We start from the raw sequence: 47,194 nt of genomic DNA, 5'->3' as shown, positions 1-47,194 counted from the left end.
CAAGCATCATGGGGTGTCTCCCCAACGCTTCCCTTTGTACCTCAAGGAACTGGAGTTCCGCTACAATCATCGCCAGGAGGACATCTTCCCTCGGTTAGTTCAGTACCTCTGCGATTTTGTGCCAAACCTTACCTAATCACCAAAGGAAAAGGCCCCCGTCTATCTGATCAGGGGCCTTTTCATGTCGCTTTCTTGGTAGCGGGGGGTGGATTCGAACCACCGACCTTCGGGTTATGAGCCCGACGAGCTGCCACTGCTCCACCCCGCGACGGTGCCTGGACGCTGAAGAGTTTTCTTTGCAAAGTGCCCCATAGGTCAAGTCCTCGGCCGATTAGTACGACTAAGCTCCGGCGCTTGCGCGCCTTCCACATGTCGCCTATCAAGCAGGTAGTCTTCCTGCGGCCTTACCCGGTCACCCGGTGGGAAAGGTAATCTTAGGGTGCGCTTCGCGCTTAGATGCCTTCAGCGCTTATCGCTTCCCGACGTGGCTACCCAGCGATGCCCCTGGCGGAACAACTGGCACACCAGTGGTCGGTTCTTCTCGGTCCTCTCGTACTAAAGAAGACTCCCTTCACCTTTCCTGTGCCCACAGCGGATAGAGACCGAACTGTCTCACGACGTTCTGAACCCAGCTCGCGTACCGCTTTAACCGGCGAACAGCCGGACCCTTGGGACCTCCTGCAGCCCCAGGATGCGACGAGCCGACATCGAGGTGCCAAACCGAGCCGTCGATATGAACTCTTGGGCTCGATCAGCCTGTTATCCCCGGAGTAGCTTTTATCCGATAAGCCACGGCCCGCCCACGCGGTACCGTAGGATCACTTGGCCCGGGTTTCCCCCCTGCTCGGCTTGTAGGCCTCACAGTCAAGCTCCCTTATGCCCATACACTCCACGGGTGGTTACCATCCACCCTGAGGGAACCTTGGGACGCCTCCGTTACCTTTTGGGAGGCGACCGCCCCAGTCAAACTGCCCCCCTAGCACTGTCCCAGACCTGTGTCAGGGCCGGTGAGCACTAGAGTAAGAGAAGAGTGGTATTTCACTGTTGGCTCCAGGACGGCCGAGACCGCCCCTTCAAAGCCTCCCACCTATACTACGCATCCCTCACCCCTGTGCAGTGCCAAGATACAGTAAAGCTTCACGGGGTCTTTTTGTCCTGCTGCGGGAAATCCGCATCTTCACGGATACTTCGATTTCGCCGAGTCCCTTGGGGAGACAGCGCTCAGGTCGTTCCACCTTTCATGCGGGTCGGAACTTACCCGACAAGGGGCTACGCTACCTTAGGACCGTTAGAGTTACGGCCGCCGTTCACCGGGGCTTCAGTTCAGAGCTTTGGGGTTACCCCCGAACTCCTCTCCTTAACCTTCCGGCACTGGGCAGGTGTCGGCCCGTATACCTCAGCTTACGCTTTGGCACAGACCTGTGTTTTAGTTAAACAGTCGCCCGAGCTGCTTCGCTGCGGCCCTCCAGAGCTTGCACTCCGGAGGGCGCCTCTTATCCCGAAGTTACGAGGCTCGTTTGCCTAGTTCCTTCCCAAGGGTTCTCTCGACCGCCTGGGGACGTTGATCCCCGCCGACCTGTGTCGGTTTACGGTACGGGCGCTCTGCAGACTCACGCCGCGGATTTTCTTGCCAGTCCAGGATCAACAGGGTTGCTCCGAGTCGCCCCGAAACTTCCCCCCTTCCTTCGCTCGTAACGGCCGCGACGGATTTGCCAATCGCGACCTGGCACCAAAAGGGGGACGCCCCATGTCCAATGGGGGCGCCTTGCTTACCTCTCTGGGTCCCCCCGACGTTGATAACGCTTGCAGAGCGGTGCCGGAATACTAACCGGCTGTCCATCGCTTACGGCGCTAGCCCTCAGCTTAGGCCCGACTTACCCTACGACGAAGAACGTTGCGTAGGAAACCTTCGGCTTGCGGCGGACGTGGTTTTCACACGCCTAAACGCTACTCACGCAGGCATTCGCTCTTCCCTCCGCTCCAGCGGACCTCACGGTCGCACCTTCACTGCTGGAGGGAACGCTCCCCTACCCCCTCGCGGTGCCCGAAGGCACCGAAAGAGCCGTCGCTTCGGTGGCAGGCTGAAGTCCCAATAAATTGTCGGCGCCGTCTCCCTCGACCAGTGAGCTGTTACGCACTCTTTAAAGGATGGCTGCTTCTAAGCCAACCTCCTGGCTGTTTAAGCGAAACGACTTCCTTATCACTTGGCCTGCACTTAGGGACCTTAGCGGGCGGTCTGGGTTGTTCCCCTCACGTCGATGAAGCTTATCCCCCATCGACTCACTCCCAGGGATTAACTAACGGCATTCGTGGTTTGATTGGGTTTGGTAAGTGGTTAGCCCCCTTACCCATTCAGAGCCCTACCTCCGTCAGTCTTCCTCTGAGGCTGCACCTCAATGCACTTCGGGGAGAACCAGCTATCTCCGGGTTCGGTAGGCATATCACCACTACTCCCAGCTCATCCCAGCGATTTGCACTTCACACGGGTTCGGGCCTCCAGTCAGCTTTCGCTGACCTTCACCCTGGCCAGGAGTAGCTCACCCGGTTTCGGGTCTGATCGACGCGACTAGACGCCCTATTCGGACTCGCTTTCGCTACGGCTCCACCTGTTCGCCAGGCTTAACCTCGCCACGCCGATTAACTCGCCTGCTCATTCTTCAATAGGCACGCCATCAGGCCGGTTACCCGGCCCTCTGACCGCTTGTGGGCACACGGTTTCAGATCTGTTTCACTCCCCTCCCGGGGTGTTTTTCACCTTTCCCTCACGGTACTCGTTCACTATCGGTCGCCTGGAGTATTTAGCCTTGGAGAGTGGTCTCCCCAGATTCCCACAAGGTTCCTCGGCCCTCGTGGTACTTGAGAACCGGTCCGGAGCCTTCTTCTTTCGCCTACAGGGCTATCACCCTCTATGGCGGCCCTTTCCAGAGCCTTCGGCTAGTAAGAAGCTTTGTAACTCCGCGCTCCCACTGAGGTAGAAGCATGTCCGGCCTCGCAACCCCCCGTCAGCATAGGCCCTCAGGCCACTAAGATGACGGGGTTTAGGCTTCTCCCCTTTCGCTCGCCACTACTCAGGGAATAGTCTCTTTTCCTCGGGGTAATAAGATGTTTCAGTTCCCCCGCTTACCTCTCCGGCAGAGCCGGAGTAGTCCGGTTTCACCGGACTGGGTTGCCCCATTCGGGAATCCCCGGATCAGCCTGCTTGGCGGCTCCCCGGGGCTTTTCGCAGCCGTGCCACGCCCTTCATCGGCTCCAGGCGCCAAGGCATCCACCGTGTGCCCTGTGTAACTTGACCTACAGGACACTCCACAAAGAATTTGCTCTTCAGTTGTTAACGTACAGGCGACAACATACCCAGGACTTGTATGTCACAGGGCATTGTTCACTTTATCACCGGTGCTCAGGCTTGTCAAGGGTTCTTTGCCGCTCTTTCGCCGCATCCCCGCGCCTCCGTTGCGCCTGGCCCCGGCCCGCGCAATGGGGCCTGTTCTCACAGCAGGGCCAACATCACCCCATACACGTGGGCCATCAGCTTGGCCGCCTCCCGCGTGAAGGCGAAGGCGTCCAGACCGCGGGTGGGGTTCATGTGCTCGAAGATGGAGAACTCCGTGTAGCTTGACCGGCCAGGCGGCATGAGGGGCGCCAGACGGTCGCGCAGACGGCGGGACTCCTCGTACGGAATGACGGGATCGGCGCGGTCGTGCATGATGAAGACCCGCGTCGTGAGCTTGTCCGCCACCCGGCTGGGCGACAGGAGACGCAGCGCCGTCTGCGCGGAGGGCGGCAGACTTTCCCTGAGTTCCCGCCCTTTGATCGGATCACGGTTGGTCAGGAACTCATGGACGCGCAGCCCGTCCGGCGACAGGCGCGCCCACTCCTCAGCGGACGCCTGCTCTCCCTTCAGGACGGCCCGCTGGAGCAGGTCGCGGTCCCACGCGCTCTCCAGCGTGGCGATGAGCAGGCCCTTGATGAGCGGCGCGTACTGGGGACGCGTGCTCCACGCTCGTGTCTGGCCGTCGTACGTGACGCTGCCGGTGACGACTTCCGTCACGTAGTCGCCCGCGTCGTAGTAGCCGCCGAAGAAGTTGAGGACGGCCACCTCGTCCCGAATGCGCTCATCGGCGGCGGCCAGGGCCAGCACGGACGCGCCGACGGAGAAGCCCGCCAGTCCGACGCGCCGCGCATCCACGTGCTCCTGCCTCTGGAGAAAGCGAAAGGCGCCCACCGCAGTCTCCACGTCGTCGGTGTTCACCGTGCCCTGCAGCATGTGCGCCGAGTGCGGCAGCAGCGCGACGATACCCGACCGGGCCAGCCCCTCCAGCAGGCGACGGAGGTCAGGGTCCTCCAGGTTGGGCGTCACGCCGGTCATGAGGATGAGAGCGGGATAGCGGCCCGGCTCCGGAGGGCGGTACACCTCGGCCTTCGCCTCGCCCGCCGCGGACGGGAACGACACGGTCTCGCGGAGGGCCGCCGGACGGGACCACAGGAGCGGACGCACGGGCATGTTGGGCAGCACTTCGGCCACAAGAGCGGCGGTGCGCGCCAGGACGCGGCCCTCGTGCGTGGCCGACAGGAGCAGCAACGCCAGGACGGGCAGGACGAGGAGCCCGTAGGTGGGACCGCGAGGAAAGCGATTCTGCATTGGTGTCCGTCCTTGCGGATGCGTGTCGCGCCCCTATCATACGGGTTTCCGAGGCGTGGGGAAAAGGGGCGCCGGGCGTGCGCGGGCGTCCGTTCGCGCGGGATAGCTGTGCTATAATCCCCCTATTGTGCAGCATGGGAGGCGGATGTGGAGCGGCTGACGGAGGGCGCTCGACGGCTGGGCATCAGCCTGACGCCGGCGCAGATGGAGAGGTTCTCCCGCTACCGCGAGGAGCTTCTCCGCTGGAACAGGCAAGTGAATCTGACCGCCATCACCCTGCCTGATGAGGTGGAGGTCAAGCACTTCCTGGACTCGCTCAGCTTCGCGCTGGCGCTGCCGGGCGGGCCGCGGGCCGGGATGCGCGTGCTGGACATCGGCTCAGGCGGCGGGTTCCCGGGCATACCGCTAAGGATAGCTTGCCCCGGCATACGGTTGACGCTGCTGGAATCGGCGCGGAAGAAGACGTACTTTCTGAGACATCTGGTCTCCACACTGGGGTTGCCCGACGTGGAGGTCGTCACCGACAGGGCGGAGACGCGGGCGCATGACCCCGCGTACCGGGAGCAATACGACCTGGTGCTGGCGCGCGCGGTGGCGGAGACGGCGGAGCTCGCGGAGCTTGCCCTGCCCTTCTGCGCCATCGGCGGCAGGGCCGTGCTGGGCAAGATGAGCGACGCAGCCGCTGAGGTGGAGCGCGCTGCGGAGGCCATCGCCACGATGGGCGGGCGTCTGCTCCACGTCCTGCCCGTCGAGCTGCCGGGCCTGTCGGGCCGGACGCTCGTCGTCCTGGCAAAGGAGCGCCCGACGCCTCCGGCCTATCCGCGGCGTCCGGGGATGCCGCACAAGCGCCCATTAGGATTCGAGAAGGACCTGGTGCATGGACAAGCTGGCGCAGCCAACGACTGAGCCGCAAGACGCCGACAAGCTGCCGGACGTCTCGCTCAAGCGGCGTCTCCTGTCGGCGCCCACGCTCATTTCTTTCGCCATCGCCGCGGCCATCGTGGTCTTCATCGCGACGCGCGTGCAGATTGATTTCGCCTCCACATGGCAATACATCAGCCACGCCAACCCGCTGTTCCTTGTCCTGGCCGTCGCTTTCTACTACGCCAACTTCCCCCTGCGGGCGTACCGCTGGCTTGTCTTCCTGCGGAACGCGGGCGTCGAGCGGGACCCGGGCGTGCGCCTGCCCTCCATAGCGAGCGCGGCGCAGATGTGCTACCTGGGCTGGTTCACGAACGCGGTGACGGGCTTCCGGCTCGGCGACGTCTATCGCTCGTACCTGCTGGCGAAGGAGAACCGCGTCAGCTTCCCGAAGACGCTGGGCACGCTGGCGGCGGAGCACGTGGTGGACATTGTGGTGGTGTTCCTGTCGCTCGTCCTGTCCAGCGTGGCGCTCTTGGGGCGCGCGAGCCCGGATAAGGCGACCCTGTTCATCGGCGTCGGCGTGGCGCTGCTGGCGGCGACCGCCGCCTTGCTGGTCGGCATGCGCGTGCTGGGCCTTCGCATGGCGAAGCGACTGCCCGTCCCGCTGGCCCGGCTCTACACGCTCTTCCACGAGGGCACGCTGGGCAGCCTGCGACAACTGCCGTGGGTGCTGGTCGTGAGCCTTACGATATGGTGCCTGGAGGTGGCCCACCTGTACTTGGTGGCGCGGGCGCTCGGCTTCGACGTGGACCTGTCGCTGCTGTTCTTCGCGACGGCGGCGTCCGCTATCCTCATCATCGTCCCCATCACGCCGGGCGGGCTGGGGCTGGTGGAGACCGGCGTGGCGGGCGTGCTGACGCTGGCGCTGGCGCCCCCGGCGGCGCTCTCCGTTATCCTGCTGGACCGCTCGATTACCTACGTGAGCGTCGTCATCGTCGGCTCCGGACTGTTCCTCGTGCGCTACCTGCGCGGACGCCGCTCCGCAGGGCGGAGGACCGGGCCGACCTCCTAGACCTCATCTCCCCTGGACGGCCAGTGAGGCCGTCGTGCCCTATGTCTCAACCCTTCTAAAACCCTAGGGCCGAGCGCCATTGGTTTCCCGACACGGGCGTGGGCCCGTGTGTTCCAAATTCGCTCATGAATTGACTCGCTTGAAGAACGGCATCACTCCCGACGCTGCGCGCGACAGTGATCCCCATGCGCTTTGCATCGCCCCACGGTGCCAAGGCAGCGCCACTCAATACCAAGGTATCGGTGGTCCTAGTCACAGCTACATAAAACAGCCGCCGTTGCTCTTGAAGAGAAGCTATCTGCTCTTGTGTGGAAAGACCTGCCTTGATTGTGGGCAAAGCTCCGGCGATGCAGCCCGTAACCAAGACGCACTTTGCAGTCAATCCCTTCGACTTATGCAGACTCATCACACGGATGATATCGTCCTGGGCGCTAGGGAGTTCTGGTTGAGTGATTGCAGTGGTCAATTCTTCCAACATTCCCTCCGGCGAAGGAGAGTTAGCCGCTACCGACAAGGCAACAGCGCGGATGTCCGCACATTCGGGATTACCAGGTGGCCACAGGAGGTCAACCAGCGGCGTCCCCATTGCTCCGGTCAGTGCCGATAATCTTGTGACAAGTGCGTGATACCGTTGAACAAGACCGTCTGTATAAGGCGGCGCTTGAGCAGAACCTGAAAGAATACCGTCGAGCAATTGGCGGGGACTGACCCCCGCCGCGTCTGTGTCGCTCCATATCCGCTGATAAGCGGGAGCACGCAAATTACTAGACCCGATACCTAACCAGGCACGCAATGCAGGTCGGTCGTCGGACCGAACCAACATCGTCAGTAAACAGTACCCTTCTGCCGCAGTTGGTTTCTCAAAATAATTCTCAGCAAAGAAGCTCTGAGAAGCATGACCTAACCTGACCAACTCATCCCGGATCAATTCCCCGATAATCCGTCGTGTTGACAAAACGAGAATCTGCCCTGGTTTGACATCAGGATGATTTCCCAGGAACCAATGCACAAAAGCGGCTGAGGTGATTATCTCTTGTTGGACCGTGTTGTGCTGAACAATGTAAACGATGCCATTGCTGTTCCCTGGCATTGGCCGAATTGTGCTTGGACGCTGTGGATGATTGTGTAGGATCAAGGCGTTCGCCATATGCACGACTTGGTGGGGGCATCGTCTGCAATCATGCAGGGGCACGTCATGGGTATTTGAATGAGATGTGTGGAACTGCGTGATGCCTTCGGGCTGTGCATGCCGAAGCATCGTGTAGATGGATTGGTCTTCATCACCGATCACAGTGAGTGCTCCATTCCTGGCTACAGCGTCGACGAACTCTTGGTCAGCCCGATTCAGGTCCTGATATTCATCTACTAGAACGTGGCCATATTGAGGTGTATGCGGCGAGGCTGGATTCTGTCGAATATAGTCCAAGGCAAGAGGAACCAGTTCATCAATCAGGATAGCCTGATGATAAGTCAGCCAACGAAGCAACTCGCGCTGGAAGTTCTGTTGAATAGGGTCACGGGGCCATCCCAGTTGATGGTGTTGAAGTGTCGCCCAACATGCCCCAAATGCTTTCACTAGGGCTTTAACAGCATCTTTCCCGCCGAAGTTCGGCGCTAGATCAGTCACCAAGCAGTCAGATTCAAATGATGTTAACGGGCGAGCCACGCGGTGTGTTGCCTGAAACACAGCGTTTTCTCGCAGGAGCTTGAACGCGAGTGAGTGAAGAGTGGAAGCTGTAACGTTCTGTGCTCCAGGTGAGCCTAACGAATTGAGTTGTGAAATCAAGTCGTTGGCAGCCGTTCGAGTAAACGAAACAGCCAAGATGGACGAAGGTGAAGTCCCGGTTTCCAGCAGTCTCGCCACTCTGTGCATGACCGCAAAGGTCTTGCCTGTTCCAGGACCGGCCATAACACGGAGAGGCGTACTCGGATAAACCGCAATGTCAAGCACGGGTCCCGCAATGCCAGTATTCCACGCCATCTGCCCTACCTATCCTCACACAGTATCTCCTGTCCGTTTGGGGGAGGCTCTTCCCCGGTTGTTAACGAACCGTATGCGTAAGTATACGACCCGACACTCGGCCAAAACAACAATGTGTAACTTGACCGTTGGGCTGCCGCTTGGTTCCACTAAGTGACAGCGGCTCTGAGAAATTGCCTTCCTCCGGTCTCCCGTTCGGAGAAAACGGTCAAGAAGCACAGAGAAGACCCACTCGTTTCTTATATGGGGATTCCGTTCTCTGCGTCTTCGCGAACCGCGCCGTGGTCGTTCCTCCGTCGCCGCGTGCGGAGAGGGAGGCCGGGTGGGTGAGGTCTAACCCTCCACCCTCTTCATCGCGGCGAGCGCCACGCCGCGCTACGACGCCACGCCGCGCGCCGACAGTTTGGAGCGCCATCGGGATGCTGGCGCGGCTGGAGGAGGTGGCGGACGTGCGCGAGGTGACGGCGCTGCTAGGGGGGGGGTAGGCGGATCTCATCCCCCACCGTCCCGGACATCCTTCGCGGATGGAATGCTCCCAACGCATGTGTTTTGTCATTCTGAGCGCAGCGAAGAATCTACGTCTGTCTGAACCAGCGGTGACAGCTATGGCCCACCCCATGGTTCGACAGAGTCTGTCCTGAGCAGAGCCGAAGGACTCACCACGAGCGGCCTGGTGCTATCCCGTCTTTCCGTCCCGCGCTGATGTATGCTATAGTCAAGCTCAACAAAGCCTGACCCAGGGAAAGCTTTCAGCTATGCGCACATTCCGCATCGCGCTGGCCCAGACCAACCCCACGGTCGGCGACCTGGACGGCAACACGGCCCGCATCCTGCGCTACATGGACAAGGCCAGGGCCGCGGGCGCCGACCTCGTCGCCTTCCCCGAGCTCGCCATCACCGGCTACCCGCCGGAGGACCTGCTCTTCAAGGCCCAGTTCATCGCGGAGAACCGCAAGCGCCTGGACAGGATTGCGCGGCACGCCAAAGACATCACCGCGGTGGTGGGCTTCGTGGACTCCAACTCGGACACCTACAACGCCGCCGCCGTCATCCACAACGGCAAGCTGGTGGACGTCTACCACAAGATGTTCCTGCCCAACTACGGCGTTTTCGACGAAGACCGCTACTTCCGCGCGGGCCGCGAGTGCCCCGTCTACGTCATCAATGGCGTGCACGTGGGCGTCAATATCTGCGAGGACATCTGGTACGCCGTCGGCCCCACGGCGGTACAGCGCGAGGGCGGCGCCGAGGTGATTGTCACCATCAACGGCTCGCCCTACCACGCAGGCATGAGGGGTTTCAGGGAGCGCATGGTGGGCACGCGCGCCAGCGACAACCAGCTTATCATCGCCTACGTCAACATGGTGGGCGGCCAGGACGAGCTGGTCTTCGACGGCGGCAGCATGGTCTTCGACCAGAAGGGCGAGGTCATCGCGCGGGCGCGCCAGTTCCAGGAGGACATGCTGGTGCTGGACCTGGACGTGGAAGGGGTGCAGCGCGAGCGCCTGCACGCGCCCCGCCCGCGCAAGGAGCATCTGCCGGAGCACGGCATCGGCGAGCTGAAGCGCATCGTGGTCAGCGCCAGGCCCTCATCGCGGGCGCGGCCACCGCTGCCCGCGCGTCCTTCCGCGGAAGGACAGCCGCTGGACGACATGGCGGAGGTCTATCAGGCGCTGGTCGTGGGCGCCCGCGACTACGTGCGGAAGAACGGCTTCAAGACGGTGGTCATCGGCCTGTCGGGCGGCGTTGACTCCAGCCTGACGTGTTGCGTCGCGGTGGACGCGCTCGGCAAGCGCAACGTGGTGGGCGTGGGCATGCCGTCGCGCTACTCGTCGGAGGGGAGCCTGGCGGACGCGCGCGCCCTGGCCGACGCCCTGGGCGTCCGCTTCATGGTCATCCCCATCGAGCAGCCTTTCAAGGCGTACCTGGAGACGCTGAGCGAGCCGTTCAGCGGGACTCAGCCCAACGTGGCGGAAGAGAACATCCAGGCGCGCATCCGGGGCAACATCCTGATGGCGCTGTCGAACAAGTTCGGCTGGCTGGTGCTGTCCACGGGCAACAAGAGTGAGCTGTCCATCGGCTACTCCACGCTCTACGGCGACATGGCGGGCGGCTTCTCCGTGCTGAAGGACGTGCCCAAGACGCTGGCGTACAAACTGGCTGCCTGGCGCAACGCCCATCCTTCCAGGGAAGGACGCGGCCCCATCCCGAAGAGCGTGCTGGTCAAGCCGCCCAGCCCGGAGCTGCGCGCCAACCAGAACACGGAGGAGGAGCGCGTCCCCTACCGCATCATGGACCCCATCCTGAAGGCGTACGTGGAGGAGGACCGCACCTTCGAGGACATCGTCGGCATGGGGTACGACGCGGAGACGGTGCAGCGCGTCCTGCGCTGGGTGGACAAGAACGAGTACAAGAGGCGGCAAGCGCCTCCCGGCGTCAAGATCACGCCGCGGGCCTTCGGGCGCGACCGGCGCATGCCCATTACTAACGGCTATCAGAAGGCGTAACGCGGACGCAACTACAAAGCCTTGGGTTGACTTGCAAACCGCTCGTGGTGAGCCTGTCGAACCACGACGGCTCGCCCTTCGACAAGCTCAGGGTGAGCGGAGGGGGAATCAGTTTACGGATTAATGTACGGCTGTGTAAGTCATCCTCTCCCCCTTGCGCGGTTGCGGTACAATTGTTCTAATCATATTTGGCCGCGAGGGGGTGGCGACGATGGGTTGGGCTACAGCGAAACGGGAAAAGAAACGGACGCGCGAGGAACTGACGAAGGATGGTAGGGCTATGAGCACTCCCGCAGACCGCCAGGCTGCTGACACCGCCAAGGCCACCGAGAAAGAGAAGGCCCTGGACATGGCCCTTGGCTATCTGGAAAAGACCTATGGCCGGGGCACCATCATGCGCCTCGGCGAGGCGGCCGCCCGACAGTCGGTGGAGGTGATATCCACAGGCTCGCTGTCGCTGGACCTGGCGCTGGGCGTCGGCGGCATACCCCGCGGGCGCGTCACGGAGATATTCGGCGCGGAGGCGTCGGGCAAGACCACGCTGGCGCTGCACATCATCGCCAACGCGCAGCGGTCGGGCGGCAAGGTCGTGTACATTGACGCGGAGCATGCTCTGGACCCCAGCTACGCGCGTGTCTGCGGAGTCAACGTGGACGACCTGCTCATATCGCAGCCGGACTTCGCAGAGCAGGCGCTGGAGATCACCGAGCAGATCGTGCGCAGCGGCGCCGTGGACGCGGTCATCATTGACAGCGTCGCCGCGCTGGTCCCGCGCGCCGAGCTTGAAGGCGACATGGGCGACCAGCACGTGGGGCTGCAGGCGCGGCTCATGTCCCAGGCGCTGCGCAAGCTGACGGCGGCCATCAGCCGCTCCCATACGGCGGTCATCTTCATCAACCAGCTTCGGGAGAAGATCGGCGTCTTCTTCGGCAATCCGGAGGTGACGCCCGGCGGGCGCGCCCTCAAGTTCTACAGCTCCGTCCGCATAGACCTGCGCCGCCTGGAGACCCTGAAGCAGGGCACCGACGTGGTGGGCAACCGCGTCCGCGCCAAGGTGGTCAAGAACAAGGTGGCGCCGCCGTTCCGCCTCGCCGAGTTCGACATCATGTTCCGCGAGGGCATCAGCAAGGAGGGCGACCTGCTGGACCTGGGGGTGGGCCTGGGCCTGGTCAAGAAGTCCGGCGCGTTCTTCGCCGTCGGCGACACGCGCATCGGCCAGGGGCGGGAGAACTCCAAGCAGTTCCTGCGGCAGCACCCCGACATAGCGCAGGAGCTGGAGAAGCAGATCCGGGCCTCCGGGCCGAGGGCGACGGCCGTCCCCGTCCCCAGCGCCAGCGAGGAAGAGACGACGCCGGAGGAGTAGCACCCGTGCCGACGGTGACCGCGCTTGCGCACTCTCGCGGCGGGCGCATCGCCGTCCACGCCGACGGCAAGCTGCTCTGCGTCCTCAGCGCCGACGCCGTCGCCCGCGCCAACCTCGCCGTGGGCGCGACGCTCACGTCGGCGCAGATCGCCGCGTTGCACCGTCAGGCCGCGCTGGAAGGGGCGCTGGACGCCGCGCGGCGTCTCTTGGCCGTCCGCCCGCGCAGCGAGGCCGAGATACGTCAGCGCCTCGCGGCCCGCCGCATGCCCGCCGACGCCGTGAGCGGGGCCATTGCCTATTTGAAGCGGCTGGGCCTGCTCGACGACGCGGCGTTCGCCCGCTGGTGGCGTGAGTCCCGCGAGGCGTCACGCCCGCAGAGCGGACGGCAGACGGAGCGCGAGCTGCGGCGGAAGGGCGTCGGCAGCGAGACGGCGAGTAACGCGGTGGCGGGTTGGGACGACGCGGAGGCGGCGTACGCGGCGGCGCGGAAGCGCGCGAAGGCGCTCTCGGGGCTGGACCGCGAGACCTACCGGCGGCGGCTGTTCGCGCACCTGCTGCGGCGCGGGTTCAGCCGCGGCGTGGCGCTCGCCGCGATGAAGCGGGTGGAGGAGTAAACCTCACCCACCCGGCCTCCCTCTCCGCGTGCGGAGAGGGAGGGGCAGCTACCAGAGGGCATGCGAGCGGCGGTGTACACGTCACCGTTGAGAGGAGGCGGAGATGGATTAACAACTCAGGACACCTTAGTACGTCTGGAACAGCTTGCCCCAGGGAGTCTCCAGCGCCTGCTTCACCCGCCGCCGACCGACGAGGTTGTACCAGAACGCGTTGAAGTACAGGTTGGACGCCAGGAAGGCCCACGGGACGATGGGACTGCGCAGGAGCAGGTTCTCCAGTGGCTTCAGCGGCCCCCAGTAGATCATCTTTTGGCCCCGGCTGGCGAAGGTCTCCTCGTTGCCCCTGAACTTCCAGTCCACGCCCTCGATGCTGTCGCCCACGATGTCAATCTGGCGCGGGTCGCCGCAGCCCAAGCCACGCTCATGCGCCAGGCGGATGAACTTCTGCTTCATCGGATCGAAGCCCATGATCTTCGCGGCCACCGCGTCAATAGCCACCTGGTCGGCGCTCGCCAGGATGACGTTCTTGACGTGAAAGCGCATGGCGCGCGGGCCGGGGCCGTCGCCAGCGAGGGTGCCGTCCATGACGGCGAAGAGGCCCGGGTGAATCTCCTTCTGGATGGTCAGCAGGTCCACCAGCGTCTCGTGGATGACGGAGTGCGTCCAGTGCCGCCGATGGCTCAGCAGCCCGCCGAAGGCGTTCTTCATGGCGCCCGTGGTCGTGGTGAAGACGTGGGTCTTCATTGTCGGCAGGTGGACGATGTTCTTGCCGACGAGGAACTCCGGGATGTGGATGCCCTCCGGGAATATCTTGTTCAGGACAAGCATCTCCCCTTTGGGCTGATACCTTATCCACTTCACGTCCTCAAGGTGCACGTCCGGGACGTTGTACTTGTCGCACACGGGCTTCTGCTTGTTGGCGACCTCCCCTTCGTGGGAGTCCACTACGACCGTGCTGTTATGGCAGGCGTACATCTCGGAGTGGCCCAGCGAGCGCAGGGCGCGAATGGCGCCTTCAAGCTGCCAGGGCGTCGTGGAGCAGGCGGGGAACCACTTCTGCCAACTGATGTTGACCTTGAGGATGGTGGGCGCGGCGGCGACCAGGTGTTTGTCCACGTCGGCGAGCCGCATGAGGCGACCATAGTCCTCCACCACCGTCCGCGGCGAGGTGTACAGGACGGCCACCTTGGCGCGCCGGGACGCCGGCCGCGGCGCCGACTGGGGTTGTGGTGCGGGGGTAATCGTAGTCATTGGCTTTTCCCCTCGTGTCTCCCTGCGTCAGAGCGTACTCAATCCCGGTACGCTCGCCCGCGCGGAAGGACTCGCAACATGCGTATGCTTTGTGCCTCAGAGTGAAAGACGAACCGTACGCGCCAGCCCCCCACTCTCAACCGCCATTCGCGCTCTTTCCCATGCAGACGCTTAACGTCGCCATGCCCGGCACTCGCGAGCCGGTAAGCAGCTTCGCGTATTCGTTCCCGCGTTCGATAATCAAGGCCCTCCAGGTCACGAACCGCGGCGGGTGTCCACTCGATGCGCCAGACCATGCCCTAGCCTTTTCCACACTTCTTCATCTGGGACGGCTTCTCCTCGGGCGTACTGCTCCCTGGCCTCTCGCACCGCGGCGGCCTCTTCCTTCGTCTCCGGCTCGTCATCGAGGGGCGCTTCCATCAGCGCTTGCAGTACCGGATCGCCGCCGACATTCCGAAGGTACTCCAGATATCGCCGCGCGGCGTCCAGTTCGCTATCCTTCAGTTCGTCCACCAGGCGGTGCAACGTCTTCCTCACCGGTATGGGGGCTTTTCGCGTTCGAGTGACCACGGCGTCCTCCTGAGGGGCTTCCGTCCTTCACGGACATGCGCTGGCCTACGCCGAGCAGGACAGCCCCTGCTGCTTGCGTCCCACCGTCTCCAGCACCGCGCGCTCGATGGCGCGGGCCGTCAGTCCGTACTTGGTCATCAGCTCGTCCGCCTTGCCGGACTCGGCGTAGCCGTTCAGGGCCACCACGCCCTGAGGCGCGGGCGATTGCTCCGCCAGCGTCTGGGCCACCAGGCTCGCCAGCCCGCCGCGGCGGTAGTGCTCTTCCGCCGTCACGATGGCGCCCGTCTCCCGGGCCGCCCGCACGACCGCGTCCGCGTCGAAAGGTTGCAGCGTGGACATGTTGAGCACGCGGCAGCGAAGCCCCTGTTTCGTCAGGTCCTCCGCCGCGTCCAGCGCGGCCGCCACCATGATGCCGTACGCGATAATCGTGGCGTCCAGGCCGTCCCGCATCAGAGCCGCCTTGCCCAGCTCAAACTTGTAGTCCGGCCCGCAGACGACGGGCGTCGCGGGACGGTACAGGCGGATATAGAAAGGGCCTTGCGTTTTCGCGGCGACGCGCACGGCCTGGGCCGTCTCCACGGCGTCCGCGGGCGCGACAACATTGAAGCCCGGCAGGGCGCACATGAGCGCCAGGTCCTCGATGCCCTGCGCGGACACGCCGTCCTCGCCCACGCTGATGCCCGCGTGGGTGCAGACGATCTTCACGTTCAGGTGTGGCTGCGAGACGCTGATGCGAATCTGGTCGAAGGGCCGCCCCGTGCCGAACACGGCGAAGGTGCTCGCGAACGGCGTCTTGCCGGACGAGGCGAGCCCCGCGGCGATGCTGATGATGTTCTGCTCGGCGGCGCCGCAGTCGAAGAAGCGCTGGGGAAACTCCTTGGCGAAGTACGTCGTCATCACCGACTTGTTCAGGTCACCGCCCAGCACGACGATGTTCGGGTCCTCCCGGCCCAGCTCCAGGAGGGTCTTGCCGTAGGTATCACGGGTGGAAGCCGTCGTCCTCGCCATGGCTACGCCAGCTCCTTCATCGCCTTTTCGTACTCGTCCTTGTTCGGCGCCTTGCCATGGAAGTCCGGGTTGTTCTCCATGAAGCTCACGCCCTTGCCCTTGGTGGTCTGGGCGATGATGACCGTCGGGCGGCCCTTGACCTGCTTCGCCTGGTCGAACGCGGCCAGCATGTCCGCTATGGAGTGACCGTTCGCCTCGATGACGTTCCAGCGGAAGGCGCGCCACTTGTCGGCGATAGGCTCCAGCTCCATCACCTCGCTGGTGAAGCGGTCGTTCTGGATGCGGTTCCGGTCAACAATGGCGCACAGGTTATCGAGCTTGAAGTGGGGCGCGGCCATCGCGGCCTCCCAGACCTGGCCCTCGTCGCACTCGCCGTCGCCCAGCAGCACATACACCCGCGACGTGCGGCCATCCAGCCGCGCCGCGAGCGCCGCGCCGATGCCGAAGCTGAGGCCCTGGCCGAGGGAGCCGCCGGACATCTCGACGCCGGGCGTCTTGATGTGCGCGTGGCCCTGCAGCCGACTGTTTATCTGACGGAACGTGGCAAGCTCCTCCACAGGGAAGTAGCCGGACTCCGCCAGGGCTGCATAGAGCACGGGGCAGGCGTGGGCCTTGCTGAGCACGAAGCGGTCGCGATCAGGCCATTTGGGGTCTTTAGGGTTGTGACGCAACACGTGGAAGTAGAGGGCCATGACGATGTCTGTCGCGGAGAGCGAGCCGCCCGGGTGGCCGCTGTTGGCCTTGTAGGTCATGGTCACGATGTGGCGGCGGATCTGTCTGGCCTTCTGTTCCAGGTCTGCTATAGAAATCGTTGCGTTCGTTGTGGTCCTCCCGCTCGGTGCTCCGCTCATGGCTACGACTGGCCGCCAAGTGGAGTGATTTGCCCGTCCGCGCCGTACACGCCTGCCGTCGGCGTTTTCCACGTGTGCCGAATGTTTAAGATACCACAGCCCGCGAACGAGCGTCCAGTTGCGGTAGGACACCTCACCCCCTTCGACTTGGCTCAGGACAGGCCTGACCCCTCTTCTCAAGGAGAGGGGAAATAAGAAAAGGACGGGGGGCGCCCTCAGCTTCACATCGCCTTCTCTACTCCACGAACAAACCGGGCGCGTGACGGCCTGGAATATACCCTCGGGCAGCCGGAACCCGTTGGCGGATAGCACCGGCTGCTTCGGCGGTGCGATGAGCCGCAATCTGAGCAGCGTGGCTGTCCAGAGGGCATGCCAGATATGCGCGTAAGGAAGTTGCCCGCTCGCTGAAGTTGTGCTTAGATGATTAGGTTGCTCTCCATTTGCGATGCGCCGCGCGCTGCTGGCAAAGGCAGCATGGCGAGGCGACGGAGGTACTACCGCACGGGCGTCACCGCGCGGCGACTTGAATGACTGGACCCGACAATACAACGGAACCTTCGTCAGCGACCTCTGCGGCAGGCCCAGGCGGGCGGCCCCAGGGGTTTCCTTATTTTCCCCGGCGCTCGTCCCGCTGCTGTCTGATGCCACACCGCCGACGGGCTGAGTTGGTGTAGCACCGCTATGCTCGTCATCGCGCTGGCGTTCGTGTTGCTTGGCGGCATGCTCGCGTTGCTGCTGGGGCGCTCCGCGCGCGCGGCGACAGTCGCAGGCGTAGCGGGCGCCGTCATCGGCGGCGCGTTCGGCATCGCGGGCGCGGCGCTCACGCTCGCCTCGCGCGTGACCGTGAGCATGCGCGTCCCCTGGCACGTACCCTACGGCGAACTGTACCTCGCGGTTGATCCTCTCAGCGCCGTCTTCCTCCTCGCCATCTTCGGGTTGTCCGCGGTTGCGGCAGCCTACGGGGCCACCTACCTCGCGCCGTACGGCAGGCGCCGCTCGCTGGGCACGCCGTGGTTCTTCTTCAGCCTGCTCGTGGCGAGCATGGCCGTGGTGGTGATGGCGCGCAACGGCATCCTCTTCCTGATGGCATGGGAGGTCATGGCTGTCTCCTCGTTTTTCCTCGTCGTGTTCGAGCACGAGAAGCCGGAGGTCCGCAGCGCAGGCTGGACCTACCTCATCGCGACGCATATCGGGACGGCGTTCCTGCTGGCGTTCTTCGCGCTGCTGGGCCGCGAAGCAGGCTCGCTCGACTTCGACCGCTTCGCGGCGCTCTCCAGTCTTGCCCCGGCGACGGCCTCGCTGCTGTTCCTGCTGGCGCTCGTCGGCTTTGGCGCCAAGGCGGGCCTCGTGCCGTTCCACGTGTGGTTGCCGGAGGCGCATCCCGCCGCGCCGAGCCACGTCTCCGCCGTGATGTCCGGCGTGATGATCAAGACGGGCGTGTATGGCATCCTGCGCGCGCTCACGTTCCTGGGGCCGCCGCCCGCGTGGTGGGGCGTCCTGCTCATCGGCGTGGGGCTTGCGTCCGCTCTGATCGGCCTTTTGCTGGCGGCGGGCCAGCACGACCTCAAGCGTCTGCTGGCGTACCACAGCGTGGAGAACATCGGCATCATCATCATGGCCACGGGTATCGGCGTGTGGGGCCTGAGCCACAACGCGCCCTCTATCGCTCTCCTCGCGTTCTCCGCCGCGCTCCTGCACACCGTCGGCCACGCCGCCGTCAAGGGGATGTTGTTCATGGGCGCGGGCGCCGTGCTGCACGCGACGGGCGAGCGGGATATAGACCGGCTGGGCGGGCTGCTCAAGCGGATGCCGCAGACAGGGACTTTGTTCCTCGTGGGCGGCGCGGCCCTTGTCGGCATGCCGCCGCTCAGCGCGTTCGTCAGCGAGTTCCTGCTGATGGTGGCGTCGCTGCGCAGCGTGGAGATGGGGGGCCTGGTGTCCGCCGCGCCCGCGCTCGGGGTCGTCACGGGCCTCGCGCTCGCCGGGGGACTTGCCGTCGCGACGTTGACAAAGGCGATCGGTATCACCTTCCTCGGCGCGCCGCGCTCGGACCATGCCGCGCACGCGCACAGCGTCGGCGCGGGGCTGTGGCTGCCGATGGCCTTCCTGGCGGCTGTGAGCGTATTCATCGGCGTGGGCGCGCCGGTCGCGCTGGGGCTGGTGCTGCCGGGTGCGGAGCAACTCGTCGGGACGGGTGCCGGGGCATCCGACGCGCTTGCCGTGGCGGCGCTCCTGTCCAACCTCTCGATAGTGGCGCTGGTCCTCGTCGCGCTTGTCGCGGCGCTGGCGCTCCTGCGTGGGGCGCTGCTGCGGACGCGCCGGGTGGACACGGCGGTCACGTGGGACTGCGGCTACGAGAACCCCACGCCGCGAATGCAGTACACCTCGTTGTCCTTCGCGGGGCCGCTTCTCGATATCTTCCCGCGCATCTTCGGTCCGCGCCGCCGCGTGGAGGAGCCAGTCGGCTACTTCCCGCAGGGCGCATCCCTTCGGTCGGAGGCGCAGGACGTGTTTCTGGACCGCTTGTACCGTCCCGCGTTCGAGTGGATCAGCCTGACGAGCTTCAACCTGCGCTGGCTGCAACACGGGCGGGTGCACCTCTACCTTCTGTACATCTTCATTACGCTGGTGGTGCTGCTGGTCTGGCAGCTCGGCTTGCGAGGCGACGCATGAGGCCGGAGACACCGCTGTTCACGCTCGCCGCGTTCGCGCTTGCACCGCTGCTGCTGAGCGTCATCAACCGGACCAAGGCCTTCTTCGCGGGCCGCACGGGCGCGCCGCTGCTCCAGCCGTACTACGATCTTTGGAAGCTGCTGCGCAAGGGTGCGGTTTACAGCACCACGACCACCTGGGTCTTCCGCGCCGGGCCGATGGTCGGGCTGGCCGCCGTCGCGACGGCCATGCTGCTGACGCCGTCCGGCAATGTAGGCGCAGCCATCGGGTTCCCCGGCGACCTCGTTGCGCTGGCGGGCCTGCTGGCGCTGGCGCGGATGTTCACCATGCTCGCCGCGCTGGACACCGGCTCCAGTTTCGAGGGCATGGGCGCGAGTCGCGAGGCCAGGTTCTCCTCGCTGGCGGAGCCTGCCCTGTTTCTCGCGCTGATGGTGCTTGTGGTAGTCAGCGGCAGCCTCTCGCTCACCGGCATGATGGGCGCAATTGCGCCCGCCATGTGGGCGACGACGGCTGGTCCCGTGCTGGCGCTGGCGGCCGCCGCGCTCTTCCTGGTGCTGCTGGCCGAGAACGCGCGCATCCCCGTGGACGACCCGAACACGCACCTGGAGCTGACCATGGTCCACGAGGTCATGGTGCTCGACCACAGCGGCCCGGACTTGGGGTACATCATGTACGGCGCCGCGCTCAAGCTGTGGGTCTTCGCGTCGCTTATTATCGGCATCCTCCTGCCCGTACGCACCGGCGTCCTGTTGCTGGATGGCGGGGTGTTCCTCGCGGGCATGCTTGTTGTCGCGGCCATCGTCGGCGTCGTGGAATCGTCCATGGCGCGGCTGCGGATGCGCAGCGTGCCGAACCTGCTCATCGGCGCGGGCGGCCTGGGCGCGCTGGCTGTGGCGCTGGCGCTGGTGGTGGGGTAAGCGATGGCTATCGTTGATCTGCTGCTGATTGTGGCGCTGCTGCTGGCGCTGGCCGCGCTGGCGTCCAGCAAGGTGGCGGAGTGCGTGCGCATCGTGGCGGCGCAGGGCATCGCGATGGGCCTTCTGCTCGTCGCCGCCCACCGGGATGACCTCACGCTCCAGATCGTCGTTCTGGCGGCCTTGACCGTCGCGCTGAAAGGCTTCGTCATCCCGTGGTTCCTGTTCCGGTCCATCCGCGAGGCGAAGGTGCAAAACGAAGTGGAGCCGTACATCGGCTTTGCGCTGTCGGTCGTCTTCGGGGCGGTGGCCGTCGCAATCGCCTTCGCATTGGCGGGCCTGCTGCCGCTTCCGCTGCCCTCGCAGCCGCATCTCATCGTGCCCGTGTCACTGGCGACGGTCTTCCTGGGGATGCTTCTGCTGGTCAGCCGCCGAAAGGCCGTTACACAGGTGCTGGGGTACATCGTCCTGGAAAACGGCATCTTCATCTTCAGCATGTCGCTGGCGCGCGAGCTGCCGCTCCTCATTGAGATGGGCGTGCTGCTCGATATCTTCGTGGGCGCGTTCGTCATGGGCATCACCATCTACCAGATCAACCGCGAGTTTGACCACATTGACGTTGACCGGCTACAGGAGCTGAGCGAACTCAGTTCGCGGCGGCGCCGTATCCACGCGGTACACGAGCGTGAAGCGTCCGGCGAACAGGACATGTAGGCGACGACGATGCTTATTGCTATCGTGCTCGTGCCCGCGCTCGCCGGACTTCTGGCGTTCGCGCTGCCGTCGGAGAGGCCGCAGCGGTGGCTGCTGCTGCTGACGGCTGTCGCACACGCCGCGCTCGTGGCCGCGAGCGTCATCAGCCCGTCGCCGCCCGCGCTGGATGGCTGGCTGCACGCGGACGCGCTGGGCCTGCTGTTCCTGGGCATCACGAGCGCCCTGTTCCTGCTTGCGGCGTTGTATGGCGTCGGCTATTTGCAACGGGAGGTCACCGCGCCGCGCCCTGACTTCGTGGAGGGCGTGTTGTTCTCCAACCAGCCACAGCGCATCTTCGTCGGCTGCATGCTGCTGTTCCTGGCCGCTATGTCGCTGGTGACGGTGAGTCAGCACATGGGCCTGCTGTGGGTCGGCATCGAGGCGACGACGCTCGCGAGCGCGCCGCTCATCTACTTCCATCGCCACCACCGCTCGCTGGAGGCGACGTGGAAGTACCTTCTACTGTGCTCGGTCGGCATCGCGGTGGCTCTGCTGGGCACATTGTTCCTGGCGATGGCCGCGTCCAACACGCGCGGCGAGGGCGCGCCCCTGCTTGTTGGCGACCTGGTGGCGGGGGCGTCCAGCCTGCATCCGGTATGGCTGAAGGCGGCGTTCGTGCTGCTGCTCGTGGGCTACGGCACGAAGATGGGCCTGGCCCCGTTCCATAGCTGGCTTCCCGACGCCCACAGCGAGTCGCCGTCGCTGGTCTCCGCGCTCATGTCCGGCGCGCTGCTGAACTGCGCCTTCCTGGGCCTGCTGCGCGCGTACCAGGTCGTGGCCGCGGCTGGCGAAGGCGCGTTCGCGCGGGAGCTGCTCATTGCGTTCGGCCTGATTTCGCTGGCGGTGGCCGCCGTCTTCGTCATCGGCCAGACGGACTACAAGCGGATGCTGGCGTACTCCAGCGTGGAGCACATGGGCATCCTGGCGCTGGGCGTGGGCGTGGGCGGCGCGGCCACCTTCGGCGCGATGCTGCACGCGGTGAACCACTCCCTGACAAAGGGGCTGCTGTTTCTGGTGGCGGGCAACATCCTGACGGCGTACAGGACTACGTCCGTGCGCGGCGTGCGCGGCCTTCTGCACGCCCTGCCGGTGTCCGGCCCGCTGTGGACAATCGGCTTCCTGGCCATCGTCGGAATGCCGCCGTTCGGTCTGTTCCTCAGCGAGTTCATTATCCTGCAGGCTATCTTCGTACAGGGACATCCGCTGGTGGCGGCGGCGTTCCTGGCGCTGCTGGCGGTCGCGTTCATCGGCATGGCGACGATCGTGCTGCGCATGGCGCTCGGCGAGCCGTGGGCGCACCCTGTGATAAAACACAGGGAGCCGCTGCTGTCCGTGCTGCCGCCCGCCGCGCTCGCCGTAGCCGTGCTGCTCACGGGCCTCTACCTGCCGCCCGCGCTGCAGGACGCGCTCCAGAGCGCCGCGGGCCTTCTCGGAGGCGGGCGATGAGTCCGACGCGGATCGCAACGCTGCGCAACGGGCAGGCCGTCCCGCTGGAGGTCGTGCCCGTGGTAGACGTAGCTACATTCCAGGCGGCCATGCTGGCCGCCGTGCGCGAAGGCGAGCGCGTCGCGTCGCTGTTCGGGATGCGGCTGCCGTCCGGCGCGGTGCGGCTGTACGCCGTGCTCGCGGACGATACGCATCACGCGCTCGCCGCGCTGGCCGCGGACGTGCGCGCCACGTACCCCTCGCTGACGCCAAGCTGCCCGCAGGTCCACCTCTTCGAGCGCGAGGTCTTCGAGCAGGAGGGCGCGTTCCCGGAGGGCCATCCCTGGCTCAAGCCGGTGCGCGCGCATGACTTCCCGAGGAAAGGGGAGGGCAAGTCCGCCCTTCGGCACCCGTTCTTCGCCATGAACGGCGAGGGGGTGCACGAGGTCGCGGTCGGCCCGGTGCACGCGGGTGTGATTGAGCCGGGGCATTTCCGGTTCCAGTGCCAGGGCGAGACGGTGCATCACCTGGAGGTCCACCTCGGCTATCAGCACCGCGGCGTGGAGGAGGCGCTCATCGGCGGGCCGCACAAGCGCACGATGATTCAGATGGAGACCGTCGCCGGCGATACGACCATCGGCCATGGCACGGCGCACTGCCTGGCAATGGAGGCGCTGGCGGGCGTGGAGGCGCCGCCGCGGGCGCGGGCGCTGCGCGCGGTGGCGCTGGAGCTGGAGCGGCTGGCGAACCACGTGGGGGACATGGGCGCTCTGGCGAACGACGTGGGCTATCTGCCCACGGCGTCCTACTGCGGGCGGCTGCGCGGCGACTTCCTGAATATGACCGCGCTCGTCTGCGGCAGCCGCCTGGGGCGCGGCCTGGCGCGGCCGGGCGGTGTCGCATTCGACGTGGACGACACGATGGTCACGGCGCTGCTCGACCGGCTGGCCCGCGCGGAACGCGACGTGCGCGAGGCGGTTGACCTGTTCTTCGGCTCCGACTCGGTGCACGCACGGCTGGAGGGCACGTGTCCGCTGACCGCGCAGGCCTGCGTGGAGCTCGGCATCGTCGGCGTGGCGGCGCGCGCGTGCGGCCTCCCGCGAGACGTCCGCATGGACCATCCGACGGGCGGGCTCCGGCGGGCGCCTGTGCCTGTCGCCACATGGCCCAGCGGCGACGTCTTCGCCCGCGCTATGGTGCGTCGTCTGGAGATCGAGCGGTCAGCCGCGTTCGTGCGCGAGCAACTGGGCGCGCTGCCGCCCGGGCCGGTACGCACGACGTGTCCGCCGCCACGCCCGGGCCATCTCGCCGTCGCGCTGGCCGAGGGCTGGCGCGGCGAGGTGGCGCACGTCGCCATCACTGACTCGGCGGGCTGCTTCGCGCGGTACAAGGTGGTGGACGCCTCGTTCCACAACTGGACGGGACTGGCCATGACGCTGCGCGGACAGCAGATATCCGATTTCCCGCTGGGCAACAAGAGCTTCAACCTGTCCTACTGCGGGTTCGACCTATGAGCGACAGGGCGCCGTCCATGCTCAATCTGCTGCGCGCCCGGTTGAACCAGGGCCACCGCACGCTCGATTTTCCGAGGAGCGCGTCGCCCCTGCCCGAGCGGTATCGCGGCATGCCGCATGTTGACCCGGCGAAGTGCGCCGACGGCTGCCGCGCGTGCGCGGACGCCTGCCCCGTGGACGCGATCAGCGTCGGGGCGCAGGGACAGAGGCCGGACCCGCGCATTGACCTGGGGAGCTGCGTGTTCTGCGCGGACTGCGTGCAGGCGTGTCCAACGAGCGCGCTGCGCTACACGCAGGAGTTCCGCATGGCGGCGCGGACGCGGCAGGACCTCGTCGTCGGCGCGGAGGGCATGAAGCTGGCGCAGGCGCTGGACGCGAAGAGCCGCGCGCTCTTCGGGCGCTCGCTGAAGCTGCGGCAGGTGAGCGCGGGCGGCTGCAACGGCTGCGAGGTGGAGGTCAACGTCCTCGGCACCATCGTGTTCGATATCGTCCGGTTCGGCATCCAGATGGTCGCGTCGCCGCGCCACGCGGACGGCCTGCTCATCACCGGCCCTGTCACGCGGAACATGCGCCTCGCCCTGCAAAAGACCTACGATGCCGTGCCCGGCCCCAAGCTGGTCATCGCCGTGGGCGGCTGCGCCATCTCCGGCGGGCCGTTCCGCGACCATCCGCAGGTCACGAACGGCGCGGACGCCACCCTCCCGGTTGACCTCTACGTGCCCGGCTGTCCGCCGCACCCGCTGACCATCCTGGACGGGCTGCTGCGTCTGCTGGGGCGCATTGAGGAAGGCAAGCGCTGACCCGCCTCGCTCTGCGGGGTGCCCGCCCCTGTACCTCTGGGCCTGTCGAGCGCATAATGAGGGGCGGAGGCGCGGAGAATGCCGGACATCGTGGCGATGGGCGAGTGCATGGTGGAGCTCTACGCGGACGAGCCGGTTGCGCGCGCCTCGGTGTTCCACCGCTCGTACGGCGGCGACACGCTGAACACGCTGGTGGCCGCCGCCCGCCTCGGCTCCACGACACGCTACATCACCCGCGTGGGCAGCGACCCGTTCACGCCCTATCTGCTGGAAGCGTGGCGCAGCGAGGGCGTGGACACCTCGACGGCGCGCCAAGTCGCCGGGCCCAACGGCCTCTACATCATCTCCCTGCTGCCCGGCGGCGAGCGCGAGTTCGCGTACTACCGCAGGGGCAGCGCGGCCAGCACGCTGTCGTCGGAGGACGTCACCGACGACGCCCTGCGCGGCGCGCGCATCTTCCACACGAGCGGCATCACCCAGGCCATCTCTCCGTCCGCGCGGCGCGCCGTGCTGGAGGGGGTGCGGCGCGCGAAGGCGCTGGGCCTGCGCGTCTCCTTCGACCCCAACCTGCGTCCCGCGCTGTGGCCCTCGCTCGCGGAGGCCAGGGCCGCGCTGGAGGAGGTGCTGCCGTTCGTGGACATCTTTCTGCCCAGCGCGCCGGAAGAGTCGGAGCAGCTTCTTGGTGTGCGCGACGCCGTCGAGGCGGCGCGGGCGTGCCGGGCGCGCGGCGTGCCGCTGGCGCTGGTGAAGCAGGGCAAGGATGGCTGTGTCGTGGCGCACGGCGAGAGCGTGACGGTGATCCCCGCGTACGACACCGGCGCGGTCGTGGACACGACGGGCGCGGGCGACGCTTTCGACGGGGCGGCGCTGCACGCGCTGGCGCGGGGGATGGACCCGGTGAGCGCGGCGCGGCTGGGGACGATTACCGCGGGACTGAAGGTGCGCGGGCGCGGCGCAGTGCGCAGCCTGCCGACGGGCCGCGAGGTGTACGCGCTGTTTGAGCGGGGAGCGGGAATTTCCCCCTCCCCCTAGACCTATCTCTGCACAGGCTGCGAGTGCGACACAACGGTAAAGGCGGTTCTGGCAGCCTCCTGACCCTCCACGCGGCCTATGATCACATAAAGTCCCGCCTTTTCCAGCTTCAAGGAACCATTCATGGCGAGTTGTAACCTCTGATCCGACCCCAGTGGAATGCCCGGCGGACGCCCTACCTCGAAGGCGCCTCCCATCTTCACTAACGATTGTCCGTCCTGAGTGGCGACTTCCAACTCAAAGGAATGTTGTTGGTTTGTCTCATTCCAAGGGACTCTCAACGAGACAGCTACGGCAAAAGGCATTTGTGCCGGAAATTGGCTCACGGTATAGCGATCCCATCCACCTCCCAGTAAAAACAGCTTGTTTGACACTATTTGGGCAGCATCCGCCAAAACAAGCCATTCAATGCTTGTGCCGGTTGTGTCTCCTGCCATCTTGACTATTCTCCTACAACTGTAGTAGTATTGCACTACATTTGTAGATAATAAGGTAGCCTAGAGAGGGTTAAATGTCAAGCCCTGTTATCTACGATTTTCTAATTGATGAAGACAACGAGGGGAAATTCGCTGTTCACGGTGTGACTGCCCGCCGAGTAGCCCAAGTGCTTGATAGTGCATACTTAGTCATTCCAAACAGAAAAAGGCGTCGCGGTCTTTACCTGGTTATTGGACGGGACCACGGAGGAAGCGCGATAACGATCCCCATTGAGAACACCGAACAGCGAACAGTCTGGCGGCCCATAACCGCATGGTTTAGCAAGCCTCATGAGTTGGCGCTGCTTCAACGAAAGGAGTAAAGACATGTCCGACTACAACAAACTGGAAAGCCCCGACCAGTGGAGTTGGGACGCCGCGCAAAAAAGCACTCCGACCAAGGAGCGTCGCGTTATCGTATCCGTGGCGTTCGGTCGTGAAGACTTCGAGCGGGCCGCCGCTTGCGCGGAGAAGCACAACATGCCCGTATCCAGCTTTATTCGCCTGGCCGCCATGGAGAAGGTCGAACGGGAGGGTGCTTTTGTCCCGCTCAACTGGAGCGCTGGCAACGAGGCGCACGCCTACATCATCGGCATGCAGCAATCAGTGAGCGATACTCCTAGCAACCTCATCCGTAGAGAAGCAATGCCGGCGGCATAAGCGCGTGCATACTTGGAATATGAACGGGAGGAGAACGCCCCGCCCGACAGCGTGTCACTGTTCGGCGCAACGTCTCTCGCATAGGAGCACACAGGGGGTGAGGTCGAAGATGCCAGAACTCCACAGCCAACAGATGCGCCGGATCGCGCCGGAGATAGACCCGCTCCGCCTCGGCGTGGGCTGGACGAGCGAGGACGTGCGCAAGCCCCACGTGCTCATCGAGAGCGCCTGGGGCGACAGCATGCCCTGAAGCGTCCACCTGAACGAGCTCGTCGAGCACGTTAGGCTGGGCGTCGTCGAGGCGGGCGGCGTCGCGGGACGCTACTTCTGCACCGACATCTGCGACGGCATCGCGCAGGGCACGGACGCCATGGACTATTCGATGGCGTCCCGCGAAATCATAGCCTGCGCCACGGAGATGCACGCCATCGCCGGCCACTTCGACGGCATGGTCATGCTGTCCGGCTCGGACAAGTCGCTGCCGGGCCACCTTATCGCGGCGGCGCGGCTGGACATCCCTGCGCTGGTCGTCCACGGCGGCGTGATGCAGGAAGGTCCTTCCGGGCCGACCCTGCCCCACGGCACGATGAGCCTGGAGCAGGTGGGCGCCATCTCGGTGCAGCTCCGGCGCGGTCAGATCAAGCCCGACGAATACGAGTTCCTCCGGCAGAATGCCTGCCCCACGCGCGGCACCTGCGCCTTCATGGGCACCGCGTGCACCAACCAGGTGGTCGCGGAGGCGATGGGCATGGCCCTGCCCGGCTCGGCGCTGCGTCCCGCCACGCACTTCGTGACGGCGCGCGGCAGCCGCGAGGCGGGCTCGTGGATGATGGAGATGATCAAGCGCGGCATCACCGCCCGGCAGGTGATGACGCCCAAGGCCATCGAGAACGCGCTGGTGGCGCACGCGGCCATCTCCGGCTCCACCAACACCATCATGCACCTGGCGGCGCTGTGCCACGCGCTGGACATCGCGTTCGACTACGGGCTAGTGCAGCGGGTGAACGACCGCGTGCCGTGGCTGGCGGACGTCCGGCCCGCGGGGCGGCACACGCCGGACAAGATGTGGTACGCGGGGGGCGTGCCGCGCCTCCTGTGGGAGCTGCGCGACCACCTGCACCTGGACGCCATGACCGTCACGGGGAAGACGCTGGGCGACAACCTGCAACAGCTCAAGACGTCGGGCTGGCTGGACATGCAGCCGCGCTGGCTCGCGCCGTACAAGCTGACGGCGCGGGACGTCATTCGTCCCGCCAGCGACCCGATGTCGCCGCAGGGGGGCATCGCGGTGCTGCGCGGCAGCCTGGCGCCGGACGGCGCGGTGGTCAAGCGCAACGCCGTAGACCCCGCCATGTGGCAGTTCACAGGCCGCGCGAAGGTGTTCAACGCACAGGAGGACGCCATCGCGGCCATTGACGCGAAGCAGGTGCGCCCCGGCGACGCCGTGGTCATCCGCTACGAGGGGCCGCGCGGCTCCGGCATGCCGGAGCAGTACTACGTGACGGAGGCCATCGTCGCCGACCCGGCGCTCGCCAGCGGCACGGCGCTCATCACCGACGGCCGCTTCAGCGGGGCCACGCGCGGGCCAGCCATCGGGCACGTCTCGCCGGAGGCCGCAGTGGGCGGGCCTATCGCGCTGGTGGAGGACGGCGACCTGATACGCATAGACATTCGGGCGGGCCGACTCGATATAATTGGCATCGCGGGAGAAGCGAAGTCGCCGGAGGAGGTCCAGCGCGTGCTGGCGGAGCGCCGCGCCCGGTGGGTCGCGCCGCGCGTGAAGCGCAAGGGCCTGCTCAGCTTGTTCACGCGGCTGGCGGCGTCGCCCGATAAAGGCGCGTACCTGGAGACGGAGACGCGGGGCTAGGCCCGGCGTCCAGCACTCCCGTACGTATGTCAGCGCAAAAAGGAGAGGGCCGAATTCCCGCTCGCCCTGAGCTTGTCGAAGGGCCATATCTCGTGGTTCGACAGGCTCACCACGAGCGTGGAGTGGAACTGCGCGTTTTGCAACTGCTTCTAGACTCCACAGCCTCATTGCTCCGTTGACGACATCCAAGCCCGTTGATCTGGCCGCCGGGCGATGGCCCACCCTGGACGCGTCGCTCGACGCCGAGTGGCTGGTCACGAACGGCCTGGGCGGCTACGCCTCGGCGACGGTGTCGGGGGCCAACACGCGGCGCTACCACGGACTGCTTGTCGCGGCGCTGAAGCCGCCGGTGGGCCGCACCGTGCTGCTGTCCAAGCTGGAGGAGGAGATGGAGGTCAGGGGCGCCCGCTACCCCCTGAGCACGAACGAGTACCACGACGGCGCGATCAATCCCGTCGGCTGGCCGCTCCTGCACAGCGTGCGCTTCCACGAGACCATCCCCACATTCGTCTTTCACGCGGGCGGCGCCGTGGTGGAGAAGACGGTCTGGATGGCGCGGGAGCGCAACACCACCTATGTACGCTACGTCGTGCGAAAGGCCCCCGGCCCGGCCACGCTCCGTCTGCGCCCGCTGGTCACGCACCGCGACTACCATCACCTGACGCAAGGCTCGCGCGACTGGCGCTTCTCCCTGCGGCGAGACGCCCGGGGGGCCTACGAGATTCAGGCCTACCCGGAGGCCGCACCCCTGCGCCTGTGGACGCGGCCCTCCGCGGAGTTCCACGAGGGGCCGGACTGGTACTGGCGCTTCCTCTATCGCCGCGAGCGAGAGCGGGGGCCGGACTGCATGGAAGACCTGTACACGCCGGGCGTCTTCTGCGTGACGTTGAAGTCGGGCGAAAGCGTAACGGTCGTCGCCAGCGCGGAGCAGGCGGGCAACGTGGACCTGAATGTGACCCGCGCCTGGGATGCGGCGCAGACCCGCCAGACTGGTCTGCTGCGCCTGGCGGAGAAGGCGCTGCCCCCGGGCTGCTCTCACGACGCCTTCGCGACGCGGCTGGCGCTCGCCGCCGACCAGTTCCTGGTCAGCAGGTCGCAGGCGGGACATGAGGGCTGCACCGTCATCGCGGGCTACCACTGGTTCGGCGACTGGGGCCGCGACACGCTCGTCGCCCTGCCCGGCCTGTGTCTGGCGACAGGCCGACATCCGGAGGCGCGGGCCGTCCTTCGCACCTTCGCCCGGTACGTTGACCAGGGCCTTCTGCCCAATCGCTTCCCGGACTCCGGCGAGCCGCCCGAGTACGCCACCGTGGACGCGGCCCTGTGGTACTTCGTCGCGCTGGACGCCTACCTGCGGGCCACGCGGGACGACGATCTGCTGCGGGAGCTGTTCCCCACACTGGAGGCCGTCATCGCCGAGTACAGGCGGGGGACGCGCTACGACATCGGCGTGGACGCCGCCGACGGGCTTCTGCGGGCGGGGACGTCGGGGGTGGCGCTCACGTGGATGGACGCGCGCGTGGACGGCTGGGTGGTCACGCCCCGGTGGGGCAAGGCGGTTGAGGTCAACGCCCTGTGGTACAACGCCCTGGCGTCCATGGCCGAGTGGTCGGGTAAGCTGGGGCGCGATATCCAGGCCTACTTGGGGCCGGCCGCCGTCGCGCGGGAGTCCTTCAACAAGCGCTTCTGGTACGGCCAGGGCGGCTATCTGTACGACGTGGTGGACGGCGAGGAGGGCGACGACCCCAGCCTGAGGCCGAACCAGCTTTTCGCCATCTCACTGCCGCACGCTGTGCTGGAGCAGCGCCGCTGGGCGCCGACGCTGGACGCGGTGCGCTCGAAGCTGCTCACGCCCGTCGGGCTGCGCACCCTGGCGCAAGGCCATCCGCGCTACGCGGGGCGCTACGGCGGCGACCAGCACAGCCGGGACGCCGCCTACCACCAGGGCACGGTCTGGCCCTGGCTGCTGGGCGCCTACACGGACGCGCTTCTGCGCGTGGAGGGGGAGCAGGGCCGCTCCGAGGCTCGCAAGGCCCTTGAGGGGATGCGGACGCACCTCTGGGAGGCGGGCCTGGGCACGCTCAGCGAGATATTCGAGGGCGACCCGCCGCACGCGCCGCGCGGGTGCATCGCGCAGGCGTGGAGCGTCGCGGAGGTGCTGCGGGCCTGGCTGCGGACGTCGGGCGGCTAGGAGCCCATCCGATAACCCCGCTCATGGATTCGACTGGCTCACCATGAGCGGCGAACCGAATCCGCTCACCCTGAGCCAGTCGAAGGGTGAGGGCCACCCTTCGATGGTTTCCGAATAGGCTCTAAGACGCGCCCGCGCCCTTCGCCAGCATGTCGAGCGTTTCCAGAAGCTGCATCCGGTGATCCAGCGGGTGCGACGCCTCCCGCCGGAGCATGAACTCCACGCTCATCAGGCCGCGGGTGGGGTTCACCCCGTACTGCCGCATCTCCTCCGGCTTGAGCTGGGCGACGTAGGCCAGCACCGTCTGCCGTGCCTCCGCCAGCCTGTCCACGATCTGCCCGCGCGTCAGACCCGGCACGTCCGGCGCCACGGGCGCGTTCGCCGCGTCGGGCACACCGCCCAGCGTGCAGCCGGGCGTGGCGCGGACGGCGCTCATGTTGTGGAGATAGCCCCGCTCCGCGGCCGCCAGGTGCACCGCTATCTGGGCGGGCGTCCACTCGCCGGGCTTGGGCACGCTATGCAGATGCCGGTCCGGCACGCGCGCGAACGCCTCCATGAACGCGGCCAGGCTGCGCTCGATGGCGAGCGAGAGCGACTCCGCGCTCGGCGGCGGCTGCGCGGCCACCCGCTCGGCGGTCTCGACGATCTGCCGGCGGTGCTCCTCCGCATGCTCCGCCAGGTGCTTCAGGACACTCTCCACGGTGACGACCCCGAAGCGCGGGTGCTTGCCGGAGACGGCCAGGTCGGCGGGCGTGAGCCTCGCCATACATTGCAGCGCCTTCTCCTCACCCGCCTTGAGCTGCTCGACGAATTGCCTCCGCGTTGTCCTGCTCACCGAGGGATGCAGCGGCGCGTCGGCGACCGCCTGCATCATGGGGATGTCCTTGCCCGGATTGGTCAGCATGCGGTCCACGCGCCCAATGAAGCTCGTGTCCGCGGCGAGGATGTGGGCGAGGGTCTGCGCCACCGACCAGCCGCCGTCGAAGGGAGGCGTGTGTATCAGCACCTCCGGCACGCGCTCGATGTCCCGCATGAGCGCGGCGCGGTTGCGGCGGAAGACGTCGGTTAGCTCAGCGAGAGTGGCGGTCTTATCGGGCATGGCGGGCACCTCCGGCGAGAATGGGCGGGCACAGTGTAGCACAGGCGAGCCGAGGCGTGGGTACAGGTGCGGAAGGTCGCAGGACGCGGGGGCCCCGCGCTACCCCAGCTTGATGATCTCCGCGCGCGCCTTGCCGTCGCGGAGCTCCAGCAGCGCCACGTGGCCGGGCACGCCCACCAGGTTGTGCGGGAACGTCGGACTGCCCGGGTTTACGAACAGCACGCCCCTGTGCTCCAGCACCTGCTCGACGTGCGTGTCCCCGTTCACGATGACGTCCACCGGCCCGCCGAAGTACCGCTCCATGCTGCTCTCGACGGGTATCCACGGGCACTCGTCGGGCAGGGGCACCGCGTGGACGAGGCCGATGCGCAGTCCTTCCAGGGTCAACACGTGCGCGTCCTTGATGCGCGGGTCGTCCGGCACGCGCGGGCGGCCGTCGTAGCCGCTGTCGCCGTTGCCGCGGGCGCAGTAGATGGACACGCCGATGCGCTGCTCCAGCCAGTCGAGAACGTCGAGTTTGTGGAGGTCGCCGGCGTGCATCAGCAGGTCCACACCCTTGAGGGCGCTGTACGCGGCCTCCGGCAGGTGCGGGCCGAACTCCGGGATGTGCGTGTCGGAAATAAGCCCTATAAGCATGGAGCGCCTCCCCCATCCCAGCAAAGCACCTCGCCATGCTCCGTGTCAAGTCGAAGGGCGCACCTCACGCTCTCAAGTCGTTTGCAGTCCCCAGCGCTCCCGGACCCACGCTTCAAAGCGCCCGAAGACCAGCCGGTCCATGGTGAGTCCCACGAGGATGATAACGAGCATCACGGCCAGGACAAGGCTCATATCGTTCAAATCGCGGCCCATGTTCAGCATCTGGCCAAGGCCCAGCCCCGCGAACAGAAGCTCCCCGGCCATCAGTGAACGCCAGGCGAACGACCAGCCGAGCTTCAGCCCATGCGCTATGGAGGGCGTCATCCCCGGGATGATCACGTAGCGGTACATCTGCCAGCTTGTCGCGCCATAGGTCTGACCGGCGCGTTTCAGGAGCGGCGAGATGTTTTGAACGCCGTCCCTCGCCGAAATCGAGATGGAGAACAGCGATCCCATCAGGACGACAAAGACAATCGCGCGCTCGTTCAGTCCAAGCCACAGGACCGCGAGCGGCAGCCAGACGACGCTGGGCAGCGACTGCAGCCCCAGCACGATAGTGCCCAGCGTCTCGTCCGCCCCGCGCACGGTGCCGTTGAGAATCCCGATGGCCATGCCAATGATAATAGATATGGTGAACCCGACGGCGAGACGCTGCATGCTGATCGCCAGAGCTCTGAAGATGCGCCCGTTCTCTGTGTTCTCCCATAGCGTCGACAGGACCGAAGCGGGCGACGGAAGGGCGAAGGACGGCCATATCTCAGCCATCGTCACGATCTGCCACACCGCGACGATGGCGCCAAGAAACACGAGCAGTCGAGCGACCCTTCCAAACATGTCGCTGGCCCTCACGCTTCAGACCGATACCACGTCGTGCTGCAGCTCAGCCCTGACGCGGGCCGCGAGGTCAACCACCTCATGCGCATCAGCGTCGCGTGGGCGGGGCAACGGGACGGGAATCGCGGCCTTGACCCGCCCCGGAGAGGGCGTCATGACGAGCACGCGGTCGGCGAGGATGACCGCCTCCCGGACGTTATGCGTGACGAAGATAATGGTCGTGCGAGTCCGGGCCCAGATTTCCTGAAGCTCATGCTGGAGTATGTCCCGCGTCTGCGCGTCGAGCGCGGCGAATGGCTCGTCCATGAGCAGCATTCGCGGCTCCACCGCGAGGGCGCGGGCAAGCTGGACGCGCTGCTTCATGCCGCCGGAAAGCTCGTGCACGTATGCGCGCTCAAAGTGGCGCAGGTTGACCATGTCCAGGCATCTGTCCACCGCCGCGCGCCTCTCCTCCGCGGGGGAGCCTTTCAGCAGCAGACCGAACTCCACGTTCGCCCGCACGTTCAGCCAGGGGAACAGCGCTGGTTCCTGGAAGACCACGACGCGCTCCGGGCTTGCTTTGGTGACCGGCTTGTCTTCAAACAGGACCTGCCCTCCGTCCGGGGCGTCCAGCCCCGCTATGACGTTGAGCAGCGTGGACTTCCCGCCTCCGGACGGCCCGACGATGCACAGGAACTCGCCGGCATGGACGTCGAACGTCAGCCCCTCCAGCGCGGTCGTGTTCTGCCGACTGGTCATGAACCGCCTCGCGACCGACTTGAGCGAGAGGAGCGGCTTCGACGTCCGAGCGATGTTTTCGCCCGTTCTCCCAAGAGCGGGGGCGAAGGCGCCAGCGGGACCTCTTTCGGTGATGGTTGAGATAGTCATCGTGCGTCCTTTCTACCGGCTGACGGGCTGAAGGCCCTTCTCCTTCAGGACTTTGTTGAGAGGGTCAAGGGCGTAGATATTCCGAAGGTCAGGCTCCTTGCTCCCGAGAAAGCCGAGCTTGAAAGCGTCCTCCGCGGACTTCCGGAGGCTGGGAGCGATGGGGTCGTAGGTGATGCGGAGATTCTGGAACGCCGCGCTGACCTGCTCCTGCGGCAACGTCGCGCCGGTGACGTCGCGGATGCCGCTGATGACCAACTGAGTGGCTTCCTTCTGATTGGCGTTGATCCAGAGGGTGGTCTCGACATTCGCCCGCACCAGGTCTTCCACAACGTTCGGATGCTGCTCAAGGAACTCCGTTCGGACGATGAGGTGAGTGGTCACGAAGTCCCCGTCAGGCCAGAGCTTTCGCTCGTCGAGAAAGACACGACCGCTGGCTTCCTGGACAAGCCGCGTGCCCCACGGTTCGGGGACCCACGCGCCATCGATGTCGCCCTTCCTGAAGAGCGTCAGGATATCCGGATTGGCGGTCGGGACGACCTCGACGTTCCCGCCGTCCTCCTTTGTGTTCAGACCATTGGCCTTTATGTACGCGCGGAGCGCCACGTCCTGCGTGTTGCCCAGTTGAGGGGAAGCTATCTTCTTGCCGGCGAGGTCCACGGGCTTGCTGATGCCGCGGTCGGGGCGCACCACGAACATCGCTCCCCCGCTGGTGGCGCCCGCCACGATGCGCAGCGCCTTCCCGTCGGACCTCGCATAGCCGTTGATGGCGGGATTGGGGCCTATATAGGTGGCGTCTATCGCGCCGGCGAAGAGCGCCTCGATGGCGGACGGCCCGGCGTTGAACGTTTTCGTGTCGAGCTTGACGTTGGGGCCAAGCGCCTGCGCGAACGTGCCGCGCGCCAGCCCTACGATGGGCTGGGAGTGCGTAATGTTGGGGAAATAGCCCAGCCGGAGCGTCACCTGTTGCGGAGCGGGAGCGCCCGCCGAGCAGCCGACTGCGGCAGCCAGCAAAAGTGCGGTTATCGCCGTGAAAACAGGGGCCTTCATGTTCGTCCTTTCTGATTCTTCTGGAAAAAGAAAACCCCTCGGTCTTGCGAACGAGGGGTTGAACTTTTCCAGGCTGTTGCGCCAGCTATCCGGAATCCGCCCGCCTGCTTGACTCCCAAGGCAGGCAAGACGAGTTCTCCCCTCTACTGGTACAACAGCAGCAGCGGCCCCTCAGATCACTTGCAGGCATATGTCTTTTCATGCGCCGCATCGTCGTGCCAGACCTCACCGGTCAGGATACCTTTGCCTTCGCCCCGTCCGCCAGCACGCGCGCCACCTCCGGTCGGGAGAACTCGGCGGGCGGAAGCTCGCCCTTTTCGAGCATCTCGCGGACCTTCGTGCCGCTCAGGTTCAGGTGGCGTGACGCGTCGTGCGGGCAGGTCTTGCTGGACGCCATGTTCCCACACTCGCGGCAGTAGAACGAGTTCTCGAAGAACAGCGGCGTTATGCCCAGGTCGGCGGGCGCGAACTGCCGCAGGAGGTTCTGGGCATCGTACGTGCCGTAGTAGTTGCCGACGCCCGCGTGGTCGCGCCCCACGATGAAGTGGGTGCAGCCGTAGTTCTTGCGGACGAGGGCGTGGAAGATGGCCTCGCGCGGGCCGGCGTACCGCATGTAGGCCGGCAGCACGGAGAGCAATACCCTGTCCTTGGGATAATAGCCCTGAAGAATCGCGCGGTACGAGCGCATGCGGAGGTCGGCCGGTATGTCGCCCGCCTTCGTCTCGCCGACCAGCGGGTGCAGCAGCAGCCCGTCGCATATCTCGAGAGCGCACTTCTGGATATACTCATGCGCGCGATGGACCGGGTTGCGTGTCTGGAAGCCGACCACCGTCTTCCACCCGCGCTTCTGGAAAATCTCGCGCGTGTCGCGCGGCTCGTGCCATTCCTCGGCGAACTCCCTGAGCGCTATGTCCTCGAAGACGGACACCCGCCCCGCGATGCGCGTATCAGGCCGCTTGAACAGTGACGCAACACCCGGATGGGCCTCTTCCTCCGTCCCGAAGGCGAGCCGCGCCTCCTTCTTCCGATCAATCTGGAAGACGTCCTTGAGGTCGAGCACGGCCACCGAGCGGCCACTGGCGTCGCGCAACGCGACGCGCGAAGCGCCGCCGAGCTTCTTCGACTCCTCGGCCGTGACGGGGAGTGTAACCGGAAGCGACCAGACAAGCCCGTTCTGGAGCCGCATGTTTTCCAGAACGCTGGTGTAGTCGTTCCGGTCCATGAACCCGCGCAGCGGGCTGAAGGCGCCGGAGCTTATCATGTACAGGTCGTTCAGGCCGAAGGCGTCCAGCGCGACGCCGGGCAGGCGCGTCGCCTCCTCGCGGAGGGCGCGGGCCTCGTCGCCGGAAACGCGCCTGTCCACGAGCACGCCGCCGTGCGGGGAGCCGCTCGCCAGATACCCCTTCTCGGATACGGCGTCCAGGACGCGCTCGACGCATTCATTCAGGGACTGCTTGTCCGTCTGAACAAGCACCTCGGGATTGTCCGGGGCCTCATAGGGGTCGGAGACACCCGTGAACTTGGGGATTTCGCCCCGGAGCGCCTTCGCGTACAGCCCCTTGACGTCGCGACGGATGCACTCCTCCAGCGGGCACTCGACGTACACCTCGACGAAGCGGCCCAGCTCCTTGCGCGCGAACTCCCGCACCACCCGGTACGGCGAGATGAGCGGCACAATGACGGTGATGCCGCTCTGCATGAGGAGCTTGCTCACGTAAATGACGCGCTTGTTGTGCTTCTCGCGGTCCTCCGCGGAAAAGCCCAGGTCAGCGCTCAGGTTGCGCCGCACCTCATCGCCGTCCAGTATCTCGACTGCTATGCCCTGGCGGGTCAGGCGCTCCGCCAGAGCTCTTGCGATCGTCGTCTTGCCAGAGCCGGAGAGCCCTGTCAGCCAGATTGTCACTCCCCGGTTCACGGTCTTAACCTGCGTTAGTGTCATTGTCGCCTTTCACTCCCTCTCCTGGTTTGATATCGAATCCAAGCGTGACTTGACCGGGCGTGTGGAGGCCGCACTCCGTCTTTTCGGACCCGGACCAGCGTCCCGCGCGCGCGTGCTCCCCCGGCTTCACCGCCCGCGTGCAATACGTGCAGCCAATGCTGGGATACCCCCTGTCGTGGAGCTTGTTGTAGGGGACGTTGTTGTCCCGGATGTACTGCCAGACCTGCTCCTCGTTCCAGTAGGCCAACGGGTTGACCTTGGCCAGGCTGAACTTGGCGTCCCACTCGACGACGCGGACCTGGGTCCGCGTGTTAGCCTGATCGCGGCGGAGGCCGGAGATCCACGCCTTCTGGCCTTCCAGGGCGCGAAGGTTCGGCTCCACCTTGCGGAGCTGGCAGCAAAGGTCGGTGTTGCGCTGCCAGAGAGCGCCGCCGTACTGGCTGGCCTGCGCGTCAGGCGTCAGGCGAGACTTGAAGCCGACGGGCTGAATGCCGTAGCGCCGCGACACCTCTCTGATAAGCTCGTACGTCTCCGGAAAGAGGAAGTCCGTATCCAAATAGAAGACCCGGACCTGGGGATATATCTTCGCCGACATGTCCAGCAGGACCATGCCGGTGATGCCGCCGAAGCTGCACGCCAGCGTGATATCCGGCGCGTACTCCTGGAACGCCCAGGCGAGTATCTCCTGAGGGGAACGCGAGTCCAGCCGCTTATTCGCGGCGTCCAGGCGTTCCGCAAGTTGTTCACCGTACTTTTGCTCAATCAAAGCGCACCTCCTGAAAAGCGTCCATCCCGGGCGGGCTAGACCCAGCCGAGGCCTATGAGCACAGCGGCAAGGGCAAGGAGGGCCAGGCTCATGCCCGCGGCGAACCAGTCCTCAGCCCGAAGGCCCTTCACGTTTTTCACTCCCTTAGTGACGAATAGCATGTGGCAGATCTCACGCAAGACTTCGCAGCAGACTGAACACGTTGAGGCCGACCATAGCAATGCCCATGAACACCCCGATGAGCCTGAGGGGGAGGCGACGGCTGAGATACGCCCCCAGCGGCGCGGTCAGGACGCTCCCTGCAATGAGGCCGACAGGAAGCTGCCACTGGAACTCAGCCCAGTTGATCTGGGAGAGGATAGCGACGGACACGGCGCCGGCGACGAAGAACTCGGCCAGGTTGACCGAGCCCACCGAGTAGCGGGGGTGTCCCCCTTTTGTGAGCAACACGGAGGTGGTGGTGAAAGGGCCGTATGCTCCGCTGAGTCCGTTGATGACGCCGCCGAACAGGCCGATGACCGCAAGCTGGACGCCCGTGGAGGCGGCCTTCCACTTTCGCGCTGCGTTCCACCACAGCCCCGCACGGGCCGGAGGGTCCCACTCCGTGCTCGCGCCGGCCACGCTTGGCACGGTTGTCGCCTCAAACAAGAAGCGCCGGAGGAGGAGCAGTCCCATGAGCAGCAGCAGCACGGGCAGCCAGAAACGAGTCAGTCCCTGCGAAATATGGACCAGTAGGGTGCCGCCCAGCACGCCGCCCGCGACCCCCGAGAGGGCCAGAGGCCCGGCCCATTTCCAGCGGACGTTGCCAAAGCGCCAGTGCGCCAGGCCGGAGAAAAGGCCACTGCCGACCTTGGCGACGTTGACAGTGGCCACGACCAGCGCGGGCGTCACACCGCCAGCGACCATGAAGCTGCTGGAGAAGGCGCCGAAGCCCATACCCGCCAGAGTGTCCACAAACTGGCCCATGGCGCCCGCCAGAATGACAATAAACCATATTCCTAGGCCCATTGCGGTCCTCCAGCGCGACTCGTCCGTGGTGACGGAGGCGCTGCTCCTGATATCGTCTGGCTGTTCTTTTTCGTCATGATGTGCTCTGTCCTGTGTGCCCGCTCGTTTTCGTCTGTGGTCGCCCGTCTCTTCAAGGCTGCTTGGCTATCCCGCAGGACCCATGCAGCGCGGGGACAAACAAAAAACCCCTCAAGCCATAACTCGAGGGGTTTTACGCGCTGGTTACTGTGTTGCTAGTTAGCTAGAAAATGCCCGTCTCTCTGCACCCACGCCGACAACAGCAAACCGCCGCGCATCACGCCCTCGTGATGGCGTACAACAACACATACAACAGACGCGGTTTGCGGGCACGGTCGCATTCATACTTTAGCTACCGTAGCACATTCATGGCACGCTGTCAAGGCCTGTCCCCGTCGGGCGCGCTATACCGCGCACTCGCCTTCGCCGCGCTCCACCTTGTAGAGCACCGTCTTCCCCCAGTCCATGTACAGGCCAATGGTCTCCTTGTTGAGCGGCCCCACATCACGGAAGCGCGACGCTATGTCCACGAAGGGCTGCGGCCCTACGCGGTCGTAGAAGGCGTTGAACTCCTCGTTCTCCCTGCGGTTCTCCTTGTAGAACTCCAGGAACGCTTTGAGGGCCTCCGGCACGCGCTTGGACGGGAGCTTGACCCCCGGCAGCCGCTGGCCGTAGCGGGTCTCGCCGTTCTCATAGGCGCCGCCCAGGAACGGCTCGAAGGCGGGCACCTGCTGGCCGTCCGGCCCCTTCACCATCGCGCCCTGAAAGCCGATGTTGGCGATATGGTGACGCCCGCAGCCGTTGGGGCAGCCGCTCATCTTGATGTGCAGCTTCTTGACGAGCGGGTCGTCGGCAAGCCCGTTGTACGTCTTGAAGGACTCGCGGAGGGCGAGCGCCAGGCCCATGGACGACGTGATGCCCAGCTTGCAGCTATCGGTGCCGGGGCATGAGCAGACGTCGTTGATGTCCTGAGCGTCCGGCTCGGCCAGGTTGAGGGCCTTCAGCGCCTTCCAGATATCGTACAGGCGCTGCTCGCGCACCCAGCGAATGGTGAGGTTCTGCTCAGGGGTGAGCCGCACCTGGCCGCCGGCGTGCCTGCGCACGAGATCCGCCAGGCCGTGGAACTGCTCGGGCGAGAGGTCGCCGCGCGTGACCTTCACGGACACCGCGTAGAAGCCGGCCTGCCGCTGGGCGATGGCATTGCTCCTGCGCCACACCCCAAACTCCAGGTCCACCGGCGGCGCTCCGCCATGCCCGTTGGTCTGCTTGGCCAGCGCACCGGCCTCCTCATGCGCCACCAGGTCTTCCATCAGGGGCGTGGGGTCAAAGTCGCCTTCCCGCGCCCACGGCTTCTTCAACTCCTCCTCCACCAGCTCCCGGTACTTGTCAATGCCAATCTTGTGGATGAGCACCTTGACCCGCGCCATCATCTTGTTCTTGCGCAACTCGTCCGCCTGGTTGAACACGCGCAGAGCGGCCTCGCTGACCCGCAGGAAGTCCTCCACTGGCACGAACTCGTAGAGCGTCTGCGCGTACTTGGGCATGATGGAGGTGCCGCCGCCCACGAGCATTTTGAAGCCCTTGCGCCTGACCCCGTTCTCGTCCTTGACGACGGCGATGAACCCCAGGTCGTGCATGGGCGCATTGGCGCAGTCGCTCGCGCAGGGGGAGAATGACGTCTTCCACTTGCGCGGCATGTTCTGGGTCACGGGGTGCCGGACGAAACGGCGGGTGTAGGCCACCATGTACGGCGTCAGGTCAAAGACCTCGTTGCGGCACACGCCGCCCAGGGGGCACGAGATGACGTTGCGGACCGTGTTGCCGCACGCCTCGCGGGTGGTGAGGCCCGCCTGCCCCATGAGTCGCATCAGGTCCGGGGCGTGCTCCAGCAGCACGTGGTGGTACTGGATGTTCTCACGCGTGGTGATATGCCCCTTCCTCAGAGGCACATACTTCTCGGCCACCTCGCCGAGGATATCGAGCGCGTCGGCGGTCAGGATGCCGCCGGGGATTTTCACACGCACCATCTGGCGGTCCTCCTGACGCTGGCCGTAGATGCCACGGCGGAGACGCCAGGGCGTGAATTCCGCGTCCTTTATCTCCCCCTTCTGGTAGCTCGCCGCCATCTGCTGGAACTCGTCCGCTTCCGCGGGCACGTAGGGGACGATGCCCTTGGAGGGAACAGGCTTCTTCGCGGTGGTCATGACCAGCTCCTTACAAACCCGGCAGAGCCGGGTAAAAATTGTGAACGGACCGTGCTGGCGACGGAAGGTCCGCGCCGCCGGTCACTCGAGAGGACACCTGTGCTGAAGGGTCTCTCCCGTGTGCGCTTTGTACATATAGTGCGTAATGATACATGTGTCCTCTCGGACGGGGATGGCGAAAGGGAAAACCTGAGTAAAACGGGAAACGCCCGAGGGCGGGCGAACGAGTAGCGCTTCGGCCTAGGCCGAAGCGCTAGTACAGATACAACAGCAGGATGAGAAGAAGCGAGAGGAAGCGACAGCAGACCGCCTCAGAAGCCCTGAGCGGGTAAGGGCGGACGTTGTCGTCGCGAAGCCCGTGTTCTTCATGACGGGACTAACGGTACCAAAGCTCCAAAAGTTTGTCAAGCGATCTCGTCAACAACCCGGGGGAATCGTGCCTTAATGTAGGCGTTCATCCCCATCCGTCCCAAGAGATTGTAAGAAATGCTGGGAAAAGCCCGCTGGTTCACCACCGTCATTCCGGCGGAGAGCTTGCCCCGTACCCGATACGGGGCCGGAATCCAGCGTGCCCGTTGCAGGCGAGCTTGCGTCCCTGGGCTCCGGCTTTCGCCGGAGAGACGAAGGGACACCCCCAGACCCCCGTGCAGAGAGGCGTCGCCCTCTCTGCACTCTCCTCGGAAGCGCGGTTGCCGGACGGGCTCCTACCACTGCAGCGGGGCGACCTTCGACGCCTAAAGGATGGCGTGGCCCTCCCGGAGCCGCGCAATGTCGGCGGCGCTGTACCCGTACTCGCGCAGCACGGCGTCCGTGTCCTGCCCCCGGGACGGGGCCAGATGCCGCACCTTCCCGGGCGTCGCCGACAGCTTGATGCCGATGCCAATCTGCTTGACCTTGCCGACCTGCGGATGCTCCATCTCGATAAACATCTTCCGGTGGCGGAGCTGCGGGTCGGTCTCAATCTCGTCGAAGTCATACACCTTGCCCACGCACACGTCCACCTCGCTCATGCGCTGGAACCACTCGTCGCGGGTGCGCTGGCGGAAGGCCTTGCGGAACCGCTCCGTGCGCGCGGGCCAGAGGGCGTGGTTGTGCTCATCGGGGATGCAGTCCTCGCAGCCCAGCAGCTTGCACAGGTTCTCGTAGAAGTACGGCTCGATGGCGCCTATGGATATCCACTTGCCGTCCTTCGTCTGGTAGGAGTTGTAGAAGGGCGCCGCGCCGTTGAGCTGCTCCTCGCAGCGGCGCATGGGCGTGCCGGAGTACAGGTACTCGGCGTAGGGGTGGGCCATCATCGCGAGCGCGCCGTCTGTCATAGAGATGTCCACGTGCTGGCCCTTGCCCGTCTTGTGGCGCGCCAGGAGGGCGATACAGATGCCGAGCGCCGCGTGCATGGAGCCGCCCGCATAGTCGGCCACAAGGTTCAGCGGGATGGCGGGGGCCTCCTTCGGGCCGATGACGCCGAGCACGCCCGAAGTGGCGATGTAGTTGATGTCATGCCCCACTAGGTTCTTGTAGGGGCCGTCCTGGCCGTAGCCGGTGAGGGACATATAGACAATGCGGGGGTTGATGCGGCTCAGGTCCTCGTAGCCCACGCCCAGGCGGTCGGCGACGCCCGGCCGGTAGCCCTCCATCACCACGTCAGCCGTCTGGACCATGCGATGGAAGACGGCGCGGCCCGCCTCGCTCTTGAGGTCAATGGCGATGCTGCGCTTGTTGCGGTCGAGGGCGTGATACGCGACGGCGCGCGCGTCCACCTTGTCGCGCACGGGGGCGCTGACGGTGGTCATGAGGGCGGCGCGGCGGCCCTTCGCCTCCGGCTCCTCGATGCGGACGACGTCTGCGCCCATGTCCGCCAGCATCATGGAGCAGTAGAGGCCGGGAGCGTAGCGGGAGAGGTCCAGGACTTTGATGCCTTCCAGCGCCATGGTCATAGTGATGCCTCCTTCATTGCATTGAGTCAACCGCGCGGGGGAAGTACCAGGTCACAGTCCGTAGCGCATTTTACACGATTTCAGAGGGGCTCTTGAGCGGGATACCTCAGCCCCTGTGTCCCCTTCCACTGTAGAGCCCGCCCTGAGCGAAGCCGAAGGGGGAAGGGGAAGAAGCTACGGCTGGGGGATACCCCCAGACCCTCCCGCGTCAGTATGCGCGCTGCGTTCCACTTCTCATGTCACCGTGAGCGAAGCGAAGGGTCTACGTCTGTCCGCCACCGTGTCCGCTCGTCTTCATCAGGCTCTCCGAAGGAGTCCGGTCCGCATCCGCAGAGCGGACTCCGCAAGGCGGAGAGTCCTTCGGACAGGATGAGCGAGTGCAGTGTACGTCACAGCTTGACAGGGCGCAATGCGCACGCATATAGTTGTCCCCGGCCAGTCGCATCCGTGAGGGATTCTCGGCGCCGAACACGTAACGCCGCAGGCGTTCCTATACGTGGCGCAACTTTGCCCGACGTTCTAAGGTCACGGAAGGAGAGCACCATGACAAAGGCGTCCCGGATCTCTCGCATCTTCTGGACAAGCCTCGCGTCAGCCTCCCTGCTCCTGGCCGGCTGCGCCCCGTCCGTAGCGCCCCCAGCCCCTTCAGCGCCCGCACCGTCGGCTCCGGCGGCGCCTACCTCCGCACCGGCCCCCAGGCCGTCGCCGACTCAGGTGGCAGTGATTTCGGCGCCCCAGCCACCGTCCGCGCTGCCCACGGCCATTCTGGCGACGCCTGTAGGCGCGGCCAAACGCGGAGGCGTGCTGCTCATAGGGACCATTGAAGACCCGCCCACGTATGACGTCCATCAGGAGACCTCGACCAACTCCCTCCTGGCGCTGCGAAACAACTACGAAGGTCTGGTCAAATACCACTATCTGCGTCAAAACGAGATCGTGGGCGAGCTTGCGGAGAAGTGGGCTGTCAGCCAGGATGGCCTGACCTACACGTTCCAGCTCCGCAAGGGCGTGACGTGGCATGACGGCAAGCCGTTCACCGCGGAGGACGCCGCGTTCAGCCTGATGCGCGCGGCCTACCCGGACCAGTACAAGATCATCAGCCCGCGCGTTGCGGCGCTGCTCACGGCCGTTGACAAGGTGGACGTGGTTGACCCGAGCACCATCAACATAAAGCTCAAGTTCACGAGCGCCTCCTTTCTGCAGGGGCTGGCTACGGACTGGCCGCTCATCATGCCCAAGCACACCATCCAGGCCAAGGGCGACATGAAGCGCGACGTGAACGGGACCGGCCCGTTCACCCTCGCCAGGCATGACCGCGGCGTCAGCGTGGAGCTCAAGCGGTACGCGGGCTACTGGGACAAGAACCTGCCGTACATGGACGGCATCACCTTCTATGTCATTCCGGACGACAGCACGCGGTTCGCCGCGTTCCGCACGGGCCGCATCCGCATGACGTACATCGGCCAGCGGGCCATGACGCCGGACCAGGCGGAGACCATCAAGAAGGAGATGGCGGGCCGCGCCACCGTGAAGGAGCACGCCGCGTTCACCCGCCTGGTCTTCATGATGAACACGGCGAAGAAGCCCTGGAGCGACGTGCGTGTCCGCCGCGCCGTCCACCTGGCGCTGGACCGCCAGAACCTCATCAAGCTCAACGACAACCTGGGCGTCATGGGCGCGGCGCTGCATCCCTTCGGCGCGTGGGGCCTGACGCCGGACGAACTGAGCACGATGCCCGGCTACCGCCAGCCCAAGACGCAGGACATAGCCGAGGCCAAAAAGCTCATGGCCGAGGCGGGATACGCCGGCGGGTTAAAGACCACCATGCTCAACCGCACCGGCCGCGCGGGACGTCTGGCGCCCGCGGTGAAGGAGCAGCTCGCCGCCGTCGGTATTGACGTGCAGATTGACAATCAGGAGCAGAGCGCCATCCAGGAGAAGATGAACGCCAAGAACATAGACACCGTGTGGTGGGGCTACGCGGAGCCGATAGACGACCCCGATCCGCCGTTCGCCGCCATCTACGCGACAAACGGCCCGCGCAACTCCGGTTCCTTCAGCGACCCGGAGCTTGACGCGATGTTCCAGGAGCAGCAACGCACGCTGGACGCGGCCAAGCGCAAGCAGATCGTCCGCAAGATGCAGGAGCGCGTGCTGGAGATGGCCGCATACCCCGTCGGCTTCTGGGACGTCTACCAGCGCGGCTTTTGGAACGAGGTCAAGGACTTCATCCCCGGCCCGGGGCCGTATGTCAACTTGAAGCTGGACAGGGTCTGGCTGGACAGATAGCCGACCTCGCGCCGCGCCCCTGGCGCTTCACCGAGCGAGCCTGCCGTCAGGCAGGCTCGCTTCTTTGTCCCCTGTCCGCGGACGACCTCGGAGGCGCCCGTTCGCGCGCCGATGCGACTGCTCCCCCTTTCGCCGAGAGGTCACGCTTGTTGCACCGCCGCCGCCACCTCGCCGAGCGGGACGGCGCGCTGCTCGCCGGTGGCGACGCGCTTCACCGCCGCCGTGCCGGTCCGCAGCTCATCCTCGCCCAGGATGACCGCGTAGGCCGCGCCCGTGTTCGCCGCCTGGCGGAGCTGCCCTTTCAGGCTCTTGCCGCCCGGCGCCAGCACCGCGGCGATGCCCGCGCCGCGCAGGGCGTCCGTCAGCTTCACCGCTTCCACCTTCGCCGCCTCGCTCATGTAGCAGACGAAGGCCTGGACCGGCGGCAGTCCCGGCGGCGGCGCCTGCTGACGCTTCAGGTTCAGCGCAATGCGTTCGATACCCGTGGCGAAGCCGACGGCGGGCGTGGGCCGGCCTCCCAGCTCCTCGATAAGCCCGTCGTAGCGCCCTCCGCCGACGATGGTGCTCTGCCCGCCCTCCTCGGGCGGCTGTATCTCAAAGACGGTGCGCGTGTAGTAGTCCAGGCCGCGCACCAGCCGGTGGCTCACCGCGTAGGGCAAGCCCAGCGCATCCAAATACGACCGCAGCTTGCTGAAGTGTTCGGCGCACGGACCGCACAGGCTCTCGTGGCTTTTGGGCGCGGCCTCCGCGTGGGTCTGGCACGTCGGCTTCTTGCAGTCGAGGAGCCGCAGCGTGTTGCGCTCGAAGCGGGCCTGGCAGTCGGCGCAGAGCTGCGCGAGGCGTTCGCGATAGTAGCCGCGCAGCGTTTCCAGGTAGGCGGGGCGGCACGCCTTGTCGCCGATGCTGTTGAGAGAGAGTGTCAGTCCCTTCAGACCCATGTCCCGCATGAGTTGCCATGCCATCACGACTACCTCAGCGTCAACGGCGGGATCGGCGTCGCCGATGGCCTCCGCGCCGAACTGGTGGTGCTGGCGGTAGCGCCCGGCCTGGGGGCGCTCGTAGCGGAAGATGGAGGCGAAGTAGTAGAGGCGCACCGGCTGGGGCAGGTTGTGCATGCCGCGCTCCAGATAGGCGCGGCAGACGGGGGCGGTGCCCTCCGGCTGGAGCGTCATCTGGTCGCCGCCCCGGTCGGCGAAGGAGTACATCTCCTTCTCGACGATGTCGGTGCCCGCGCCGACGCTCCGCACGAAGAGTCCCGCCTCCTCGAAGACGGGCGTCTCGATGCGGCGGTAGCCGAAGCGCAGAGCGAGGCGCTCCGACGTATCGCGGATGTGGGTCCAGTAGCCCTGCTCGCCCGGCAGAATGTCCGTCGTGCCGCGGGGCGCTTTGAACATGACGCCAGCCCTCCGGTCATTGGAATTATAGGCTGGCGCGAGCGCGGTTGGCTAGCGGGCTGTATTCGCGTACACCCGTGACGCCACAAACACCAGCACCACAAGTATGCCGATTTGCAGCGCAAAGTCAAAGG

35 protein-coding genes, 1 tRNA gene, 1 rRNA gene and 1 pseudogene are annotated in these 47,194 nt (G+C 65.6%); 17 read left to right on the top strand and 21 right to left on the bottom strand.

All coding sequences use genetic code 11. The annotated features are described in order from the left end of the window. Positions 1-136, top strand: a 136-nt coding sequence (locus tag Q7T26_05480; protein MDO8531604.1) for a DDE transposase, incomplete at its 5' end; no start/stop codon positions are given. A gap of 57 nt (positions 137-193) precedes the next feature. On the opposite strand, the gene Q7T26_05475 is transcribed toward Q7T26_05480, so the two are convergent. From Q7T26_05475 to Q7T26_05465, 3 genes are all read right to left on the bottom strand, one after another. Continuing rightward, positions 194-268, bottom strand: a tRNA-Met gene (locus tag Q7T26_05475). Positions 269-311: 43 nt separating this feature from the next. Beyond that, positions 312-3,292 (bottom strand): 23S ribosomal RNA (locus Q7T26_05470). A gap of 195 nt (positions 3,293-3,487) precedes the next feature. Beyond that, entirely contained in the window at positions 3,488-4,639 is a 1,152-nt protein-coding gene (locus tag Q7T26_05465) for a hypothetical protein (protein ID MDO8531603.1), read from the bottom strand. 147 nt (positions 4,640-4,786) lie between these two features. Here Q7T26_05465 and rsmG point away from each other — a divergent pair, with 147 nt between their 5' ends. Both rsmG and Q7T26_05455 read left to right on the top strand, forming a co-directional pair. Beyond that, positions 4,787-5,545, top strand: coding sequence for a 16S rRNA (guanine(527)-N(7))-methyltransferase RsmG (gene rsmG / locus Q7T26_05460; protein MDO8531602.1), 759 nt, complete (start codon positions 4,787-4,789; stop codon positions 5,543-5,545). After that, on the top strand, positions 5,517-6,575 hold the full coding sequence (locus Q7T26_05455) for a lysylphosphatidylglycerol synthase transmembrane domain-containing protein (protein ID MDO8531601.1): 1,059 nt from the start codon (positions 5,517-5,519) through the stop codon (positions 6,573-6,575). The genes rsmG and Q7T26_05455 overlap by 29 nt, the downstream gene beginning before the upstream one ends. 55 nt (positions 6,576-6,630) lie before the next feature. On the opposite strand, the gene Q7T26_05450 is transcribed toward Q7T26_05455, so the two are convergent. After that, complete coding sequence (locus Q7T26_05450; GenBank protein ID MDO8531600.1) at positions 6,631-8,556, bottom strand: ATP-dependent helicase; 1,926 nt, start codon at positions 8,554-8,556, stop codon at positions 6,631-6,633. 755 nt (positions 8,557-9,311) lie between these two features. On the opposite strand from Q7T26_05450, the gene Q7T26_05445 reads away from it, so the two are divergent. The 3 genes from Q7T26_05445 to Q7T26_05435 all read left to right on the top strand — a co-directional run bounded on the left by Q7T26_05445 (position 9,312) and on the right by Q7T26_05435 (position 13,040). Beyond that, entirely contained in the window at positions 9,312-11,063 is a 1,752-nt protein-coding gene (locus Q7T26_05445) for an NAD+ synthase (GenBank protein ID MDO8531599.1), read from the top strand. A gap of 280 nt (positions 11,064-11,343) precedes the next feature. Further along, positions 11,344-12,426 carry a recombinase RecA gene (gene recA / locus Q7T26_05440; protein MDO8531598.1) on the top strand — a complete coding sequence of 361 codons (1,083 nt, stop codon included), beginning with the start codon at positions 11,344-11,346 and terminating at the stop codon, positions 12,424-12,426. 5 nt (positions 12,427-12,431) lie between these two features. After that, positions 12,432-13,040, top strand: a complete 609-nt coding sequence (locus Q7T26_05435) for a regulatory protein RecX (GenBank protein MDO8531597.1) — start codon at positions 12,432-12,434, stop codon at positions 13,038-13,040. A 126-nt stretch (positions 13,041-13,166) separates the two neighbouring features. Here Q7T26_05435 and Q7T26_05430 read toward each other — a convergent pair whose 3' ends face one another. The 4 genes from Q7T26_05430 to Q7T26_05415 form a co-directional block, all read right to left on the bottom strand. After that, complete coding sequence (locus Q7T26_05430; GenBank protein MDO8531596.1) at positions 13,167-14,291, bottom strand: DUF362 domain-containing protein; 1,125 nt, start codon at positions 14,289-14,291, stop codon at positions 13,167-13,169. Between the two features lie 255 nt (positions 14,292-14,546). After that, the gene (locus Q7T26_05425; protein MDO8531595.1) at positions 14,547-14,861 is read right to left on the bottom strand and encodes a hypothetical protein; all 315 of its coding nucleotides are present in this window, start codon (positions 14,859-14,861) and stop codon (positions 14,547-14,549) included. 45 nt (positions 14,862-14,906) lie between these two features. Then, the gene (locus Q7T26_05420; protein ID MDO8531594.1) at positions 14,907-15,869 is read right to left on the bottom strand and encodes a transketolase C-terminal domain-containing protein; all 963 of its coding nucleotides are present in this window, start codon (positions 15,867-15,869) and stop codon (positions 14,907-14,909) included. Between the two features lie 2 nt (positions 15,870-15,871). Further along, positions 15,872-16,720 carry a transketolase gene (locus Q7T26_05415; protein MDO8531593.1) on the bottom strand — a complete coding sequence of 283 codons (849 nt, stop codon included), beginning with the start codon at positions 16,718-16,720 and terminating at the stop codon, positions 15,872-15,874. Between the two features lie 681 nt (positions 16,721-17,401). Here Q7T26_05415 and Q7T26_05410 point away from each other — a divergent pair. From Q7T26_05410 to Q7T26_05380, 7 genes are all read left to right on the top strand, one after another. Beyond that, a complete protein-coding gene (locus tag Q7T26_05410) occupies positions 17,402-19,393 on the top strand; it encodes a proton-conducting transporter membrane subunit (GenBank protein ID MDO8531592.1) in 1,992 nt (663 codons plus the stop codon). After that, positions 19,390-20,310, top strand: a complete 921-nt coding sequence (locus tag Q7T26_05405) for an NADH-quinone oxidoreductase subunit H (protein MDO8531591.1) — start codon at positions 19,390-19,392, stop codon at positions 20,308-20,310. Before Q7T26_05410 ends, Q7T26_05405 begins: the two co-directional genes overlap by 4 nt. A gap of 3 nt (positions 20,311-20,313) precedes the next feature. Next, the gene (locus tag Q7T26_05400; protein MDO8531590.1) at positions 20,314-21,021 is read left to right on the top strand and encodes a hydrogenase; all 708 of its coding nucleotides are present in this window, start codon (positions 20,314-20,316) and stop codon (positions 21,019-21,021) included. Between the two features lie 9 nt (positions 21,022-21,030). Beyond that, positions 21,031-22,506, top strand: a complete 1,476-nt coding sequence (locus Q7T26_05395; protein MDO8531589.1) for a proton-conducting transporter membrane subunit — start codon at positions 21,031-21,033, stop codon at positions 22,504-22,506. Next, entirely contained in the window at positions 22,503-23,999 is a 1,497-nt protein-coding gene (locus tag Q7T26_05390) for a hydrogenase (GenBank protein ID MDO8531588.1), read from the top strand. Before Q7T26_05395 ends, Q7T26_05390 begins: the two co-directional genes overlap by 4 nt. A 17-nt stretch (positions 24,000-24,016) precedes the next feature. Next, positions 24,017-24,799 carry an NADH-quinone oxidoreductase subunit NuoB gene (gene nuoB, locus Q7T26_05385; GenBank protein MDO8531587.1) on the top strand — a complete coding sequence of 261 codons (783 nt, stop codon included), beginning with the start codon at positions 24,017-24,019 and terminating at the stop codon, positions 24,797-24,799. Between the two features lie 78 nt (positions 24,800-24,877). Beyond that, complete coding sequence (locus tag Q7T26_05380; protein MDO8531586.1) at positions 24,878-25,831, top strand: sugar kinase; 954 nt, start codon at positions 24,878-24,880, stop codon at positions 25,829-25,831. A gap of 2 nt (positions 25,832-25,833) precedes the next feature. On the opposite strand, the gene Q7T26_05375 is transcribed toward Q7T26_05380, so the two are convergent. Next, positions 25,834-26,268, bottom strand: coding sequence for a hypothetical protein (locus Q7T26_05375; protein ID MDO8531585.1), 435 nt, complete (start codon positions 26,266-26,268; stop codon positions 25,834-25,836). Positions 26,269-26,634: 366 nt separating this feature from the next. On the opposite strand from Q7T26_05375, the gene Q7T26_05370 reads away from it, so the two are divergent. The 3 genes and pseudogenes from Q7T26_05370 (at position 26,635) to Q7T26_05360 (ending at position 31,025) form a co-directional block, all read left to right on the top strand. Further along, the gene (locus Q7T26_05370; GenBank protein MDO8531584.1) at positions 26,635-26,967 is read left to right on the top strand and encodes a hypothetical protein; all 333 of its coding nucleotides are present in this window, start codon (positions 26,635-26,637) and stop codon (positions 26,965-26,967) included. 109 nt (positions 26,968-27,076) lie between these two features. Beyond that, positions 27,077-28,834 (top strand): annotated as a pseudogene (ilvD, locus tag Q7T26_05365) (dihydroxy-acid dehydratase). Positions 28,835-29,009: 175 nt separating this feature from the next. Continuing rightward, a complete protein-coding gene (locus Q7T26_05360) occupies positions 29,010-31,025 on the top strand; it encodes an amylo-alpha-1,6-glucosidase (protein MDO8531583.1) in 2,016 nt (671 codons plus the stop codon). 121 nt (positions 31,026-31,146) lie between these two features. Here the strand turns inward: Q7T26_05360 and Q7T26_05355 are convergent, their stop codons facing one another. The 11 genes from Q7T26_05355 to Q7T26_05305 all read right to left on the bottom strand — a co-directional run bounded on the left by Q7T26_05355 (position 31,147) and on the right by Q7T26_05305 (position 43,377). Further along, positions 31,147-32,124 carry a DinB family protein gene (locus Q7T26_05355; GenBank protein MDO8531582.1) on the bottom strand — a complete coding sequence of 326 codons (978 nt, stop codon included), beginning with the start codon at positions 32,122-32,124 and terminating at the stop codon, positions 31,147-31,149. Positions 32,125-32,223: 99 nt separating this feature from the next. Next, positions 32,224-32,760, bottom strand: coding sequence for a YfcE family phosphodiesterase (locus tag Q7T26_05350; protein ID MDO8531581.1), 537 nt, complete (start codon positions 32,758-32,760; stop codon positions 32,224-32,226). 72 nt (positions 32,761-32,832) lie between these two features. Further along, positions 32,833-33,594, bottom strand: coding sequence for an ABC transporter permease (locus Q7T26_05345; protein MDO8531580.1), 762 nt, complete (start codon positions 33,592-33,594; stop codon positions 32,833-32,835). A gap of 18 nt (positions 33,595-33,612) precedes the next feature. Continuing rightward, on the bottom strand, positions 33,613-34,461 hold the full coding sequence (locus Q7T26_05340) for an ABC transporter ATP-binding protein (GenBank protein MDO8531579.1): 849 nt from the start codon (positions 34,459-34,461) through the stop codon (positions 33,613-33,615). A gap of 12 nt (positions 34,462-34,473) precedes the next feature. Then, on the bottom strand, positions 34,474-35,508 hold the full coding sequence (locus Q7T26_05335) for an ABC transporter substrate-binding protein (protein ID MDO8531578.1): 1,035 nt from the start codon (positions 35,506-35,508) through the stop codon (positions 34,474-34,476). 232 nt (positions 35,509-35,740) lie between these two features. Next, the gene (gene sat, locus Q7T26_05330; GenBank protein MDO8531577.1) at positions 35,741-37,447 is read right to left on the bottom strand and encodes a sulfate adenylyltransferase; all 1,707 of its coding nucleotides are present in this window, start codon (positions 37,445-37,447) and stop codon (positions 35,741-35,743) included. Next, the gene (locus Q7T26_05325) at positions 37,428-38,210 is read right to left on the bottom strand and encodes a phosphoadenylyl-sulfate reductase (GenBank protein ID MDO8531576.1); all 783 of its coding nucleotides are present in this window, start codon (positions 38,208-38,210) and stop codon (positions 37,428-37,430) included. Before Q7T26_05325 ends, sat begins: the two co-directional genes overlap by 20 nt. 38 nt (positions 38,211-38,248) lie before the next feature. Beyond that, on the bottom strand, positions 38,249-38,374 hold the full coding sequence (locus Q7T26_05320) for a hypothetical protein (GenBank protein MDO8531575.1): 126 nt from the start codon (positions 38,372-38,374) through the stop codon (positions 38,249-38,251). Positions 38,375-38,384: 10 nt separating this feature from the next. Then, positions 38,385-39,221, bottom strand: coding sequence for a sulfite exporter TauE/SafE family protein (locus Q7T26_05315; GenBank protein ID MDO8531574.1), 837 nt, complete (start codon positions 39,219-39,221; stop codon positions 38,385-38,387). A 422-nt stretch (positions 39,222-39,643) separates the two neighbouring features. Beyond that, positions 39,644-41,443 (bottom strand): nitrite/sulfite reductase, encoded by a 1,800-nt coding sequence (locus Q7T26_05310; protein ID MDO8531573.1) that lies wholly within the window; start codon positions 41,441-41,443, stop codon positions 39,644-39,646. Between the two features lie 734 nt (positions 41,444-42,177). Beyond that, complete coding sequence (locus Q7T26_05305) at positions 42,178-43,377, bottom strand: CaiB/BaiF CoA-transferase family protein (protein ID MDO8531572.1); 1,200 nt, start codon at positions 43,375-43,377, stop codon at positions 42,178-42,180. 543 nt (positions 43,378-43,920) lie between these two features. Between Q7T26_05305 and Q7T26_05300 the strand changes: the two genes are divergently transcribed. Then, positions 43,921-45,666 carry an ABC transporter substrate-binding protein gene (locus tag Q7T26_05300; GenBank protein ID MDO8531571.1) on the top strand — a complete coding sequence of 582 codons (1,746 nt, stop codon included), beginning with the start codon at positions 43,921-43,923 and terminating at the stop codon, positions 45,664-45,666. A 140-nt stretch (positions 45,667-45,806) separates the two neighbouring features. Here Q7T26_05300 and hisS read toward each other — a convergent pair whose 3' ends face one another. After that, positions 45,807-47,060, bottom strand: a complete 1,254-nt coding sequence (gene hisS, locus Q7T26_05295) for a histidine--tRNA ligase (protein ID MDO8531570.1) — start codon at positions 47,058-47,060, stop codon at positions 45,807-45,809. Positions 47,061-47,194: the final 134 nt, after the last annotated feature.

The sequence above is a fragment of the Dehalococcoidia bacterium genome, assembly GCA_030648205.1.
GTDB lineage: Bacteria > Chloroflexota > Dehalococcoidia > JAUSIH01 > JAUSIH01 > JAUSIH01.
Note: the sequence above shows the minus strand (reverse complement) of the source record. Positions and strands in the feature narration are given on the sequence as shown.

Bases quoted from the DNA above. Each gene is read 5' to 3' on its own strand.
- Q7T26_05465 (MDO8531603.1), bottom strand. From the start codon at position 4,639: ATGCAGAATCGCTTTCCTCGCGGTCCCACCTACGGGCTCCTCGTCCTG.
- Q7T26_05455 (MDO8531601.1), top strand. From the start codon at position 5,517: ATGGACAAGCTGGCGCAGCCAACGACTGAGCCGCAAGACGCCGACAAG.
- Q7T26_05450 (MDO8531600.1), bottom strand. From the start codon at position 8,556: ATGGCGTGGAATACTGGCATTGCGGGACCCGTGCTTGACATTGCGGTT.
- Q7T26_05445 (MDO8531599.1), top strand. From the start codon at position 9,312: ATGCGCACATTCCGCATCGCGCTGGCCCAGACCAACCCCACGGTCGGC.
- recA (MDO8531598.1), top strand. From the start codon at position 11,344: ATGAGCACTCCCGCAGACCGCCAGGCTGCTGACACCGCCAAGGCCACC.
- Q7T26_05430 (MDO8531596.1), bottom strand. From the start codon at position 14,291: ATGACTACGATTACCCCCGCACCACAACCCCAGTCGGCGCCGCGGCCG.
- Q7T26_05420 (MDO8531594.1), bottom strand. From the start codon at position 15,869: ATGGCGAGGACGACGGCTTCCACCCGTGATACCTACGGCAAGACCCTC.
- Q7T26_05415 (MDO8531593.1), bottom strand. From the start codon at position 16,720: ATGAGCGGAGCACCGAGCGGGAGGACCACAACGAACGCAACGATTTCT.
- Q7T26_05410 (MDO8531592.1), top strand. From the start codon at position 17,402: ATGCTCGTCATCGCGCTGGCGTTCGTGTTGCTTGGCGGCATGCTCGCG.
- Q7T26_05405 (MDO8531591.1), top strand. From the start codon at position 19,390: ATGAGGCCGGAGACACCGCTGTTCACGCTCGCCGCGTTCGCGCTTGCA.
- Q7T26_05400 (MDO8531590.1), top strand. From the start codon at position 20,314: ATGGCTATCGTTGATCTGCTGCTGATTGTGGCGCTGCTGCTGGCGCTG.
- Q7T26_05395 (MDO8531589.1), top strand. From the start codon at position 21,031: ATGCTTATTGCTATCGTGCTCGTGCCCGCGCTCGCCGGACTTCTGGCG.
- Q7T26_05390 (MDO8531588.1), top strand. From the start codon at position 22,503: ATGAGTCCGACGCGGATCGCAACGCTGCGCAACGGGCAGGCCGTCCCG.
- nuoB (MDO8531587.1), top strand. From the start codon at position 24,017: ATGCTCAATCTGCTGCGCGCCCGGTTGAACCAGGGCCACCGCACGCTC.
- Q7T26_05380 (MDO8531586.1), top strand. From the start codon at position 24,878: ATGCCGGACATCGTGGCGATGGGCGAGTGCATGGTGGAGCTCTACGCG.
- Q7T26_05375 (MDO8531585.1), bottom strand. From the start codon at position 26,268: ATGGCAGGAGACACAACCGGCACAAGCATTGAATGGCTTGTTTTGGCG.
- Q7T26_05370 (MDO8531584.1), top strand. From the start codon at position 26,635: ATGTCCGACTACAACAAACTGGAAAGCCCCGACCAGTGGAGTTGGGAC.
- Q7T26_05355 (MDO8531582.1), bottom strand. From the start codon at position 32,124: ATGCCCGATAAGACCGCCACTCTCGCTGAGCTAACCGACGTCTTCCGC.
- Q7T26_05350 (MDO8531581.1), bottom strand. From the start codon at position 32,760: ATGCTTATAGGGCTTATTTCCGACACGCACATCCCGGAGTTCGGCCCG.
- Q7T26_05345 (MDO8531580.1), bottom strand. From the start codon at position 33,594: ATGTTTGGAAGGGTCGCTCGACTGCTCGTGTTTCTTGGCGCCATCGTC.
- Q7T26_05340 (MDO8531579.1), bottom strand. From the start codon at position 34,461: ATGACTATCTCAACCATCACCGAAAGAGGTCCCGCTGGCGCCTTCGCC.
- Q7T26_05335 (MDO8531578.1), bottom strand. From the start codon at position 35,508: ATGAAGGCCCCTGTTTTCACGGCGATAACCGCACTTTTGCTGGCTGCC.
- sat (MDO8531577.1), bottom strand. From the start codon at position 37,447: ATGACACTAACGCAGGTTAAGACCGTGAACCGGGGAGTGACAATCTGG.
- Q7T26_05320 (MDO8531575.1), bottom strand. From the start codon at position 38,374: ATGCTATTCGTCACTAAGGGAGTGAAAAACGTGAAGGGCCTTCGGGCT.
- Q7T26_05315 (MDO8531574.1), bottom strand. From the start codon at position 39,221: ATGGGCCTAGGAATATGGTTTATTGTCATTCTGGCGGGCGCCATGGGC.
- Q7T26_05310 (MDO8531573.1), bottom strand. From the start codon at position 41,443: ATGACCACCGCGAAGAAGCCTGTTCCCTCCAAGGGCATCGTCCCCTAC.
- Q7T26_05305 (MDO8531572.1), bottom strand. From the start codon at position 43,377: ATGACCATGGCGCTGGAAGGCATCAAAGTCCTGGACCTCTCCCGCTAC.
- Q7T26_05300 (MDO8531571.1), top strand. From the start codon at position 43,921: ATGACAAAGGCGTCCCGGATCTCTCGCATCTTCTGGACAAGCCTCGCG.
- hisS (MDO8531570.1), bottom strand. From the start codon at position 47,060: ATGTTCAAAGCGCCCCGCGGCACGACGGACATTCTGCCGGGCGAGCAG.